This window comes from Arthrobacter sp. efr-133-TYG-118 (assembly GCF_030209755.1).
Taxonomy (GTDB): Bacteria; Actinomycetota; Actinomycetes; order Actinomycetales; family Micrococcaceae; genus Arthrobacter.
Window position 1 is genome coordinate 113,468 of sequence record NZ_JARVRH010000012.1, and the last position, 57,362, is coordinate 170,829.

Genomic DNA, 57,362 nt, shown 5'->3' on the forward strand with positions numbered 1-57,362 from the left:
CCGAGGAGCGGTCGCCGCCTGATTCACGGATCACGGGCGCAGATTCACCGGTGATGGTGGATTCGTCGACGCTCGCCAAGCCTTCGATGATCTCTCCATCGGAGGGGATGACGTCCCCGGCTTCGCATATGACGACGTCGTTCTTCCGGAGTTCCGTTCCCGGTACTTCCTTGAGGGTGCCATCGTCAAGCCGAAGCCGGGCTACGACACCTTTCCTGCTGGCTCGGAGGCTGTCTGCCTGGGCCTTGCCCCGGCCCTCTGCGATGGCTTCGGACAAGGTACCGAAGAGCACCGTCAGCCAAAGCCAGATTGTCACCGAGATGCCGAATACGGCTGGTTTGAGTATGCAGATGGCTGTGCAGAGAGCCGCCCCCACCAGCACGGTGAACATCACCGGAGAGTGGATCATCTGGCGTGGCCCCAGCTTCCGTACTGCGACCGGCAGGGCGGTCCGGATGCTGGCGAGGTCCAGTTTGGCCGGTGCCTTGGTGTGGTGTTTGTGTTCCCCTGGAGTGCCCAGGGGGTTGCCGTCCGCGTAGGTTTGGGCGGCGCTGTCCGAGGCTAATGCCGTGTTGGGCTTGGTAGTTGCCGTGCCGGACTTGGTCATTTGAGGAGTCCTTCTGCGAGGGGGCCCAGGGAGAGGGCCGGGAAGTAGCTCAAGGCGGTCATGATCACGGTGACGCCGAGCAAGAGGGAACCGAAGAGCCAGCCGTGGGTCGGGACCGTGCCGGACGACGCCGGGATCTTGGGTTGTTTCGCCAGGGAACCCGCCAAGGCCAGCACCAGGACCATGGGCAGGAAACGGCCCAGCAGCATGGCGACGCCCGTCATGGTGGATAGGTAGGGGCCCGAGGTGGTGATCCCGCCGAAGGCCGAGCCGTTGTTGTTGGCTCCGGAGGTGAAGGCGTAGAGCACTTCGCTGAATTGGTGTGGTCCGGAGGCCGGCGCGTTGGCCACGGCGTCCGGGAGCAGGACCGTGATGCCAGCCGTGGCCAGCACGACGACGGGTGTCACGAGGATGTACATGGCCGTGAGCTTCATTTCCCGTGGTCCGATCTTCTTGCCCAGGAATTCCGGAGTGCGGCCCACCATGAGCCCGGCGATGAACACGGAGACGATCGCGAGGATGAGCAGGCCATAAAGCCCTGACCCTGTGCCACCGGGGGCCACTTCGCCTAGCATCATGTTCACCATGGCGACACCGCCGGCCAGGGGCGGCAGGGAATCGTGGGCGACGTTGATGGCTCCCGTGGAGGTCAAGGTGGTGGCCGTGGCAAAGATCGAACTCTGGGCAGCGCCGAAACGCTGCTCGAAGCCTTCCCCCAGCCCTCCTGCCGCAGCGGTTGCCGTTCCTTGCGCGGCGGCAACGGCCCAGGCCATCAGGACCGTGAACGTCAGCCAAAGCGTGCCCATGACACCGACTACCGTGTATCCCTGCCGTTGGTCCCCCACCATGCGGCCATAGGCGTATGGCAAAGCAGAGGGGATGAGAAGGATCAGGAAGACCTCGAACATGCTGATGAAGACGTTCGGGTTCTCGAACGGGTGTGCGGAGTTGGCATTGAAGTAGCCGCCGCCGTTGGTCCCCAGGATCTTGATGGCCTCCTGGGAAGCGACCGGACCTCCGGGGATCGTCTGGGTGACACCCGTTGCCTGGTTCACGACGTCGGTGGACCAGAAGTTCTGGACCACGCCGCCGATCACCATCACGATGGCCGCAAGGACAGCCATCGGGAGCAGAACACGGAACGAGATGCGGGCAAGATCCACCCAGAAGTTCCCCAGCCTGTCCGTCCGGGTCCGCGCGATGCCGCGGATCAGGGCGACCACCACCACGATTCCGACGGCGGCGGAGAGGAAGTTCTGCACGGCCAGGAGGCACATCTGCACGAAGATGCCCATGGTGGCTTCGGGGACGTACGTCTGCCAGTTGGTGTTCGTCGCGAAGGAAATGGCCGTGTTCATGGCCGTCCATGGATCAACTCCGGGCAGCGAATTGTTTCCGGGCAGAACGCCTTGGAGCCGCTGGAGCAGGAACACCACCAGGATGGACACGGCAGAGAAGACCAGCACACTGCGCAGGTAGATGGACCAACTCTGCTCGGTATTTGGGTCCACCCCGGCCAGCCGGTAGAACAACCGCTCCGCGCGGCTCGACCTCTTGCCCTCAAACACGCTGGCGAGGTAAACGCCCAGCGGTTTGTGCACCAAGATCAGCAGCAAAAGCAGAACGGCCACTTGGGTGACGAAGGAGGCAATGCTGAAAACCATCCGGAATCACCACTTTTCCGGGTGGATCAAGACGGCCAGCAGGTAGCCGAACAAACACAGCCCTGCAATGAACAGCACCAACCACATCACGGCGTCCGCGCTCACTGCCCGTTCACCGGCCCATCGCCGTCGACGATTTTGCCTAGAAGGTGGGCAATCCACATCACGATCCCCATGGACACCACGAAGATCCCCACAACAGCCACGTCGGCCACTGGAACGTCCTTTCATCCGCGCCCCGTTTGCGGGGCTGATGCCAGTCAACTCCTAGGCAGGCGGCGAAAATCGGTTCCTGATGGTTCCTTAACACGGCAGGACCGAATCTTGACGGCTTCTTAACAGGTGCGGGTGGATTCCGGGAAGTCGACGTTAAGGATTCATCAAGATCGGCTTCAACCAGCGAAAACACCTGTAGTCGGTGCTATCTTCAGCAATGATCGCGGTGCCTGCGCGTCGCGCGGAAAGGACACCATGACTACTTTGAGCAGGCCGCCGGCCGACCCTTCGGCACCACGGCCCGGGGGCATGGCCTCCTTGCGGACGTGGCTGCTGTTCGGACTGCAGGACTCCAAAGGATCGCACCAAGGCCCAGGCGCGGTGGGCGACGCCCATCTGAAGAAGCATTCGTGGTGGCAGGTCATGTGCCTCACCGGCGTCGACTATTTCTCCACCTTGGGCTACCAGCCGGCCATCGCGGCCCTGGCCGCGGGAGTGATCTCCCCTTTGGCCACCATCGTCCTGGTGGCCGTGACCCTGTTGGGCGCGCTGCCTGTGTACCACCGTGTCGCGGGAGAAAGCCACCGTGGCGAGGGATCTATCGCCATGCTTGAGCGCCTCTTGCCCCGCTGGGGCGGGAAGATCCTCGTCCTCGTTCTCCTCGGATTCGCGGCAACGGACTTCATGATCACCATGACCCTCTCGGCCGCGGACGCCACGGCGCACGCGATCCAAAATCCGCTCGCCCCGGGCTGGCTGCAGGGACAGAACATCCTGGTGACGTTATTCCTGCTGGCCCTGCTTGCCGCGGTATTCCTGCGCGGATTCAAGGAAGCCATTGGCGTGGCGGTGGTCCTCGTCATCGTCTATCTGGGCCTCAATGTCGTTGTCGTCTTCTCGACCTTCGTAGAGGTGTTCGCCAATCCGGTCGCCGTGGGCGACTGGTGGCACGCCCTGTCGACTTCGCACGGAAACCCGTTCATGGTGATCGGCATCGCCCTTCTGGTGTTTCCCAAACTCGCCTTGGGTCTGTCCGGTTTCGAGACCGGAGTCGCCGTGATGCCCCAGATCCGGGGCCGTGCCTCGGACACCGAGGAAAACCCTGCCGGACGGATCAAGGGAACCCGCCGCCTTCTGACCACGGCAGCAGTCATCATGAGTTCGTTCCTGATCGCTACCAGCTTCACCACCGTTGTGCTGATTCCGGACAAGGAATTCCAGCCCGGCGGCCAAGCCGATGGACGCGCCCTCGCATTCCTGGCGCACCAATATCTCGGCGTGGGATTCGGCACCGTCTACGACCTGAGCACCATCGCCATCCTGTGGTTCGCAGGTGCCTCCGCCATGGCCGGGCTGCTGAACCTGGTCCCACGGTACCTTCCGCGATACGGCATGGCACCCGGATGGGCCCGGGCCGTGCGCCCCCTAGTGTTGGTGTTCACCCTCATAGGGTTTCTGATCACGTTCCTTTTCAACGCCGACGTCGATGCCCAGGGCGGTGCGTACGCCACCGGCGTGTTGGTTCTGATGACATCGGCAGCCGTGGCGGTGACCCTCTCCGCGCGCCGCTTGAGGCAGCGCAAGCGCACTGTCGGATTCGGCATCATCGCCCTCGTCTTCATCTACACAACCATTGCCAACATCTTCGAGCGTCCCGAAGGTATCCGGATCGCCGCCATTTTCATTGTGGGGATCATCGTGATCTCCCTGCTTTCCCGGATCCGGCGCTCCTTTGAGCTGCACGCCACCCACGTCCATCTGGACCGCCAGGCTCTCGAATTCATGTCCACCAATCTGAGCGGCCCGATTGCGCTCATCGCCCACGAACCCCTCCGCCTCACCGCGGAGGCCTACCGGGACAAACTCACCTCAGCCATCGAGGTCAGCCACATCCCGGTCGACTACCAGGCTCTCTTCCTGGAAGTGATCGTGGACGATTCTTCCGACTTCGAAACCGCACTCGAAGTCCGTGGAGTCACTCGCCACGGACACCAGATCCTCGAAGTCCACGGCCCCGTGGTCCCCAACACCATCGCCTCGGTGCTTCTGCATATCCGGGACGTGACCGGCCTCATGCCGCACATCTACTTCCGTTGGACCGAAGGCAACCCGGTCATCAATCTCCTTCGCTTCCTGTTCCTCGGCGAAGGAGAGATCGCCCCGGTCACCCGCGAAGTCCTGCGTGAAGCCGAACCCGATGTCAGCCGGCGCCCGTGGGTCCACGTCGGCTAAGCGCCACGGCAAGGTGCTCAGGTCGCGCTGTCAGGGCCGCTCGGGCACCTCGCCGTTCGCTACCGCTTCGATCCAGTCGACCGCCTCGTCCGAGAGGTAGAGCCCCGAAGGCCCACTCTCACCAACCCACCACGCATCGGACGTAATGACGCCTCCAACTTGGGTGATCTCGGCAACCACATCGGGGGACACCGCATCGCCATTGTTCTCGATCAGCCATTTCTGGGTGGACGGCTTCAGTTTCGGCCACCAGTGCTCGATACTCATGGCCGAAGTCTGCCATGCCCGCCGCCAATGCTCGAGCCTTGCCCGTTAAGAGAGCGCTAAATCTCAGCCCTGCCGCATATGGAAACCATAAAGACCGCCGGAGGCAGGTCCTTTCGATGATCTGATCGAGGAAGGAATCCACGGCCAACAGGGCCGTGGACTGGTCCTCCGCAGGAGCTGACGTAAGCATGAAGCGCATTGGCTTTACCAACGGAACGGCACCCGACGACACGGTTCCGGGCATGCGTCCAAAAGACTACGTCGTGGTCGATGACATCGGCGAGTTCATCTATTACCCGTCCGAGGCCGCCATGCTGGACAACTTGGAATACGTTGACGAAGCAGCATGCATTCTTGACCGAGCCGGCAACAACTACCGCCTGACCATGGATAAGGACAGGCACCTGCGCCTGGGCCCTTCGTTGGGCACAGTGGAATTCAACTGGCTCCGCCAGGCGTGGACGAACAACCAGCAGAGGAACATGCAGACCCACCCCCTGCAGCGGTTCTACCCGACGACGCTGGAAGCCCTCCTTGCCGGACTATTTGAAATGTTGTACCTCGAACATGCCGACAGGACCACGAACGCACCGTGGATCTTGGAGGTGGACGGCGAAGTAACCCACCCGGCGTCGCTCCAGGAAGTCAACAGCCTCCTCACACGCGTGGATCACCTCGAACGCGTCACGGTGCATGACCCCTTCGGCCATGACTACCAGCCAATCCGACACGCAGGGCACCGCTTCTTCTTTCCCACCGCGGGGTCGGTCTACTACGTCGAGGTTCCTGGAAGATTCAAGCGGAGTAGCGTCCAACACTGAGGCCCCACTCAGTGCGCCTACGCCGGCGGCGCCGTAGATTCGCGGACCACAAGATGCGTGGCGAGTTCCACCCGTCGAGAGTCCACTGCGTCACCCCGCATTTGTCGGAGCACGAATCGCAGGGCGGCGCGGCCCATTTCCTGCAGCGGCTGGGATACAGACGTCAGTGGAGGGACCGATTCCTCCGCTTGGTAGGTTCCGTCGAATCCCACCACGCTGATGTCCTCGGGGATGCGGATCTTTTGACGACGCGCCTCAGCGAGCACGCCCAAGGCAATGCTGTCGCTTGCGGCAAAGATGGCCGTTGGGCGCTCTTCGAGTTGAAGCAGGGTTTTCATTCCCGCCACACCATTCTCGGAGCGGAAGGGTCCTGACAGGATGTAGCGCTCCTCGACGGGCACCCCTTTTGCCATCAGCGCGGCCATGTAGCCGTGCAGCCGGGCCTGGTTGCACTCAGCCGCTTCAGGTCCACCCAGATAGGCGATCCTGCGGTGTCCTAGATCCAGCAAGTGGGCTGTGGCAGCCTTGCCCCCGGCCCAGTTGCTGGCGCCGACGCTGACCACGTCACCCGGCGGCGGGTTCAGCGGGTCGATGACAACGATAGGTATCTGCCGCCGTCGAAATGGATCCAGCTGGGCCGAACTGAACGCCGAGGTCACCACGATCATGCCGCTCCGGCCTTCGTCGACAATTCGCTGCGCCCTCTGCTCGGGGCTCAGCGTCGACGCCGATTGCTGGCTGGTGATGTTGAGCAGGACTTCGACGTCGGAGGCGGCCGCGTGCTCCAGTACGCCATTGAGCACTTCCACTCCATACGCCGAGTTCAAGGTGTCGAGCACGACCTCCACCACGGGCCGGCGGCCGGCGACGTTTTTTCGTTGAAGCGGTGACTTATATCCCGTCCGCTCCAGCGCGGTCAGAACTTTGGCGCGCGTGCCGGCGGCAACGTCCTCGCGCCCATTGACGACCTTCGAGACCGTCGGCATCGAGACGCCCGCCTCCCGGGCGATGGCAGCCAATGTCACCTTGGCGGGACGTTCATTGCTGGCCATGCAACCTCAACTCTTTCGAAACATTTCGTCGAGACAAGTCTGACCGGCACGGCAAGCAGAGTCAATCTCTATTTCGTAAAAGAGTTGAACTTTATGTCCGAACCGCCTTGACGGTGACCCAGACCACAGCTAAATTTGCCTAACGGACCGAAAATCTTCTCGAAATATTTCGAAGATTCGGATCAAGCATATTCAGCGGCAGTGCAGCCTCGCTCCCCGAAGGCCGGACTCCCGAAACCAATAGCCGGGCAATCAGCGTCGAGCCCGGAGGACGAATGGAATTGCAAATGGTAAAACTCACGTTGCGTTCAGCAGCGATAGCCGTCACTGCTGCGGCCGTATCGATCTCCCTCGCAGCTTGCGGATCAAGTGGACCGGCAAGTTCGGCAGGAAACGCCGATTCGGCCACCATGTGGGGCCTTACGGGCGGTAACCAGCCCGTGCTCCAGAAGTCCATCGACGCATGGAACAAGGCTCACCCGGACGAGGCCGTCAAGCTCGACTTCTTCGCGAACGACGCGTACAAGACCAAGGTGCGCACCGCCGTCGGCGCCGGCCAGGGGCCCACCTTCATTTACGGTTGGGGCGGCGGCGTCCTGAAGTCCTATGTCGACGCCGGCCAAGTGGCCGATCTGTCGGACTTCGTCGCGTCAAACCCCGATGTCAAGAACCGCTACCTGCCGTCCGTGCTCAAGAACGGCGTGATCGACGGCAAGACGTATGCCCTGCCCAACAACAACGTGCAGCCCGTCGTTCTGTACTACAACAAGGAAGTCTTCGATAAGATCGGCGCGCAGGCCCCCAAGACCTGGGATGAACTGATGGCCCTGGTGCCGAAGTTCAAGGCAGCAGGCATCGCTCCCTTTTCCCTGGGCGGCCAGTCCAAATGGCCTGACTTGATGTGGCTCGAATATCTGGTGGAGCGCATCGGAGGACCCGACGTCTTCGCGAACATCGCCGCCAACAAGCCCGGCGCCTGGTCCGATCCCGCCGTCAAGGAAGCCCTGAGCAAGATCCAGGAACTGGTGGACGCCGGCGGATTCGCCAACGGCTTCTCCTCCATCGCCGCCGACAGCAACGCGGACCAGGCGCTCCTCTACACCGGCAAGGCCGCCATGATCCTGCAGGGCGGCTGGATCTACCAGAGCATGAAGAAGGACGCCGCGGACTTCGTCAAAAACGGCAAGCTGGGCTACGTCACCTTCCCCAGTGTTTCCGGCGGCAAGGGCGATCCGGCCAACGTCGTGGGCAACCCGTCCAACTTCTGGTCGATCTCTTCCAAGGCCACTGACAGCCAGAAGAAGGCAGCACTCGACTACGTCAAGAGCGGAATGTTCACCGACGCTGACACGCAAGCCTTGATCGACTCCGGCGCCGTTCCCGTGACGACGGGCATCGAAAGCAAGCTGGCCGCATCACCGGACAAGGACTTCCTGAGCTATGTGTACGGCATGGCCAAGAACGCCCCCAGCTTCACCCTCTCTTGGGACCAGGCCCTCAGCCCCGCCCAGGGGGACGCCATGTTGGCGAACCTGGACCAGATCTTCCTGAAGAAGATCAGCCCCGATCAGTTCGTCTCAACCATGAACGCAACGATCGGAAAGTAACCAGTGTCTACCTCAACCGGTTCTTCCCGGCGGGTCCTTGAAAAGGGCCCGTCGGGGTGGCTGGCCGCACCAGCCCTCGTCTTCTTCCTCCTCTTCGCCATCATCCCGCTCTTCGGCGTGCTCTTCCTCAGCTTCACCAAATGGGACGGGCTGGGCGAAATCAAGCTGGACGGCTTGTCGAGCTGGACCACGGTCCTGACTGATCCCGTCACCGGCAATGCCCTGTGGGTCACCGCCAAGATCATGTTCTTCTCGTTCATCGTCCAGGCTCCCATCAGCTTGCTCCTCGGGGTCTTCACGTCCGCATCCCAGAAATACCGTGCGGCCCTCGCCGTCCTCTACTTCGTGCCGCTGCTGCTGTCCTCCGCGGCCGTTGCCATCGCCTACAAGGCCCTCTTGGACCCGAACTTCGGCCTCGGACCGGGCCTGGGCCTTCCATTCCTCGCCCAGGACTGGCTCGGCAACTCGGATCTGGTGCTGTTCGTCGTCGTCTTCGTCATCGCCTGGCAGTTTGTCCCGTTCCACACGCTCATCTATCAAGGCGGCGTACGCCAGATCCCGGCGTCGCTGTATGAAGCGGCCCAAATCGACGGCGCCGGGCGCGTCCAGCAGTTCTTCGCCATCACCTTGCCCCAGTTGAAGTACACCATCATCACGTCCTCCACCCTCATGGTGGTCGGCTCACTGGCTTACTTCGACCTCGTCTTCGTCCTCACCGGGGGTGGCCCCGGCTACTCCACCAGGCTGCTACCGCTGCACATGTACCTGACCGGCTTCAAGGCCAACGACATGGGAGCGGCGAGCGCCCTGGGCGTCATCCTCGTGGTGATCGGCCTTGCCTTGGCCCTCCTCCTGCAAAGACTCGGTGGCAAGAACCGCAACGCAAGCCAATTGGAAGGTGCCTGATGGCTTCCACAACCCAGATTCCCGCACCGCCGGCAAGGCGCGCCGCGCTAAGCAACAAGCAAGGCCACAAGCATGGCCCTCAAGCAAAACGGACCAAGGGCCCCGGCCGGCTCCGTCCCAACTACCTGGGTGGCCTGGGCGGCTGGCTTTGGCTGGCGATCATCATCGTTCCCATCTACTACGTCGTAGTGACCAGCCTGAAGAACCAAGCCGGGTTCTTCACCTCGAACCCGATGATGCCGCCCACCGAACCGACGCTGGACAACTACAAGCTGGTCCTGGACAACGACTTCGCGATGTACTTCGCCAACAGCCTGATCGTCACTGTGGGCAGCGTCGTGCCGGCACTCTTGGTCTCGTTCATGGCCGCCTACGCGATCGTCCGGGGCAAGGGCCGCTTCCTGACGTGGACGAACAACACGTTCCTCCTTGGTCTCGCGATTCCCTTGCACGCCACGATCATCCCCATCTATTGGATGATCACCAAGGCCCATCTCTATGACACTTTGTTGGCGTTGATCCTCCCCTCGATCGCGTTCGCCATTCCCATTTCCGTCCTCATCCTGAGCAACTTCATGCGCGATGTTCCCAACGAGTTGTTCGAGTCCATGCGGCTCGACGGCTGCTCGGACTGGGCCATGATGTGGCGGCTCGCGCTGCCCATGACGCGGCCCACCGTCGTGACCGTGGGCATCTACAACGCGCTCGGCGTCTGGAACGGCTTCCTCTTCCCGCTGATCCTGACCCAGAGCCCGTCCACCCGCGTTCTTCCGCTGTCCTTGTGGACCTTCCAAGGCGAATTCAGCGTGAACATCCCCGCCGTACTGGCTTCCGTGGTGCTCGCCACCTTGCCGCTGCTGGTCATCTATGTGGTGGCCCGCCGCCAACTGCTCAGCGGGCTGACCGCCGGATTCAGCAAATAGCCAACGCTCTTTTGAAATTCACGAAAGGAACACAATGACCACCTCAAAGCCCTTGCGCGTCGGCATGGTCGGCTACGCGTTCATGGGTGCCGCCCACTCGCACGCCTGGCGGACAGCGCCGAGGTTCTTCGATCTCCCGCTGGACCCCCAGCTCACCGCGCTTTGCGGCCGGAACGACGACGGCGTCCGGGCCGCCGCGGGCAAGCTCGGCTGGGGATCGGTGGAGACTGATTGGCGCCGGCTCCTCGAGCGGGACGACATCGACCTCATCGACATCTGCACTCCGGGTAACACGCACGCCGAGATCGCGATCGCGGCCCTCGAAGCCGGAAAACACGTGCTGTGCGAGAAGCCGCTGGCCAATTCAGTGGCGGAGGCAGAGCGCATGACCGAAGCCGCGCAGGCCGCGGCCGAACGTGGCGTGTTCTCGATGTGCGGGTTCAGCTACCGCCGCACCCCCGCGTTGGCCCTCGCCAAGCGGATGGTCGAAGAGGGCCGCCTGGGAAACATCCGGCACGTGCGGGCGCAGTACCTGCAGGATTGGCTCAGCGACGAAAACGCGCCCATGACTTGGCGACTGGACAAGTCCAAGTCCGGGTCCGGCTCCTTGGGCGACATCGGAGCGCACAGCATCGACGCAGCGCAGTGGGTCACCGGGCAGCAGATCACGGGCGTTTCCGCGCTCCTGGAAACTTTCGTCCACGAGCGGCCGTTGGCCGGCGATCTCGTGGGCCTCGGCGGACACGGCGACGTCGGCGCGGATGCGCCGCGTGGCACGGTCACCGTCGATGACGCCGCCATTTTCACGGCAAGGTTCGACGGCGGCGCTACGTCAGCGGGCGCCGTCGGGGTCTTCGAGGCGACGCGTTTCGCGCTGGGACGGAAGAACGCCATGCGACTGGAAGTCAACGGGACGAAGGCATCCCTCGCGTTCGACTTCGAAGAAATGAACGTCCTGTCCTTCTACGACGCCGCCGAATCGCCCGACGCCGGGTTCCGCCGGATCTTCGTCACCGAACCCGAGCACCCCTACGCCGGCAACTGGTGGCCCACCGGCCATGGCCTCGGATACGAACACGGCTTCACGCACCAAGTGGTGGACCTCGTGACCGCGATCGGCGCAGGCGAGCAGCCGGCGCCGTCGTTCGCTGACGCTTTGCAAGTGCAAAAGGTGCTGGCCGCCGTGGAAGGCAGCGCCGCAGAGTCCAGCCGCTGGCAGAAAGTCTAGGAGGGAACCCCGATGAAAAGACCCATCACACTATTCACCGGCCAGTGGGCCGATCTTCCCTTCGAAGAGGTCGCCCGGCTCGCGGGCGAGTGGGGCTTCGACGGGCTGGAAATCGCCTGCTGGGGCGACCACCTGGACCCCTACCGTGCTTCCGTCGACGACGGCTACGTCCAGGAACGCCTCGACATCCTCGAGAAGAACGGCCTTAAGGTCTTCGCGATCGCCAACCACCTCACGGGGCAAGCGGTGTGTGACGACCCCATCGATGAGCGCCACCGGGACATCCTGTCCGATGACGTCTGGGGCAATGGTGATCCCGAAGGGGTGCGTCAACGCGCTGCGGAGGCCATGAAGGTGACGGCACGGGCCGCGGCACGCCTTGGCGTCGAGACCGTCACGGGATTCACGGGCTCCTCCATCTGGAAGGCCGTGGCCATGTTCCCGCCTGCCTCGGAGTCGATGATCGAGCGTGGCTACCAGGATTTCGCGGACCGCTGGAACCCGATCCTCGACGTGTTCGACGAGGTGGGAGTCCGCTTCGCCTTGGAAGTCCACCCCTCCGAGATCGCCTATGACTACTGGACCGCAAAGCGTGCCCTGGAAGCCGTCGGCCACAGGGAGAGCTTCGGGCTGAACTTCGATCCGTCCCACTTCATCTGGCAGGATCTGGACCCTGTGATGTTCCTGCAGGATTTCGCGCCGAAGATCTTCCATGTGCACGTCAAGGAATCCATCCGCCAGCTCAATGGCCGCAATGGCCGGCTCGGATCCCACCTGCCATGGGCGGATCCGCACCGGGGCTGGGACTTCGTCACCGCAGGACATGGGGACGTGAAGTGGGAGCCGATCTTCCGCACCCTCAATGCCATCGGCTACAAAGGACCCACCAGCGTCGAGTGGGAAGACGCGGGCATGGACCGACTCGTGGGAGCGCCGCAATCCCTGGCCATGGTCCGGGAACTCGCCGCCATCGCCCCGCCGATCGCCGCTTTCGACGCCGCCTTCTCAAGCCGCTGACTACCTCCTATTTTCGGCTGTCCGGCCGTATTTCTAAGCAAAGGAAACCATGACTGATAAGAAGACCGCCCTGGTGGTCCGTGGCGGCTGGGATGGCCATCAGCCATTCGAGGCCACAGAACTCTTTATCCCGTTCCTCAAGGACAACGGCTTTGACGTCCGTGTAGAGGAATCGCCCAAGGTATATGCCGATTCGGCATATATGTCCGGGGTGGACTTGATCGTGCAATGCGTGACCATGTCCACCATTGAGAAGGACGAATTCGAGGGGCTCCGCACCGCCGTCGAAAACGGCGCCGGGCTTGCCGGCTGGCACGGCGGCATCGCTGATTCCTACCGGAACAACTCGGACTACCTGCACATGATCGGCGGCCAGTTCGCCTGCCACCCCGGCAAACATCCGGACGAACACATCGGCGAACAGTCAGACAACTACGTGCCGTACACGGTGAACATGCTCCCGGCCGCCGCGAGCCATCCCATCACTCAAGGGCTAAGCGACTTCGAACTGGTCACCGAGCAGTACTGGGTGCTCTCGGACGACTACATCGACGTCCTCGCCACCACCACCCAGAAAGTCAGGGACTGGGACCAGTGGAACCGGGAGGTCACCTCCCCCGCCATCTGGACCAGGCAGTGGGGGAAGGGGCGGATCTTCGTGTGCACCCCCGGACACCGAGTGGAAATCCTCCAGGACAGCAACGTCCGCACGATCATCGAAAGGGGCATGCTGTGGGCAACCCGCTAGACATCGGACAGCAAATAAGAGTAGGAATCATCGGCTGCGGCGCCATCATCGCCCAGTACCTCACAAACTTCCGACGGCTGGACGCCATTGACCTGGTGGCCGTCGCCGACCTCGATCCCGCGCGCGCGAAAGCAGTTGCGGACTCTTACGACGGCGTCCGCGCCGTCACGGTCGACGAGCTCCTGGCGGCGGACGACGTCGAGCTCGTCCTGAACCTCACCATTCCGGCCGCGCATGCGCCGATCGCGTTGAAGGCGATCGCCGCAGGCAAGAGCGTGTATGGGGAGAAGCCCCTCGCTGCGACAACCGCCGAGGCACGGCAAGTGCTCGACGCGGCGCGGGAGGCCGGCGTCGTGGTCGGCTGCGCGCCGGATACGGTGCTCGGCACCGGGATCCAGACCGCCCGCAAGGCGATCGACGACGGCCTGATCGGCACGCCGATCTCGGCCACGGCAACTATGGTGACTCCAGGTCACGAGCGCTGGCATCCCAATCCTGATTTCTACTACCAGCCCGGCGGCGGGCCCCTACTGGACATGGGCCCCTACTACGTCAGCGCCTTGGTCACGCTGCTGGGTCCGGTGGTCTCGGTCATCGGAGCCGCAAGCCACACACGGGACTCGCGCACCATCGGTTCGGGTCCGCGCGAGGGCGAGGTGATTCCGGTGAGCATCGATTCGCACGTGACGGGGGTCCTGGTCCATGCCTCCGGCGCCCTGTCCACGCTTGTGATGAGCTTTGATGCGGTGAAAACCAAGTCGGCCAACATCGAGATCCACGGTGCGGCCGGGTCCCTGGTGGTTCCTGACCCGAACCACTTCGACGGCGACGTTGAGCTTTTCACGCTCGGTGCCGACTCCTGGCAGACGCTTCCGGTCTCGGCCGGCTACATCGATTCAGGCCGGGGCTTCGGCATTGCCGACCTCGCGGCAACCCCGGCCGGGGCCGAACCGCGGGCGGGCGGCCAACTGGCGTTCCACGCGCTGGAGGTCATGGAATCGGTGCTGGCATCTGCCCGCAGCGGCTCGGCGGTGTCGATCGAAAGCACGGTTGCGCGGCCGGAACTCGTGGAGCTGACAGCCTTGGCTGCCCCGCTCGCGGAGGTTCAGGCAATCAGCTCGTAGGCCTGGTTCAAAATTCTCCGGACTGAGGTTGCCGCGGCGCCCCTGAGGGCCCCCGTCTGTCCCAGTCCGGAGAAGAGCAGGTTTCCTTCCGGGATCAGTCCCGGTGCGTGGTGGTCCAAGCTCCGGCGCAGCGCGGGAGCGATCCATTCCTCCAGTGCGGCGAAGTGACCGCCGAGCACGACGGCGGAAATGTTCGCCACCCGCGCGGTCGAGGCAACCGCGATTCCGAGGTAGTGTCCGGCCTGTTCCACCGCTGACACGGCGCGCCCATCGCCGTCGGCAATTCGGCGCAGCAGCTGGTCCATCTGCCGGGAGGTGGAGCCCTGGTCTATTCCTGCTGCGGAATATATGGCTTCTTGGCCTGCGAACGACTCAAGGCAACCGTGGCCACCGCACGCGCACAGCGGGCCGTCGGGATGCACCACCACATGCCCGATCTCACCGGCATGGCCTTGCGGGCCGGAGAACAGCTGGGAATCGATGATCAGCCCGCCACCAACGCCCACTTCACCGGAAATGTACAGGAAGTCCCGGAACCGGTCGCTGGCGCCGTGATCTGCACCGTGGCCAAACCAGAGTTCCGCGAGCGCTGCGCTATTGGCCTCGTTCGAGAGGGTCACTCCGAAGGGGGCTTCGGGTAGGAGCTTGGGCAACTCATCGGAGAGCCCGACGTCGGCCCAGCCCAGGTTTGGTGCAGCCAGCACCACATTTCGATCCGTATCCACCAACCCAGGCACGGTCAATTCCCCGCCAAGAAGTTCGACGCCGACGCCCGACGCCTCTGTTGCTGCCCGCTGCGCCATGGCGACGAGGAGGGGCAGGATGTCGGAGGGCCGGCTTCCGCGGTTATGCCGCTCAACGGTTTCGTGGAAGGTCAGTTCCCCTGTGAAATCCAGGACTCCCACCGCGAGGTAGTCCACATTGATTTCCACGGCCAAGGCACCGCGCGCCGGATTGAGGACAAGGCCGGTTCCCGGCCGTCCGCGTTCGCCGTCGCGGGTGACACTTCTTTCCCGCACCAGGCCGGATTCGATCAAGTCGGTGACGAGGCTCGAAACGGAAGCCTTCGTCAGACCGCTTTCCGCGGCAAGCTGGGCGCGCGTGGCCCCACCGTTCCTCTGGATCCCGGCGAGAACGAGAGCCAGGTTCTGCCTGCGGACATCGCCCACTCTCCCCGGCGACGGCGTGGCGGGCATGTTTCCTCCGAGATCCTGTCTTGACTGCGTGACTTACATCATCAATCAGGGATCCGCGGTTCCGGGCCATTTGGACCGTGCCGTGCGGCCTGGCGACGATCCTGCGCCGCCGAGGGCTCCCGCCCCTAGTCCGCCGGGTAGCTGATTCCCACTTGGGCACGCGCCGTATCCAGCAGGGACATGGCGGTCAGGGTATCCGCCAATGGCATGGTGGGGCTCTCGAGAAGGCCCTGCTGCAGGCAACGGATTACTTCGCGCAACTGATATGTGTAGCCACGGCCGACCGGGGTGAATTTCTCCACCCGTTGCTCGCCGGAGCTGGAAATAATGGTCAGCTCGCTCGGATTGAACAGCGGTGCGTTGCAGCGCAGCATGCCCATCGTGCCGCATACGGTGGCCGTTTGTGGGGTTGCCGAAGTCAACGACGTCATGGCCTGGACCTGTGCACCGGAGGAATAGGACAGCGTCAGTGCAGTCTCGGAATCCACTCCGCCATCGGTGAGATGAGCCGTAGCCGTGATCGACTGGGGGTGCCCGAGGCTGATCAGCGCCCAGGTCAGGGGATACACCCCAACGTCCATCAGGGCGCCTCCTCCGTCGTCACGCCTCCACAACCGGGACTCGGGATGATACGGCGCCGGAAATCCGAGGTCAGCCTGCAGCCACCGGATCTCGCCGAGTTCCCCGGATGCGATGATTTCCGCCGCCCGTTGCACACTGGGAAGGAAGCGGGTCCATACGGCTTCCATCAGGAAAAGGCTCTTCTCCCGGGCCAAGCTGACCAGATCTTCTGCTTCACGGGCGTTGATGGTCAACGGTTTCTCGCACAACACGTGCTTCCCGGCTTCGAGGGCCGCCTTCACCACCGGGTAATGGCTCGTGTGCGGCGTTGCCACGTAAACAACGTCCACCGCGGGATCCTGGAGCAGACGCCGGTAACCCGGAAGCCCGCCATCGTCACCGTAGGCGCTCTGGAAGCCGTGCTCGGCGGCAAACGCCTCCGCATTTTCCCGGGTCCGGGAACTGACGGACTGCAGAACGGCGTCGGGCAGGAGAGCAAGGTCGCTGACGACGGTGGAGGCGATCCGTCCGGTGGAAATGACTCCCCACCGGACGGGACTGCCTGATGCAGGCACCGGATCCCGACTCAGGGAATCCAGAAGCGGTGTCCTGACGAGCAACGGTTCAGTTGCCGGTATCAATGCAGGCACTGGCCTTCCTGTAGTTCTGGCCGATGGAGGCATGGAAGTCCGGCTCGGGCGCAGCATCCACGGCCACAGGCCAGTCCGGGCGGTGCCCCGCCAGCGCCCATGCCGCCTGCACCGCAGCGCCACGGGCCACGTATTCACCGGGGCTCGGAACCACCACCGGCAGGTCGAACACCTGGGCCGCGATCCGTTGGACAGCAGGGTTCTGTACGGCACCGCCAATCAGGAGCAACCGTTCCGCACGGCCGCCCTGGTCACGCAGGGCATCCAGGCCTCCAGCGAGTCCGCACAGCATGCCTTCGATGGCCGCCCGGGCGATATTCGGCCGGGTGGTGGAGGCGATGCTGAGACCGTGGAAACTGGCCTTCGCATGAGGCAGGTTGGGTGTCCGTTCCCCTTCAAAGTACGGCACCAGCACCACACCTCCCGCACCAGGTTCGGCCTCGAGGGCGAGGCGGGAAAGCTCGTCGAAGTCGACGTCGAGCACTGCGGCAACCGAACTGAGCACACGGGCGGCGTTCAGCGTCACGGCGATCGGCAGGTACTCCCCGCTTGCGTCCGCGAACCCAGCCACGGTTCCGCTCGCATCATGTCCGGGTGAGGAGTCGACGGCGAACACGGTGCCGCTTGTACCCACGGACACCACGACGTCGCCGGGTTTGGCTCCGAGCCCAAGCGCGGCGGCGGCATTGTCTCCCGCCCCGACACCGAGCAGGATTCCGCCACCCAACGCCTCGCTAGCGCCGGTGCCACCGAAACACTCCGGATGCACGCGCCCTGCGGTTTCGCCGGGGCCCAGCACACGGGGAAGAACGACGACGCCGGGCGCGGGCGGCGCTGTACCGCCTGAGGCTTCCCGGGCGTCCTGGCCAAATGCCAGTTTGAACAGGTCCAGATCGTAGCGTCCGGTCAGCGGGCTCCAATAGCCGGTGCCGCTGGCATCCGAACGGTCAGTGGTCAGCTCGTCGAGGTCCGGCCCCAGCGGACTGGAGCCGACCGGTCCGTAACCGCGAAGACGCCACGTTAGCCAGTCGTGGGGGAGCGCGACGGCGGCCACCCTCGCCAAGTTTTCGGGTTCGTGGTCCCTGATCCAGCGGATCTTCGTGATCGTGAACGAAGCCACTGGCACCAGCCCGGTCCGCCGGGCGAAGTCCTCCGCCCCTACTTCTGCCGTGAGGTCCTCGGCGGCTCCGGCCGAGCGCGTATCGTTCCAGAGCAATGCCGGCCGCACCACATTGCCGTCGCGGTCCAGCAGCACCATGCCGTGCTGCTGGCCTCCTACGGATAGCGCGCTGACGTCGGCGAGGCCGCCGGCGTCGTCGAACGCTTCAGACAGAGCCCGCCACCACTCGTCCGGATGAACTTCCGTTCCCTCCGGGTGGCCCGCCCGGCCTTCGCGGACGAGGGCACCGCTTTCCGCGTCCAGGACCACCACTTTGCAGCTTTGAGTAGAGGAATCAACCCCGGCAACCAGTGTCATGAGGTCAGCGCGCTCCGAGGAGGTGCTCGATGAAGAGCTGCTGGAGCTTCACGAATCCGAAGCCCTTACCGCCGAAGTAGGCATCGGCGTCGAAGTCCTCGTAGGCGGACTTGTCCGCACGCAACTGCTCGTAGCCTTCGCCCGGGTTCAGGGTGGGTTCGTTGATTTCTGCCACGCGGGACGCCTGGAGGGCTTCCTGGACTTCGGGGTCGGCGCGGAATGCCTTGGCGCGCTCCTTGAGCAGCAGATAGGTCTGCATGTTCGCGGCTGCCGAGTCCCACACGCCGTCGATGTCCTCTGTGCGGCTGGGCTTGTAGTCGAAGTGGCGCGGGCCCTGGTAGGAGGGGCCGCCGTCGGGACCGCCGTTTTCGAGCAGGTCCACCAGGGAGAAGGCGTTCTGCAGGTCGCCGTGGCCGAATACCAGGTCCTGGTCGAACTTGATGCTGCGCTGGCCGTTGAGGTCGATGTGGAAGAGCTTGCCCTGATACAGGGCCTGGGCGATGCCGTGCGTGAAGTTCAGTCCGGCCATCTGCTCGTGGCCTGTTTCGGGGTTGATTCCCACGAGCTCCGGGCGCTCGAGCGTTTCGATGAAGGCCAGGGCGTGGCCCAGGGTGGGCAGCAGGATGTCGCCGCGGGGTTCGTTCGGCTTCGGTTCGATGGCGAAGCGGATGTTGTAGCCCTTGTCCGTGACGTAGTCGCCCAGCAGGTTCACGGCCTCGCGGTAGCGCTCCAGTGCGCCGCGGATGTCCTTCGCGGCGTCGTATTCGCTGCCTTCGCGGCCGCCCCACATGACGAAGGTTTCGGCGCCGAGTTCAGCGGCGAGATCGATGTTGTCCAGCACCTTGCGCAGGGCGAAGCGGCGGACGCCGCGGTCGTTGCTCGTGAAACCGCCGTCCTTGAAGACGGGGTGGCTGAACAGGTTGGTGGTGACCATGGGAACGATCATCCCCGTGGCCTTGAGGGCCCCTTGCAGGCGGTCGATTTCGCGCTGGCGATCGGCGGCTGAGCAACCGAAGGGGAAAAGGTCGTTGTCGTGGAAAGTGATGCCGTAGGCGCCAAGGTCGCTGAGCCGGTTGACGGCTTCCACGGTGTCCAGCGGCGGGCGGGTGGCCGAACCGAATTGGTCTTGTGCCTCCCATCCGACGGTCCAAAGGCCGAACGAGAACTTGTCTTCACGGGTGGGCTGAATCGTCATTGAGTGCTCCGGGTAGTTTGATGGATTTGTTTCGCTATCCAACATATTACGAATTTCTGTGATGTCAACCACGCGGAAGCGCCGAGATTTTTTGTCCAACCAACGAAAGGTTCTCAATAGATCTAGCCGTGGAGCCATCCACCGGTTATGTTGTTGTGAACATCAAATAAGGCCCCAAGGCTCCCAAACGAAGGATTCAACCGTGACTGATCAGCTGGTGGCGGAACGCAACTGGGCAGGAAACTACAGCTACCAGGCACCGCAGCTCGCCCATCCCGCCAGCGTGGAGGAGCTCCAAGGACTCGTGGCAGGCGCCAAGAAGATCCGCGCGCTCGGGTCCCGCCATTCCTTCAACTCCATCGCGGACACGGCCGGCACACTCGTGGTGCTGGACCGCTTGGATCCGGGCATCAGCGTAGATGCGGCGAACATGACCGTTACGGTGAGCGGTGGCACGCGTTACGGGACGCTCGCAGCGGAGCTCCAGCGCCAGGGCTTCGCCCTTCACAACCTCGCATCGCTCCCCCACATTTCGGTGGCAGGAGCTGTCGCCACCGCCACGCACGGCTCCGGGGACGCCAACGGCAACCTGGCCACCGCCGTCGCGGGCCTTGAATTGGTCACCGCGGACGGCAGTATTCTCAGCGTGCGCCGCGGCGACGAGGATTTCGACGGCATGGTGGTGGGACTCGGCGCACTCGGCATCGTCACCAAACTGACCCTGGACATCCAGCCAAGCTTCGACGTCGCCCAGAGCGTCTTCGAAAACCTCGACTGGGATCTCGTCCTGGAAAACTTCGACCGGATAACCTCCTCTGCCTATAGCGTCAGCCTCTTCACCGACTGGAGCGGAGAGACTGTGGGCCAGGCGTGGCTCAAGAGGCGCAGCGGCGATCCCGCGCCGGAAACGCCGGAATTCTTCGGCGGCACCCCGGCAACGGAAGCCCGGCACCCCCTTCCCGGAGTGTCAGGGAGTAACTGCACGCAACAGCTCGGCATTGCCGGGCCGTGGTCCGACCGGCTGGCGCATTTCAGGATGGAATTCACTCCTAGCCAGGGCGACGAGCTGCAGAGCGAGTACCTCATCCCCCGCGAACACGCCGTGGACGCCCTCCGCACCATGCGCAGGCTCTCCGACGTCGTGACTCCGCTGCTGCTGATTGGCGAAATCCGTACGGTGGCTGCCGACCAGCTCTGGCTGAGTGCCAACTACGGCCGAGACGGCATCGGTTTGCACTTCACCTGGCGCCAGGACCAACCGGCGGTCGAAGCCATCCTGCCGCTGCTTGAGGCGGAACTGGCTCCGTACGCGGCGAGGCCGCACTGGGGCAAGCTGTTCGACGCCGGTGCTGCCGCCGTCGCGCCTTTGTACCCACGCTTCGGCGACTTCATCGCCCTGGCCGAGCGCCTGGATCCTTCCGGAAAGTTCCGCAACGACTTCCTGGACCGCACGGTGTTTGGGAGCTGATATTGTCGCGATGATGCCCTCCCCCGCCCCGAATCCCGTCACCGTCAGCGAGCCCGATCCGTCGCGGCGAAACAACCTGGCGCTGCTGACCTCCCTTGTCCATCACAACGGTGGTCTCAGCCGCGCCCAGCTGACCAAGCGGACTGGCCTGAACCGGTCCACGGTAGGGACGCTGATAGGGCAACTTGTGAACTTGGAAGTGGTCTACGAGACGGCGCCTTCCGGTGAAGCCCAGGTGGGCAGGCCCAGCCCGATCGTCCGTCCGCGGCCCTCCATCGCCGCCCTAGCGGTCAACCCCGAGATCGATGCCGTCACCATCGGCCTTGTCGGCCTTGGGGGGAAGGTCCAGAAGAAGATCCGATTCGACACCGAGCGGATCCCGACGGCCAAAGAGGCCGTGAACATCGCGGCCGCAGTGATCGCCGGAATGCGGTCCGAGCTGGACACTTCCTACCGGGTCATGGGCGTTGGCATCGCAGTGCCCGGCCTCGTCAACCGCGACGACGGCGTAGTCCGGCACGCCCCGCATCTGGGCTGGCGCGATGAACCCGTCGCCCGAATGCTCGGCGAGGCTACCGGCTACCCCTGCCACGCGGCCAACGACGCATCGCTGGGCGCGGAGGGCGAGCTCCTGTTCGGCGCCGGCGCGGGACAGAAGAACCTGATCTACCTCAACGGTGGAGCCAGCGGCATCGGCGGCGGGATCATCGCTGACGGGGCATTGCTTCGCGGAACATCCGGCTATGCCGGGGAACTTGGACACACGTTTGTCCGCTCGTCCGGCAAACCTTGCCACTGCGGGGCCACGGGCTGCCTTGAAACCGAAGTCTCCCAGTCACCGCTTTTCGAACTCGCCGGGCTGGGTGGCGGCGATGCAGGCCAACTCGAACAAGCGCTGCGGGCGAACAGCAGCGAAGCAGTGGGCGCCGAAGTGGCGCGCCAGCTCGAATATCTTGGCATCGCCTTGCGGAATGCCGTGAACACTTTCAACCCGGAAGCGATCGTCCTGGACGGCTTCCTCGGCGTCTTGCACGCCCTGTCTCCGGGGACGCTGGACAGCCTGCTCCGATCCCAGGCATTGGACGGACCCGCAGGCCAGGTGAAGATCTACCGGGCCGCCCTCGGCTCGGATCTCATGATGATCGGAGCCGCGGAACTGGCCTTCACGCAGTTCCTTGCGGACCCCGCCGGCGCTTTCCCTATCCCTACTCTTAGTCAGGCCGACCATGCTGAATCAGGCGCCCTCGCTCAATCAGGAACCCTCCCTTAATCGGGAACCGCGCCACCGTGCACCATCGCCGATGGGCGAACACTTTGAACTCACGGCCAGCATCGGCGGCCGCCACCAGCGCGTTGTGCTGACGGAAGTCGCCGCGAGCTTGCGGGAGCTCGACGTCGACGGCGTCGCCCTCATCCAGGACTACCCTGCCGACGCCCAACCGCCGTGGTGCGCGGGCTGGGTCCTGGTCCCGTGGCCGAACCGGGTGGCCGGAGGTAGGTGGAGCTACGACGGCGTCGCCCAGCAACTGGACATCACCGAACCGGCCAACGGGAATGCCTTGCACGGATTGCTGACTCACACTCCCTACGGTGTGAGCGCCCACACCGCCGACAGCATCACGCTCGACTCCGGTGTCTTGCCACAGCCGGGATACCCCTTCGAGCTGTCGACGTCGGTCCGCTATCAGCTCGTGGAGGACGGGCTATTTGTCACGCACCGCCTGGAAAATACCGGACCCCGGTCCGCGCCCGTCGCGCTCGGTGCGCATCCCTTCCTCAAACTGGGCAGCGTGCCGACGGAAGAACTCACGCTCTACATCAACGCCGATACCCACATCGAAGTTGACGAGCGACTGAACCCGAGTGGAATCACCACAGACGTTGACGGAACCGGGAACGATTTCCGCACCGGCCAACTGGTGGGCGCCGTGGACCTCGACGACGCTTGGGGCGATGTCCGGCGCGAGGACGACGGAAGCTCGCTGCACTACCTGGAGGCCCCCGATGGCAGCCAAGTGCAGCTGTTCATGGATGCCTCCTTCGGCTATGTCCAAGCCTTCACCACCAAGGAGTTCGCCAGCGCCGGCGGCATGGTGACCGCCGTCGCGGTTGAACCGATGACGGCGCCCGCCGATGCCTTCAACAGTGGGAAAGGCCTGCGCTGGCTGGAACCCGGCGAGGTCTGGGAAGCCAGTTGGGGCATCCGGCACCTGACGGGGTCGAGCAGCATCTGACGACGCGCAAACTGCTCGGTGACACAGGAGAGGCCTGACGACACCCGGATATACGCCGCGCCAGGCATTCAGTGTGTCGTCACCGAATATCCGTGTCGCCAGGCCGCCCGCGGCGGGCCTACTTCCCCGTCGGCCATCCCGTGTACGACTCAGCCAAGTATGCCCGGGCGTGCCGGGAAGAGACCACGGAGTGGAGCTCGCCGAGCTGGCGGGCCCGGCCGAAGTCGTCCGAGCCCGGAACGGTGTGCAGCATGGAGGTCATCCAGTAGGAGAAGTGCTGGGCCTTCCAGACGCGTTCCAAGGCACGGTCGCTGTAGGACTCGAGCAGGCCGCTGGAACCGTTCGAGTAGAAGGATTCGAGGCCTTCGAAGAGCATCTTGACATCGTGAAGGGCCAAATTGAGGCCCTTGGCACCCGTCGGCGGGACGGTGTGGGCGGCGTCGCCAGCCAGGAACAAGTTCCCGTGGCGCATGGGTGTGTGGACGAAGCTGCGGAACGGCAGGACCATCTTCTCGAGGACCGGCCCCTCCTTGAGCTCAAAGCCGTTTCCGTTGACGCGTTTGCGGAATTCGGACCAGATGCGCTCGTCGTCCCAGTCGGCCACGTTTTCCTTGGGGTCGCACTGGAAGTACATGCGCTGCACCTTCTCCGTGCGTTGGCTGATCAGGGCGAAGCCGTTCTCGGAATTGGCGTAGATCAGTTCATCTGAACTCCGCGGGGCCTGGGCGAGGATGCCGAACCAGGCGAAGGGGTATTCGTGGAAGTACCACTTGCGGTTGGCCTCGGGGCTTTGGAAGCGGCAGTGGCTGCGGGAACCGTCGGCGCCCACCAGGAAGTCCGCCTGGATCTCGAATTCCTGGCCTTCGGCGTCGGTGAACCAGACTTTCGGCTTGCCTTCGATGTCGTGGATGGTGGTGTCCGTGACGCTGTACCGGACGTCGCCGCCGTCGTCCTTGCGCCGTGCGGCGAGGTCGAGGAACACGTCCGTCTGCGGGTAGAGCCACACCGATTCCCCCACAAGCTCTTTGAAGTCGATCCGATGGCTTTCGCCGTTGAAGCGGAGTTCGATCCCGTCATGCCGGTCGCCGTCGCGCAGCACGCGGTCGGAAACGCCGCTTTCCACGAGCAGGTTCACGGAGCCGTGTTCCAGGATGCCCGCGCGGACAGTTTCGGCGATCTGTTGATGGCTGCGGACCTCGACGACGGTGGATTCGATCCCCGACTTCGCCAGCAGGTGGGAAAGCATGAGGCCGGCCGGGCCTGCGCCCATGATGGCCACTTGGGTGGTGATGATCTTACGTGCCATGGTGTGCCTCGCTTCATTGCGGAACCGCGCCTGAGCGGCTGCGGAGGGTCTGCTGACCAGTGTGACCCGCACCGCATGATCGGCGTTAGACGAATTCCGTTCAAAGGAAAACCTTAGGCGTTCCGCTGCTCCCCGAGCTGGCGAGCGATTCCGCGGGCCGCCGTCTGCAGGGCGGGCACCAACGCCTGCAGGCGCATTTCAGCGAGGGGGACCACGACGCCGAGCGCAGCTACCGTACGCCGCTTGCCGTCCGTGACCGGAACCGCGATGCCCCATGTATCCGGATCCACCACACCGGCGAGCTGCGCGTACCCTTGCTGGACAGTTTCGGCCAAAAGGCGACGGACGACGTCGGCCGTCACCTTTCCCGCGGGGTCGCTGAACTGTTTGAGGTACTCGGCCTGCAGTTCCCGTGGTTGGCTAGCCATCAACGCCAACCCGGCCGAGGAGATGTGAACCGGCATGCGGCCGGCAACGCGGGCGCGGTTGGCCACGGATCCGCGGCCTGACAGCCGCTCCACGAACAACGCCTCCCAGCCGTCGAGCACGGCTAGGTTCACGTTCTGGTTCAGGACCTGCTGGATGTCCTCCATGAACGGCAGCGCCGCTTGCCGGAGGGCCAGGGTGGGTGAATTCCGGTTGACGAGTTCCCACAACCGCAGGCCCAGGCGGACATTTCCGCCAACCCCGAGTTCGAGGAGTCCGTGTTCGGCGAGCTGCCGGACCAGGCGATGGGCGCTTGTGAGCGGCAAGCCGGCGGTCTCAGCGAGTTCGGAAAGCCGCAGGGAAGTAGAGCCTTCGGGAAAGGATTCGATAATCCGGACGATGCGGTCCACCACGGAATCACCGGATGACGAGTTGGCCACGGAGCGCTTCCCACCTTCCTACGGATTCCATTGAATGGGCCGCTCCAGCTTACACGGGCTCGGCCGGAGTGGCGGGCCCGCTTTCCGTAAGGGTCTTCTCAAGGGGATCCGCCTTGAGGTCCTGGGTTTTCCGCCGCGAGATTTCCATGCCAATCGCGTCGTAGTGCGCAAGCAGCTCCGGGCCGGCATAGGTGGTGGGCTGGTCCAGCAGCCCAAAGGCGAAATCGCTGGCGGCGAGAAGTTCGTCATCGGAGTACTTGTCCAGCGGCTGGAATCCGCCGGCATCGATCGAGGCTGCGAACTCGCCGGTGATCTCGACGAATTTCGACCCCGCCGCGGTCTCGACGGGAAGGGCGGCAGGCCGATCCATGAATTCCAGCGAAACTCCGGAGCCTGTGGCTAGTCCAACTTCCGTGCCGCCGCCGTCGATTGAGTTGAGGTCGTTACGGAGTCCCGCCAGGGCCTGCGATTCCACAAGCGCCGCGCGGGAAAACCCCACCCTGATGTGGGACGTGATGCCCATTCGCCGGATCCGGCGAACGATGTGAACGAGGGCGGGGCGGGAATCCTCGTTGAGGCTCCCGCGCACGTCTATCTCAACTGCATCCGTAGAGACATCGAATTTTACGAGAGCGTGCAATCTGCGGTCCATAGGTACTCCAAAAAGGGGTGTCTATGGCCGACGGCTCAACCTCAAAAAGCGTAGCCTCTGGAAGCCTCGTTGTACACCCGGCTGGTTGCCCCGCAGCCGGCCGCACTCACCCGGCCCGGCTGCGGCCCGGGTCCTGGACCGGCTCTTCGAAGTGGGTCAGGGTGCCCGCTGGGTCGACGGAATCCACCACGGACTTGGCGATATCGCGCAATTTCACGTTGCGGTTACTCGAGGCCTCCGTCAGGATCCGGACCGCGTCCTCCTGGCTGCAGCGGCTCTGTGCCATGACAACTCCCACGGCAATGTCGATAATCGTGCGGGACTCCATTGCCGCCCGGAGATTGTTGGCGCTGTCCTTATGAACAGCGAACCTGACGGCAAGTCGCAAGGCCTGAGATACCTCGCGGGTGTAGCCCCGGGCCCGATCCGCGGCCCTTTCGTTGAACTTGTATGGGGCATCGGAGTACAGATTGAGGGCCGCCTTGGCCTCGCCCTCAAGGTTGAAAGGCAAGGAGAGGACTGATCTCAGGCCGTACGATGCAACGGCAGTCGCGTAGTCGGGGCCCCAGCGGTTCTCCTCCAGGAGATCCGGAACGTAGACTTCCCGATCCTCCTTGGCGGCGGTCAGGCATGGTCCCTGGGCCAGGGAATACTGGATCTCGTCCACTTCGCGGGCCACATCACTGCTCCACCCAATCGTGAGTGCCTTCCGCTCGCGCAGCAGCGTGATCCCACAGAGCGCATCATCGCCGTCGCCCGCCATTTGGTGGGCAGAAAACCGGGCCAATTCGTTGAGGAACTCCTCAAAATCGGCGCTTTCCAGGATCAGGTTCTGGATTTGGTCATTGGTGGTCGGGGCGGAATCTTCAGGGAGCATGGCGCGTTCTCCAGGTGAACATGCTGACGGGGGCATGTGGAAATAATAAGTCCCTTCCGTACACCGTCCCACACGGCGGCCCAATAGGATACGCCTAGCGGAAACCGGGACGTGCCAGGCAGCGGGCAAGGCCTCCGAAACCTGCCCCAGCGCCGCGTCAGCGTCGCGCGCGCTCCGCCCGCAGCCGGGACCATGCCGCGGGTGCCAGTACCACCGCAACGCCGACGGCGGCACCGATCACCGTCTCGACGATGCGGTCACGCAGCAAGAGCCCAGGCGGGACGTTGGCAACCAGCAGAGTGGAAATGAGCGCCAGCGGCGTGACGAAGATCTGTGCCACAAGATATTGGCGCGCAATGAAGAGCTCAGCCCCGAACTGGCATGCGGCAATCACCAACACCATCTGCCATGGCGCCGGGCCCAGCCAGAGGATTCCGGCCAACACCAGCAAACCGAGCAGGGTCCCAACGATCCTCTGGATTCCCCGTTGCACCCGATGCCGGGTACTGCGCCCCACCAAGGGAACCACTGCCGCCACCATGGCCCAATAGCCGTGTCCGAACCCGAGCCATTGCCCAGCCAATGTAGCAAGCGTTCCGGCCAGCCCGGCGGCCACGAAGTAGCCCAGGCCTTCCAGCCAGGCAGCCCGGATTTCCTGCGGCAACAACCGATCCGCCGGCGGTCGCTTCCAGGGCGTCCGGTGGCTCGGGACCACCCGTGCCGACATTCCGATCAGCAACGCCAACACAACGGTCAAAACGGCGGCCAACATCCCTTCCCAGAGCGGCGGCTGCTGAGGCACGGAGGCGATCGCGGCGAAAGCGAAAATATGGAAGAGGGAACCGGCCGGGCGAAGCCGCCATAGCGCAGTCACCACGGAGCAAAGCGCAGCAACCAAGGTGGTGCCAAGCGTGAGGATCCACACGTACACGTCCGAGCCCTGTCCAACCCTGGCCGTCAGGGTGGCGAGCAGGATGATGCCCAGCAGCAGCGAACCGGCCCGGAGTTGGCTTCGAAAACGGTGGCTGTGGGGCTCGTTGCGGCCATAGATGTTGGCGAACGCAGCAAAGCTGGCGAAAACCACAAGGTCCAGCCGTCCGAACAACACGAGGGTGATCAGTGGCAGGAAGACGCCCACCGCGCAGCGGACAGCCGGGTGATGGTCCTTGTTGCCCGGACCGATCCTGAACATCTCTGCCAGGGCGTTCAATGGATTGCCTGCCTCCGCTTGCTTCTCTCGAGTGCTGTACTGCTCAACTAATACTGCCCGACGGCGGCACTGGCATCCGCTACGAGCTTACGTCGGGCGGTTCCAGGCAGTCCGATCAGCTTCCGTTGAATAGAAACCCGGGCGTCAGCATTCGAGAACGTTGATCCCCTTGGCGATGTCGGCGTCGTTGGAGAGGATGATGCCCCCGCGCGGACCGGCGAGGGTCTTGCGCGTCGTCGACGTCAGAGTCGGGGCAACATCCGATATCGGAAATTGCTATCGGCAGCGGGCTCACTTGTGCATGGCCTCATGAATCTGGAGCGCAAACCAAAGCTGGGCCAACGTGGACGTTTCGGTCATGTCGAGCCCCGTCAACTCGCTGATTTTCCGGATGCGGTAGATGATGGTTTGGCGATGGGCGAAGAGCGCCGCGGCAGTCTTTTGCCACGACCTCTGAGTGTCCAAGTAGGTCTTCAAAGTCACGATGAGATCGCCTTCCTGGCTCTGTTCATACGTGAAGATCGGGCCGAGCAGCCGCTGAACCAACGCCGTTCCCTCCTCGAAACTCGTAAGCCCCAGCCACGAGGGCCCCTCGGCGTAACGGGACAGGTTTACGGCATTGGCTTTCGCTGAACCGAGCGCCCACAGCGATTCCTGGAGTGCACGTTGGACGCCCCCGGCAGACGTAGGCGAGCTGATGCCAATCCGGACCCCGGGCCCCGCGCAGTGGATCAAAACGTCATCGGCCACCGCTGCTGATATCGCCACATGAAGTGTGTTGAAACGCCTCAGGCAAGCGGCCTGAAGGCCGTGACGCCACAGTTCGACGTGAATGTTCGCCAGCCGCTCGCCGTCGTCGGGCCTTATCGAAACCACCACCAAATTCCGCGCCGGGACATCAAAAGCAGCGAGCCTGATCTCCAGCTCCGCGATCCCGAGACGTCCATCGAACGCCTGCAGGAGGAATTCGCCTGCTAGACGGTGCCGGCCTTCCAGGGACAGGGCCGACCGTGAGAGTTCCAGCCCCAGCACCGTTGCCGCATGCAGAAGCACGACGGCGTCAGGGTGCGGATCGCTTTTCGGCAGCACCACCAGCACCGCATTCGCGTGGGTAGGGATGTCCATCATCAACACGTGCCGGTCCCGCAGCCGATGCCATTGGAACTTCTTCCCGGTCATGGGTATATGCCCTGTCAGGGGGGCCAATTCCGTTTGCAGGAAGTCCGGCAGCGGATCACCCTCCGGATGCCAGGGATGGAGGCAGCGCCGGTCCACGACGAACAGATCCGCATTGAGCTCAGCCGAGAGTCCTTGGAGAAGGCCGTGCCAGTGGTCCTCAATTGTTCCCGCCGTACGAAGCAAGTCATACACCCGGGCGGTCTGACGCAGGCGTCGCGATTCCTCCAGCAGGGAAGCTTCAGCCACCGTTCGCGCGATGGCGATGAAGGGCAATGGATACGGAATGCTAATCAGTGGCAGCGGCAACTGTTCACAGGCCGCCAGGAACTCCGGCAACAGCTCCGGGGCATGCATCTTTTCCCCGATGGCAAGGGCACTGGCACCTGCATCGACGAGCGCCTCGGCGAGCGCTACTTGGCCTTGGGGGTCGGCCGGGATGGACAGGCCATTGGTCATCATCAGTTCGCCGCCGGTGACCCATTCCCACAGCCTCGGCAGGTCAGAAGTGTGTGCCCAGGTGATCCGGTTGTCCCTACCTGCCGACCCGGCCAGAAAGGTGAGTCCAAGCTGAGGTTCCGCCACGAGCTCAGCCACTGTAATCGCCATGAAAATGCGCTCCCAGATCGTCGGTTTCTTGCCGTTTTCACGGTGCTTAGACATTTGTATAAGAGCCTCGGCCATTTGTAGTCAATCTACCGCTATACGCCGTGATGCACGTCACTAAGAATTGGATTACCTACTTCCCGCTCAAAGGCGAGCGTCCCTCCTCCCAACACCGAAAGCTGCCAGCCTCGCCGCCAGGCAGCACAGCTACCGAAGGATCCCGGCATGACAACGCATCAGCCCATCGGCCCCGTCGACGCAACAAAAGTTCCCCGGTATGCGGGCCTCGGCACTTTCGCCAGGCTTCCCCAAATCGACCGCGTTCCGGACTACGACATTGCGATCGTCGGCGTACCGTTCGACGGCGGAACGTCCTTCCGGCCCGGCGCCCGTTTCGGCCCTGCCGCGGTCCGCGAAGCCTCCCGCCTTCTGCGTCCCGGGTACCACCCGGAATTGGACGTTGAGCCCGTCAACGAAGTCCAGGTTGTGGACGCCGGCGACATCGCGTGCACCCCCTACGACATCACACGGGCCGTCCGTGAAATCGAAGAGCAGGCATTGCCCCTGATCGGTGAGGACAAGAAGCTCATCTCGATCGGTGGCGACCACACCATCGCCCTCCCGATGCTCAGGGCCCTGAACAAAGTCCACGGACCGGTCGCGTTGCTGCACTTCGACGCCCACCTGGATACATGGGACACCTACTTCGATCAGCCGGTCACCCACGGAACCATCTTCCGGCGGGCGTTCGAGGAAGGCCTCCTCGTGGAAGACAGGTCCATGCACGTCGGAATCCGCGGGCCGGTCTATGACCGCAACGATTTCCTCCGCGACCATGAATTCGGATTCCAGATCATCCGCTGCTCGGACCTGGACGTCATAGGCGTTCCGGCGGCCATCGCACAGGTCAAGGAGCGGCTCGGCGACACCCCGGTCTACGTCTCCATCGACATCGACGTCCTGGACCCCTCCTACGCGCCGGGCACCGGCACCCCGGAGATGGGCGGGCTCCACTCCCGCGAACTGCTGGCCCTGCTGCGCGGACTGGACGGCATCAACATCGTCGGCGCCGACGTCGTCGAGGTCGCTCCGGCTTACGACCACGCAGACATCACCTCGGTGGCCGCGGCCACCCTTGTCTTCGACCTCCTCGCGCTGATGGTGAACCGCGGCAAGGCCGAGACGAACGCTGTCCGTGAATTGCAAGCAGCATCCTGGACCGCATCATGAGCACCCGAAGCAATCCCGCCGCAGTCACCGAAGTGCCCCGGCTCGAAGACAAAACCATTCAACCCATCCCCCTGAATGAACGCCACGGAAAGGCGCGGGACCTCTTCACCATCTGGTTCGGTTCCAACATCATGATCATGACCATCGTGACCGGCGGACTCGCCACCACGGTGTTCGGGCTCAGCTTTGTGCCTGCCATCGTGGGAATCATCCTCGGAAACGTCATCGGTGGCATCTTCATGGCGCTGCACTCCGCCCAGGGACCGCAATTGGGCGTGGCACAGATGATCCAGACCCGCGGCCAATTCGGCTCCTTCGGGGCGCTATTGATCGTTGTCATCGTGGTGATCATGTACGTCGGATTCTTCGCCGCGAACCTGGTCTTTGGCGGCGAGGCAATGGCCGCAGTCAGCCCGGACATCAGTGTTGACGCAGGCATCATCATCATCGGCGTCGTGAGCGTTGTTGCCACGATTTTCGGCTACCGGCTCATTCACGCCTACGCACGTTTCCTCAGCATAGTGGCCGGTTTGGCATTGCTTCTGGCCTTCGTCTGGATCATGCTCGTCCACGGGCTGCCTGCCACTTTCCTCAACCAGGGAAACTTCAACTGGGTCGGCTTCATGGCCACCGTCTCCGTATCCGCCTTGTGGCAGCTGGCCTACGCTCCGTACGTCTCGGACTACTCCCGCTACATGCCGCAAGGCACCGGCTCGGGCCCGGCATTCTGGGCGTCCTACTCAGGCTGCGTCCTGGGAACGCTCTTCCCGATGATCCTGGGCGCCTTGGTGGGAACCTTGGCGGTCGCGATGGGCGCAGACGCCGGCAACGTCGAAATCGTCGGCAGCATGGGAGCGTTGCTCCAGCCATGGACCCTGGCAGTAGTAGGAGTCTTCTGCCTCGGCGTTGCAGCGTCGAACGCCATGAATCTCTACTGCGGCGTCCTGTGCAGCCTCACCATTGGTCAGACGTTCAAGCCGAACTGGTTGCCTCGCGCCAAGACCCGAAGCGTTGCGGCAATCATCCTCTTTACCTTCGCACTCCTGATCTCGCTGTTCGCACGGGACAATTTCATCCTCTTTTACACCAACTTCCTCTCCTTCCTGATGTACGTGCTGGTTCCATGGACGGCCATCAACCTGGTGGACTACTACCTTCTCCGGCACGGCGATTACAAGGTTGAAGACTTCTTCAAGCGCGACGGCGGAGTGTACGGACGGTTCAACTGGGTGGCCATCGGATCCTACGTGGCAGGTGCCCTGGTCCAGCTTCCCTTCTCGGCAACAGCGATCTACACCGGGCCCGTCGCAGCGGCAATGGGCGGCGTGGACCTCTCATGGATTGTCGGCCTCATTGTGGTTGCCCCGCTCTACTACGTCGCGGCACGCGTGTTCCGGAAGAAGGCCGAGGCCACACCGTTCCAGGCCCCCGTACTCGCAAGCGACTTGGTCTGACACACCGCGGGCCAACGGCCCGTACTCCCCATAAACTCCCGACGCCGCGACCGGCGCCAGAAAACAAAGGCAAAAATCATGACACTCATAGATACCGAACAGTTCATCGTCCGCCGCGCGAGCGAAGACAGCAGCTCCCCTGCGGCCCACGACGCCTCGGGCATCTTGCCATTGCCTCTGCCTCCCGGCGGGCACTTCATTGGAGGATCGTTTGTTCCGGGCACCTCTACCCACCTCATCGACGTCGTAGATCCCACCACTGAACAGGTCATCGCCTCCGTGCAGGCCGGCACAGCCGCGGACGTTGACGTTGCTGTTGAAGCCGCTGTGGCTGCCCAGAAATCCTGGGGCGCCACCACGCCGAAGGAGCGGTCCGAGGTCTTGAACCTGATCGCCAACATCGTTGAAGCCAACCGTGAGGCCTTCGAAATCATCGAGTCAGCCAACACCGGCAAACCGCGAACCGTTGCGGAGGACGATGTCTCCAGCACCATCGATACTTTCCGTTTCATGGCCGGAGCTTCCCGCACGCTGACGTCCATGGCTGGCGGGGACTATGCAACCGGACACACATCGGTGATCCTCAGGGAGCCCGTGGGGGTGGTTGGCGTCATCACCCCGTGGAACTACCCGCTGTTGATGGCCGCCTGGAAGATCGCGCCCATCCTGGCCGCCGGAAACAGCATCGTCCTCAAGCCGTCCGAGCAGACACCGCTCTCGACGCTAAAGCTCGCGGAGCTCCTGGCCGGACGCATTCCGGACGGAATCCTCAATGTCGTGACGGGACAGGGCCGGATCGTCGGACAGCGGATTTCCGAACACCCTGACGTTGCCCTCGTCGCGTTAACCGGGAGCGTTGTCAGCGGACAGGCCGTGGCGGAGGCCGCGGCCAAATCGGTCAAGCGCGTTCATCTGGAACTCGGCGGCAAGGCTCCGGTGGTTGTGTTTGCCGACGCCGACCTCCGTGCTGCCGCCACTGGCGTGCGAAACGCCGGGTACTGGAATGCCGGGCAGGACTGTGGCGCTGCATGCCGCGTACTTGTACACGAGTCGGTGGCTGCCGAGTTCACGGAACACTTGGTGCGCGAAGTCAGCACGCTGGTGGTCGGCGCTCCGGAGGCAGGGGACGACGTGGAAATCGGACCCATGATTTCCCGCCCACACTTCGAACGCGTCAGGGAATCGCTGGCCGAGGCAAAAGCTGCTGGCCTGCACATGGCCATCGGCGGTTCCGCGTTGGAAGGCCCGGGTTACTTCATCGAACCCACAGTCATCAGCAACGTCCCGGCCGGGGCGCATGTTGCCACCCACGAGATCTTTGGCCCCGTGGTCACGATCGAGACTTTCAGTTCCACCGAAGAGGCCATCACACGGGCGAATGAGAGCCCCTACGGACTATCTGCCTCGGTATGGACCCGTGATTCAAGCCTCTCGTTGAGCGTTCCAAAGCAACTCGACTTCGGTACGGTCTGGGTTAATTCACACTTGGTGTTGGCTTGCGAGGTACCGTGGGGCGGGTTCAAGGGATCCGGCTACGGCCGGGACCTCTCGCTTTACGCCCTGGACGATTACTCCCGCACCAAGCACCTCATGATCAACCACGGCGCATGAGCGTTTAGACAAGCAACGGAGCTTAGCAATGACCACCGCGAACCTTCCCCGCACATCATCCTCGGCACGCGCGGCCACCCCGCCGGCCCCTTTCGGAACAGACGTCACTTGGACCAATTGGGGCGGGAACCAGAGCGCCACTCCAGCCTTCACCGTCCGGCCGCGGACTGAACAAGAAGCGCTCGACGCCGTTCGTTTCGCGATCCGCGAAGGCTTGCCCGTGCGGGCGGTCGGCTCAGGGCATTCGTCCTCACCGCTGGTCCAGACGGGGGGCGTCCTGATGGACATGTCCGCACTATCGGGCATCACCGGAACCGACCCTGTCCGGCGTCGTGCCAGAGCCCTTGCCGGCACCACCATCAATGCCTTCGGCGATCCATTGTGGGAGCAAGGCCTCGCGCTGAGCAACCAGGGCGACATCGACAAACAGCAGATTGCGGGGGCGCTCTCAACCAGCACCCATGGTTCCGGGAAGGATCTGGGTAGCTTTTCCTCAAGCCTTCGTTGGGTGAAGTTGATCAATGGTTACGGCGAGATCGTCGAAATCGGCGAGGGGCAGCTCCGCGAACTCAGGGCAGCCCAGGTGGCTTTGGGTACCTTGGGGATCTTCCTTGAGGTGGAGTTGGCGGTTGAGGACCGCTACTACCTGCGAGAACAAATCACGTATCCCACGTGGGCGGAGACCAAGGCGACGTGGCCGTCCGACATCGACGAGAACCGCCACTACTCGTTCCTCTGGTGCCCGGAAGAAGGTTCGTGCGAGCTCCTGGACCTCCCGGGCGCGCCAGGCCTTAGTATGGCAAACCGCAGCTACACCAAGCGGTACAACATCGCGCAGATTCAGGACGAGCGCGAAATTTCGGGTACGGAAGGAGCCCGGCTCGACCGTTCGTACCGGATTTACCCGGGCGGATTCACCACGCCGTTCCATGAACTCGAGTACTTTGTGCCGAGCGAGGTTGGACTTGCCGCCGTCGAGGCCGTCCAGGACCTGATCCGAAGCAAGCACCCTGACCAGAAATACCCCGTGGAGGTTCGCTGGGTGAAGGCCGACGAGGGCTACATGTCCCAGTTCCAGGGACGTGACACCACCGTCATCACCCTGACTACCGAACCCGGGACCGACTACTGGCAGTTCTTCCGTGATGCCGATGCGGTACTGCAGGAATTCGAGCCACGTGCGCACTGGGGAAAGATCCATTTCATGACCAGGAGCCGTTTGGAACGCCTATACCCAGAGCTGGACACTTTTATCCAAGTACGGCGGGAGTTCGATCCGCGCGGAATATTCCTCAACGACCATACCCGCGCCCTTCTGGGCTGACCGAGCGAAGCGACGTCCGATACACCCTTTCGAAACTTTGGAGTGATAGTTTGATCTCTGCTTGAGCCAGACACTCGTACCCACCCGGAGGAAATTCCATGCTCAAAGGTTTCAAGGACTTCGTTCTTCGCGGCAACATCATCGAACTATCCATCGCCGTGGTCATCGGTACCGCGTTCACAGCCTTGGTCGCTGCGTTCACCACCAACATCGTGAACCCGGTCATCGCCGCTGCCGGCGGAGTCAACGCGCAGGGACTGGGCTTCTCCATCTGGCCCGACAACGCGAAGACCTTCGTCAACTTCGGCGCCGTCATCACCGCGTTCGTAACCTTCCTGATCACGGCCGCCGTGGTGTACTTCATCTTCGTTGCGCCCATGAACAAGATCAACGAACTGACCAAGCGCCGCGCCTCCATCGAAGAGCCTGAGGACGAACCGCTTCCGGCTGACACCGCCCTGCTTGTTGAAATCCGCGACCTCCTGACCGAGCTCGCCGCCGCCAACAAGAGCGACGAGAACGCCCGCTAAGTTTCGGGCATTACGGCCAGTTCGGCGCATCCGGTCGGCGCCGAACTGGCCCCCATCAGTGCTGCCTTAGATCGTGACGCAGGCGCAACCCACCTGAAACAGGGCTCGGGCACGATAGTGCCATGAAGCCGAATAAGAGGACTTCCGCTACCGCCGAGCTCTCCTGCGAAGTGTGCGGCCAGATGCCCGAGGCTCCGAAGGCCCGGGTCACCGTGGCCCAAATCGCAGTAATGCTCCCCATCGAACTTCTTGTCCACGCCATTGTGGTTGAAACGCAATTGCCTTACCTGGCCAAGGTGCTCCTCCTGACCGTGACCGCAACGGTCCTGGTCATTTGGGTCGCCGAGCCCTCCGCAGCACGGATTCTGCGGCGCTGGATCCACGCGCCTGCCCTCCGCCACCGCAGGAAGCTTCATTCGGCCCAGGCTCTTTGGCGGGCGAGGACCGTACTCCGCGACCAGCCGGGTTCCCTTAAACGCATCACCCAATCGCTGGCCCGGACCGACATCAACATCCTCAGCATCCATGTCCACCCCATGGACGGAGCCGTCATGGATGAATTCGTACTTTCCGCTCCGGGCCCCCTCGGCGAGCAAGAGCTGCTGACAGCGCTCGACGACGGCGGCGGCCGGGATTCGCACGTGTGGCCTACCACGGCACTCGCTATGGCTGACGGCCAGACCAAGGCCTTGAGCCTGGCCGCACGCATCGCCGACAACCCTCACGAACTGCCGCTGGCGGTTGCGGAACTCCTTTCGGCGAAAATCGTCACCCCCGAAGCCGAAGGTCCGGCCGTCGAGGCGGGCGCCGCCGTCGGGCCCTCCACGACCCTCCTCAAGATTCCCACGGCCTGGCACGGACCGCTCCTCTTCTCCCGGCCGGGCGAGCCGTTCACACCGGCGGAATCAGCACGTGCGCATCGGCTTGCCGAGCTTGCGGAAATCCTGGCGCACAGCCGCAGCGCCGAACCCAAGGACCGGGACTAAGCCGGGCGACAACTGGAAGGTGGTGGCGGGATGAGCGCCATGGAGATGAGAGAGCTGGGGTCCCCAGAGATGTCCGTTCCCGACCCGCCCAACGCCGAGGCGGTGGCCACGAGCCGGGAGCCCCAGCACTGGGGCCGGGCGATGGCCGTTGCCATCGGCAAACTCGCGGACCAGCTGGCATCGGAGGATGGGCATGAAGCCCTGATGGGCCGGGAGCTGCGGCTCCGCATCACCGCGAATCCGGACGGCGCACGCATCTCGGTGTGGTGTTTGCCGGAGGAGTAGCGGGGACGGAGGGGGCGTCCGGATTTCGTATCGTGAACCCGACGCCGGTGCCCGCAATCTCCGCAGGTACAGTTTGTCGGGTGACTACCAAGATTGATCTCGAGCGGGCCGCCAATACCCTCCGGGCGTGGGCATTGGATGAAGACCTGAAGCAGCGTGTCATGTCCACGCCAACCTTGGCGACAATGGCTTCGCGCGTGGCAAGGCGATACTCGGCCGGGGACACTGCCGCCGACGCCATCGAGGTAGCCGCGGCGGCGGTAGCCCGGGGGCATGCCGCGAGTATCGAATACGCAGGCGAGAGCGTGCGCAACGCCGACCTCGCACACTCTGAAGCCGGGGTATTCCTCGAGTTGGGCGCTGCCCTCGGGAAGACCGGCCTGCCGAGCACCATCTCTTTCGACCTCTCCCACCTCGGCGCCCTCGTGGACCGCGATCTGGCGCTCAACCATGTACGCCAGCTTGCCGCGATAACTGAACCGTACGGAACGGGACTGATGATCTCGGCCGAAGGTTCCGATCGGACCGATTTGGTCCTTGACCTGTACGACGAACTCGCCGTCGAAGTCCCCCGTGTCGGAATCACACTCCAAGCCCGTTTGCATCGCACCCCCGGAGACCTTGAGCGGGTCCTTCGCCACCCGGGTACCGTTCGCTTAGTCAAGGGCGCGTTCCTTGAACCCGAGTCCGTCGCCTACCCTCGCAACAGTGTCGAACTGACTGCCGCCTACCTTGATCTGGCGAGCCAGCTCATTCTCTCCGGCCACCCGCTGTCCCTCGCAACGCACGACGACCAGCTCGTCAACACGCTCATCGCCAGGCACGGCGAGGCGCTGAAGACCGATGCGATCGAATTCGAGATGCTCCTCGGACTGGGGACCGATCTTCTCGACCGGCTCCATCGGGACGGCTACAGGACGCGCGAGTACGTCATCTTCGGTGGCGAGTGGTGGTTGTACGTCCTCAACCGCATCGCGGAACATCCCGAGCGGGCGCTGACAGCTCTCGCCGACCTCAACCCGAGCTAAGCGCTCCCAGATCCTGCCCTAAACGCCTGGCGACACGGAAAATGCCCTGCGACACCGGAATTCCGGCGTCGCAGGGCATTTTCCGTGTCCCGTAGCAAGTTGCGCGTCGTGGGGTATCCCACTCTCGGCCATCGGCCTCCCTGACTCCACTTCGGTATCCCATCTCAGCACCGATTCGGACGCCAAGGCCCACGAGCCGTCAAACTTCAGCCCTCGGTCACATTCCGTTTCCTCACTTTGTATACCAAAACCCTTGACAGTGCGCCGGGTCACATCTAATTTTAATTTTGGGATCCCAAAACGGGATCCCAAAACGGACCCAACGAACCGGCAGCGTCCCTCCTCCCAGAAGGAGGACCGGGCCGCTACTGCCGCCGCCGGCGCGAGTCCAGCTGCCGCGGCAACCCGCACCCAGCTCAACAATTCAAGACTTTCCCCGCTCCTCAAACTCCCCCTGAAGGAGAAACTGTGTCTCTCCAAAACACCGAAACAGCGGCGCATGCCGTCGAAGGAACAGCAGAAGAAAAAGCCGGCAAGGACGGCGTGCAGCGACGCACGAGTGTCCGTTGGAGGCTCTTCGTCCTGCTGCTCATCCTGGTAGCCGTCAACTACATCGACCGCGGCTCCATCTCCGTGGCATTGCCCATCATCCAAAAGGAATTCAACCTCGCCCCGGAACTCGTCGGGCTCCTGCTTTCGGCATTCTTCTGGACCTATGCCCTCATGCAGATCCCGGTCGGCTTGCTCATCGACAAGTTCGGCCCCCGTAAGGTCGTCACGGCGTCGTGCATCGGCTGGGGTGCCGCAACGGCAGCATCCGGGCTGGCCGGCGGCTTCCTCAGCATGTTCATTGCCCGTTTGGGCATCGGCGTGGCCGAGGCCGGAGTCATGCCGGCCGGTGGCAAGCTCAATGCCATCTGGATGCACAAGAAGGAGCGCGGCCGCGGCGCCACGATCCTTGACGCGGGCGCCCCGCTCGGCGCCGGCCTGGGCGGCATCCTCATCACCTGGCTCATCGCCTCAACAGGCAGCTGGCGCTACTCGTTCATCATCGCCGGCGCTGCGACAGTCCTCATGGGCCTGGCCGTCTGGTGGTACGTCCGCGACAATCCCCGCAACCACAAACGCGTCAACGACGCCGAGGCCAGCTACATCGAGGCCTCCCACGCCGAGGAAGACGCCGAGGCCAAGAAGGACGGCGTCAAGGGCAAGCGCGCCCTCCTCCCCTACCTGAAGTTCCGCTCCTTCTGGGCAATGTGCTTCGGCTGGCTTGGCTTCAACGGCGTCTTCTACGGCCTCCTGACGTGGGGCCCGCTCTACCTGGCCCAGGCCAAGCACTTTAACCTGAACACCATCGGCTGGTCCACCTTCGTGATCTTCGGCGCCGGATTTGTCGGCGAAATCCTGGGCGGCACCATCGCGGACAAATGGCGTGCGGCCGGCGCGTCGGCAAACAAGGTCATGCGCACCCTGCTGGGCATCTCCAGTGTCGTCGTGATTGGCGGCCTGGTAGGCGTCACCATCGTGGCAGACCCGACGACGGCGGTTGTCCTGCTGTCCGTAGTCATGTTCTTCCTCCGCTGGGTTGGCCTGTTCTGGAGCATCCCCTCCATCCTGGGCGGGCGCACCAACTCGGGCGTCCTGGGTGGCGCCATGAACTTCAGCGGCAACATCTCAGGCTTCGTCACCCCGATTGTGGTAGGTCTGATTGTCGGGGCCACAGGCTCCTACACCTGGGCCCTCCTATACTTTGTCGGCTCCGCGATCATCATGGGCGTGTCCGTGCTGACGCTGGACTACGGCAAACGACTTCCGGTCTAACTCGCCTGACCGGTCTGGCCGAACGGTCCTGAACCACCAAAGGCCAGACGCCCGCCGGGAATGCCGGGCGCAATGACCCAAAAGAACACGAATGGAGCAAAAATGCTGATTGCAGATGAAACCCCCACCACGGACCGCCCCCTCCGGGAATCCGTGCGGGACGCCATCCGTTCGCGAATCTTCGAGGGTCATTACGCGCCCGGCACCCGGCTGGTGGAGCGGGACCTCGCCGCCGAATTCAACGTGTCGCGACTCCCCATCCGCGAAGCCCTTCGCATGCTGCGGCAGGAAGGCCTCATCCAGGACCGGGCCTCCCGCGGTTCCGAAGTGGCAGGGTTGAGTCCCAAAGACGTCGAGGACCTCTTTGACGTCCGTCAGTCACTGGAAGTCCTCGCCTGCCGCCTGGCAGCGGCCCGCGCCACTGACAAGGACCTCAAGCACCTGGCTAGGCTCCTCGATGAGGCCGATCGCTTCCTCGCGAAAGGCTCAATCCTCGAGGCGCACCGCGCCAACAGCGAATTCCACGATGCCATCACGGCCATCGCCAACAACGATTTTCTCCGCACGGCGCTGGAACCGCTCCAAGGCCGCATGCACTGGCTTTTCCGCCATGTGGACGACCTGCCGGAACTGATCCAGGAGCACCGCGATCTCTACGCCGCCATCGCCAGCGGCGATCCCGAGCGCGCCGCAACCCAATCGGCGTCGCACATTGGAAAGTACCGCGAGCAGTTCCCGCAGAAACCCGCCACCGAACTCAAGTTGCAAGGCAAACGAACATGAAATTGCTAGTCATCAATCCCAACATCAGCGCCGATGTCACTGCGTTGATCGACGCCGAAGCCCGCCGGTCTGCGGGGACTGACACCGAGCTGATCGTCCGGACCGCCGGCCATGGCGTCGAATACATCGAGACCCGCTTTGAAGCCCTCGTCGCAGCCGGGGCCGTCGCCGAAATCATCGCCGAGCACTGCGGCGGCGATCCGGCAGCAGACCACATAGACGGCGTCGTGGTGGCTGCATTCGGCGACCCCGGTATGCCTGCGCTCAAGGAACTCACCGACGTGCCGGTCATCGGCATCACCGAGGCCGCCCTCTGTGCCGCGGCCCTGCAGGGCCAGCGATTCTCCATCATCGCCATTTCGGACCGCATCACCGCTTGGTACCGGGACTGCGTGGAGCATTTCGGACTTGGCAGCCGTCTTGCCTCGATCCGGTCCATCAACCAGAGCCTCAACGGCATCGGCACCGTACAACAGGATTTCAAGGAGACCCTCCTGGCACTGAGCCGGCAAGCCGTTGCGGAAGACGGCGCCGACGTCGTCATCCTCGCAGGTGCCCCGCTTGCCGGACTCGCGCGCGAGCTTGAAGGACAGATCCCCGTGCCCGTGGTGGACGGAATCTCCGCCGGAATCCGCATGACCGAAGCGGTTGTGGCCCTGCAGTCGGGCTTCCACCGCCAAGGCGCATTTGCGCCGCCACCCGTCAAGAACCGCCGGGGGTTGTCCGAAAACCTCGACGCCGCCCTGACCGCCATCCAGGCCGCCGCCGGCGGTTCCGTTACTGCCAACGCCGTTCCATCCGGAAAGTAGGGGCCACCGTGACCATTCCCGATCTCGTCATCGCCCACGGCACCGTGGTCAACAGCCGTCAATCCACTGGGCCGGCCCGGCAGGCCGCGCACGTCGTAGTGCGCGAAGGCCGCATCACCCAGCTCATCGACGCCGCGGAACCGGTCCCCGCCGCCTCCCGCATCATCGACGCGTCCGGCAAGTTGGTCATCCCTGGCGGCGTGGACGGCCATTGCCACGTGGCCCAAGTGACCGGCCGCTTCCGCACCCTGGACGACTACCGCACTACCTCCACCGCGGCCCTGTGGGGCGGCACCACAACCATCATCGATTTTGGTATCCCCCGTGACGCCCAGGAATCCCCGCTGGATGCCGTCCTGAACAAGAAGCGACTGGCCGCCGAGTCCCGCTGCGATGTCGCGCTCCATGGCTCCGTGGTCAGCTGGGACGAGACCGTGCCCTGGCAGCTCGAGCAGCTCGCCGCCGAGGGCGTCCGTTCGGTGAAGATGTACACCACCAACCGCGGCTCCACCATGGCCGACGGCGACACCATCCTGAAAGTCATGCGCGAAATGGTGCGCCTGGACGGACTCACGTACATCCATGCCGAGCACGATCCCATCATTGCCGACTGCACCGAACAGCACGCCGCGGACGGCCGGATAGGCATCGAGCACCTGCATTCCACGCGGCCCGAACTCGCCGAGGAAATCTCCGCCAAAGAGACGCTCGCCATGGCCGAGTACACCGGAGCGCCCGTCTACTTTGTGCACCAGTCGACCCCCGGCGCGGTGGACCTTGTCACTGAGGCCCGCGGGCGCGGCCAGGAAGCCTACTCCGAGACCTGCCCGCACTACTTGACGCTGGATGACGCGGTCTATGGCAGCGATTTCCCCGAGTGGTACGCCTGCTGCCCGCCCATGCGAAGCGCTGAAACAGTGGCCGCGCTGAAGGAACGCCTCGCGGCCGGAGCCATCCACACGGTGTCCTCGGACCACTCCTGCTACGACCTCTCCCAGAAGCGCGAACGCACCGACGACGTCCGCTTCATGCCGCACGGGCTGCCCGGCGTCGAAACCCGCATGCCCGTCACGTTCACCGCGATGGCGCCCCACAGCACCGTGGAGGACTTCGTCGAGGTCTTCTCGGCCGGCCCCGCGCGGATCAATGCCGTGCCCGGCAAGGGCACTATCGCGGTAGGGTTCGACGCCGATCTCGTCATCTTTGATCCCGCCGAAGAACGCGAGGTCGACGGCGGCGCGCTCCACATGGGAACTGACTTCTCGCCTTTCGAAGGGAAGACGCTGAGCGGCTGGCCCGCCGTCGTCGTGTCCGCCGGACGCGTGGTGGTCGACGACGGCGGTTTCCACGATCCCGGCCCGGTGGGCCGTTTCGTTGCCCGCAACGGCTTCGCCGCCCACCGCGATGCCCTGTCCGTTCGAAAATCGCCGTCCGTTCCGGCCACCGTTTCTGCTTAGGAGAACCATGCCTTCCGCACACCGCCCCACCCGCATCGGCATGATCGTGCCGTCGTCCAACACGTGCCTGGAGCCGCAGAGCTACCGGATCCTGGGTGACCGCCAGGACGTCACCATCCACTTCACGCGGATTCCGGTCACCCGCATTGCGCTTGATGATTCCTCGGATAAACAGTTTGATTCGGCCGTCATGCGGGAGGCCGCCGCATTGCTCGCGACGGCGGGCGTGGACGTCATCGCGTGGAACGGAACCTCGGGGTCCTGGCTCGGTTCCGCGCACGACGAGGCTTTGGTCCGGGAAATCACGGAGGCCACCGGGATCCCGGCCACGACCTCCACGTTGGCCTACCTGGAGGCCTTCAAGGCGTTCGGCACGGAAAGGATCGGCATGTTCACCCCGTATACCGGGGACGTGAACGAAGCCGTCATCGAGTCGTATGCGCGCGAAGGAATCAAGACGGTTGACCACCGCCACCTGGACCTCAGCAACAACGAATCCTTCGCCCGCGTTACGGACGAGGAAATGCTGCCCGGGTCCTTGGAACTTGCCGCCTCGAACCCGGACGCGCTCATTTACTTGTGCACGAACCTTTACGGCGCCAACGTCACCGCGCAAGTGGAGGAAACCACCGGAGTGCCGGTGCTTGATTCCGTAGCCGTGACGTTGTGGCATTGCCTCAAGCTTGCCGGAGCGCCTTTACTGGCGCCCAAGTGGGGCCGGCTGCTTGCAGAACTGCCTTGATTCGTAAGTGGTCCTCTCTTAGAGAGGTTGGATGTTCTCCGCCTGGGGGCCTTTCGGGCCCTGCACAACGTCGAACTGGACCCGCTGATTCTCGTCCAGTGATCGGTACCCACTCGACGCGATCGCCGAGTAGTGGGCAAAGACGTCCGCCGAACCGTCGTCGGGGGCAATGAAGCCGAAACCCTTCTCGGCGTTGAACCACTTGACAATACCTGTTGCCACGGCCATGTTCCTTCTCTGAATCTGACTGACCATCGGCTTCAAACCCGATGCCCCCGGACGCATACGTCCGCTTCCTCAAACCTACGGCGCGGGGTTCGGGGGCGCAAGGATCCGTGTCGACTGATTGAAAAGCTCCGGGAAGCGGCTTTCTTTCCGCGTGCCCGAATCTTGAGGATTTCTTGTTCCTCTTCAGTGCGGGATCTTGACACTGGGTCGGCAGAGTGGTTGGCGAGTAGCGTCGTCGGCCATAAAGGAGAATACCAGGTGGGGTTGTTCCGGCGCCGGTTCGAAGCGGCAGCCCCAAAGATCCACGTGGACATCCTCGAAGACCACGCACTGTTGCGGGAGAGTCTCGCCTCTTGGCTTGAGGCCAACGCGGCAACGGTGAAGGTGGTGGGCAGGTTCGGCTCCTGGGCCGAGCTTGCCGCCTCACTGGGACAGTTGTCTGACGTCGTCCTGTTGGACATCATCCTTGGTGACCGCATCCCGCTGCGCTCCAAAATCCAGGCCATTCTCTCAACCGGATCACAAGTGGTGGTCTGCAGTTCCCTCGCGACGCCGCTGGTTATCCGCCAAGCGTTCGACGCCGGCGCGCTGGCCTACATACCCAAGACGGCGGGGGCCGAAGTGCTCACCACAGCCGTTCTCGCGGCGGCGCGCGGCGAGAAGTTCGTCCTGCCCGAGCTTGCTGGCGTCTTTGACGTCCCCGGGCCGCGGATCCGTCTCACACCGCGCGAACACGAAGCCGTCACGCTGTATCTGGGCGGCCCGGGCGGGACAATGGCCGACGTCGGCGCGAGCCTGGGCATCAGCGCCGACGGCGTGAAGAAGCTCCTCGTCTCAGTCCGCCGCAAAGCCCACGACGGACCGGAACCACTCAGCCGGCCCGCGCTCCGGGAACTGCTGATCGCCGACGGCTGGCTGCTACCTGATCAGTGAGGTGCCGTGCCGCGCGGCGGGGCCGCCGTTGAGCTGGCAGGCCGCGGTGTGCGCGCGAACGTGGTGAACCCGGGCCCGATCGATACCGGATGGATGGACGACGTGACGCGGCGCTCGGGGATTGACGCAACACCCGCGGGCCGACTCGGCACGGCCGAGGACACGACAGACCTGGTGAGATTCCTGTTTTCCGACCAGGGCTCGTGGATGAATGGCCAGATTCTTTACAGCAACGGGGGCTTCAAGATCGGCTGAGATGGTCTCGTGTCCCTCGGTTACTTCGAAGAGGACGATGAGGCATAATCATGAAAGAGAATGCCATTCGCTTTTATGATGGAGGAACACCGTGTCGCGCATTAACACTCGCCAAAGCAGGGTCACCGTTGACAACTGGCAGGAGCCGGAGAATCTGTCATGGTCCTTCCACCACATGGATGAGCTGTTCGCGAACGCTGAGATTCGCGCCACGGCCACGGACTCCGCCAGCCCACTGCAGCGGGCGGTGGCCGGGGATCCCGTCGGGCTCCGGGGCATGGCCGTGCGCCTGCCCGATGGCTCGGACCGCACCGTCGGGCAGGTCCTGGCGGCCACCAGCACCGATGCCTGGATGGTCCTGCACGGCAATGAGGTTCTCGTCGAAGAGTACTTCGGGGCGATGGCCCCCGACACAAGGCACCTACTCATGTCCGTCAGCAAATCCATCGTTTCCGCCGTGGTCGGCGTACTGGCGGGCCAAGGGAAGATCGACACCGCCCAACCGATAGAGCACTATGTTCCCGAGCTCAGTGCCAGCGGCTACAGGGGCGCCGCAGTGCGGGACATATTGGACATGCGCAGTGGCATCAAGTTCTCGGAGGAATACCTCGACGCAGGATCCGAGGTGCGGAAACTGGACGAGGCTGTGGGCTGGGCGCCCCGCAACGGCGGAGCAGGCACGCTCAAGGAGTTCCTGGTGACCTTGGAACAGGCCCGTGAACACGGCGGACATTTCGAATACCGCAGTTGCGAGACGGATGTACTCGGCTGGCTTTGCGAAGCTGCGAGCGGGAAGCCGTTCGCAGAACTCGCCTCTGAGGTCCTCTGGTCCCGGATGGGTGCCCGCCACGACGCCTACATCTCCCTCGACGCGGCCGGCACCGGTATGTTCGACGGCGGCATCTGCGCCACGCTTGGGGACATGGCCCTGTTCGGGGCCATGATCCGCGACGGCGGGGCCTCACTGAACGATGAGCGGATCCTCGAGCCTGCCTGGGTTGAGGACATCTTCACCGGCGGCCCCGATTCCGCAGCGGCCTTCGCGGCCGGCAATCATGCGGAAGCGATGCCGGGAGGCAGCTACCGCAGCCAGTTTTGGTTCCTCTCGGACGATCCGATACGGCATATTGCCTCGGGATCCACGGGCAAATGGTCTATATCAACCGGAAGTCAGGGGTAGTGGGGGTCAAATTCTCTTCAACAGCGCTGCCGGTCGACCCCGTCGCGGGCCCTGCAGCAGCCGCGATGTTCGAGGCCATCAGCGAGCGGTTGGTTGCCTTGAACGAGCACTGACAGACCGCCACCCCATCCCCTTTGCGGGACAGGGGTGGCGGTCTGCAGCAGCAACGCGGCCCTGGGCCTAGAGCAGCCCGACCTTGGTCATCAGCTCGGTGACCTTCTCGCTATTGAGCTTGGCGGGGTCCACCGAGGGTGCCTGGAGATCCTTGAGGGGCACGAGCTTGGAATTGGCCGGTACGTCGGAACCAACGGTGTACTCGAAGGAATCACCGTTCTGGAGGACCTGCTGGCCCGCTTTGCCTGTGATGAACTTCAGGAACTGCTGGGCTTGGGCCTGCTTCTTGCTGGATGCTAGAACAGCGCCGCCGGAGACGCTGACGAACGCACCCGGGTCCTGGTTCTTGAAGTAGTGGAGATCGACGTTCTTGCTGTTTTCTCCGGTCTGGGCCTGGTCCACGAAGGAGTAGTAGTGGTACAGGACTCCCGCGTCGACCTCGCCGGCATTCACAGCCGCGAGCACCGGGGTGTCGTCCTTGTAGGACTTGAAGTTGGTTTTGGCCGCCTCCAGCCATTTCTGGGTAGCGTCTTCTCCCTTGAGCGCAAGCATCGCGCTGACGATGGCCTGGAAATCAGCTCCGCCAGTGGACGCGCCGATGCGTCCCTTCCATGACGGGTCCGCGAGGTCCATCAAGGACTTGGGAAGCTGGTCTGCGCTGAGCTTGGTCTTGTTGTAGGCCAGTACGGTGGAGCGGGCCGCGATGCCCGTCCAGTCGCCGGTGGACGGCCGGTACTGCGCGGGGACTTGGCTGAGGGTTGCCTGGTCCACGGGGGCGAGCAATCCGGCACTCGCGATGCGGACCATGGCCGGGGAGTTTTCCGTGAGGAAGACGTCCGCTGGGGAGTTCTTGCCTTCCTCACTGAGCTGGTTGCTCATTTCAAGGTCGTCGCCATTACGGAGCGTGACCTTGATGCCCGTTTCCTTGGTGAAGGCGTCCACCCATGCGCCGGTGAGGTTTTCATGCTGCGCGTTGTATACGACGATGCCGTCGCCGGACGCGCCAGCCGTGGAACTACCGCTTGCGGTACCGCTTGGCGCGCCGCTGCACGCCGAAAGTGCCAGCAGCGTGGCCGTGGCGGCGGCAAGGGCCGTAGCGGGTTTGATGCCGAATTTCATGGGGGCCTTTCAAGGGTTCCGGCTGGGACCGGAATGGTTGGGGGGTAGCCCTACCCTTCATGCAGAGCAAGCCCGAGGAGCCGGGGAACGGAAGCGAGATAGGCAAGGCAATCCTTACTGTAATAACAACATGCCGCTGTTGCGTAATTCTGGGCACGCTGGGGTCGACTATTACAAACGGGAACGCGGGCGCTAAATCTGCTCCTGTCCGCGTAAGGAAACCATTAAGGACCGACGACGGCCGCCCGGTTTGGTGGTCTGATGAAGATAGTCAATTCGGGCTTTGGGCTGACCCTCCTTAGGAGCTGAATCCACTATGAAACGCACTCCCCTCAACCAAGGAACGGCACATGATTCCGAGCTTGCCGGCGCGGCTCCGGAAGACTACGTCGTTGTCGATGAGCTCGGTGATTTCACGTACTACCCGTCCAAAACGGCCATGCTCGAAGACCTTGAGTACGTAGACGAAGCGGCCAGCATTTTGGACCGGGCGGGCAACAACTTCCACTTGACGTTGGAGGCGGGCCGGAAGCTGACCCTGGGGTCCTCATTCGGCCGGGTCGAATTCACGTGGCTCCGCCAGACCTGGATCAACGACCGGCGTCGCGAACCGCAAGCTCATCGGCTGCTCCGTCTCTACCCCACAACGCTGGATGCCCTTCTGGCTGGAATATTTGAAACCCTGAGCCTGGAACTCGCCAGCAGCGCCACCAGTTCGCCCTGGGTATTGGATGTAGCGGGAGAAGAGAGCCATCCCGCGACGCTCCGGGACGTCGATGGCCTCCTCGCGCGGCTGGATCACCTTGAACGTGTCACTGTGCGCGATCCCTTCGGACACGAGTACCGGCCAACCCGTCATGCAACACACCGCCTCCATGCCCCTGGCGCAGGGGCGATCTACTACGTGGAGATGGAACCCCACCTCGGAGAGGCCGAGCAGCATCCCAACGTACCTGGCAATCTGCCGTGAGTTCCTTCAATGTGGGTTACCGCCCGGTAGGCGCGTTCTGCGATAGTTGGGGACGGCCGCCTTCGCGTCAACAGCCCGCCGGCCGGGGCCAGCCAGACACAGAGGAACAACAATGGTGAACGTCCAGACCGAAATACTGATCCAGCGGCCCCGCGAGATCGTGGCAAGTTATGCTTCCGACCCGGACAACGCGCCGGTCTGGTACGCGAACATACGATCCGCACAGTGGCAGACGCCGCGGCCCCTGGCGGTCGGATCCCGGGTTGCCTTCACGGCGCGATTCCTGGGCCGAAATCTGGACTATGTCTACGAATTCACCGAGCTTGTCCCCGGCGAGAAACTCACCATGCGCACAAGCCAAGGTCCATTCCCGATGCGGACTACCTACACCTGGTCCGATGAGAATGGCGCGACCCGCATGACCCTCCGCAACACAGGTGAACCCTCCGGGTTCTCCACGCTTGCAGGTATGGTCATGGCGCCAATGATGCGCGCGGCCATGCGCAAGGACCTGGAGAACCTCAAGAAGATCCTCGAAGCCAGCTAGTCCACGAGGCCCCCGACCCTCCCCGCGGGGCCCGTTTCTATGTGATGGGAGCCGGCAGGCTGAGCCTAAAAGGCGTGCGGGTGGCAGCGCGTATCACAGCGGCCACCGGCTTTTGTCTTTCGTAGCGGGGAACGCTGCCAAATACATCAATAACCAACCCCTCTCTTTGATCACCAGCTCCAAGCCTTAGCCGTTGGTCAGCGTGACGTCGTCGAGGTACATCCAGGTGTCATCCGCCGGGCTGGAACCGTCGAGGTGGACATTGAACCAGAGCGTGATGGTCTGGCCCTTGTAGGCGGTGAGGTCGGCGCTGAACTGGGTCCAGGTGCCGTTGTCGTTGCAGAGCTTGAACAGGCTGCCCAGGACAGTGCCGCTGGAACTGCGGACCTGCGCTTCCATCCAGTCGTACGGGCAGGCATTGCCCGTACAAGGATCTTCCGCGCTGTGGGGCTGGTACCAGAAGGACAGCGTGGATGTCCCGGCGGCAGGTACGGTGATGGTCTGGGACAGGCTGCTGTCACCCAAAGGCTCCGTTCCCGAGGCCAGTCCCAGCAACGCGGAACCCGTCCCGGTGTGGGCGGTGGTGGAGGCCACAGGTGCCCTGACGCCGCCGGTGGTCCAGGAGCTCAGCCCGGACTCGAAGCCCCCGTTGGTAATAGTTGAGGTGGTTGTTGCGGTGGGGGTGACCGGAGCCGAGGCCGCCGAGGCCGGGGAAGTCCCCACCGCATTGGTGGCCGTGACGGTGAAGGTGTAGGCGGTGCCGTTGCTCAGACCCGTCACGGTCGCCGTCGTCGCCGGCGGGTTACCGGCCACGGTGACCGGGGCCAGGGTCGTGGAGCCGGCGTGCGGGGTGACGGCGTAGGAGGTGATCGCGGAGCCGCCGTTGTTCGGCGCGGTCCAGGACACGGTCGCGGAGGCGTTCCCCGGCGTCGCCGTGACACCTGTCGGAGCGGACGGTGCCGTCACGGTTGCCGTGGGGGTGACCGGAGCCGAGGCCGCCGAGGCCGGGGAAGTGCCGACGGCGTTGGTCGCGGTGACGGTGAATGTGTAGGCCGTGCCGTTGGTGAGCCCCGTCACCGTCGCACCGGTGGCGGGTGGGTTTCCGGTGACAGTCACCGGCGCCAGGGTCGTGGTGCCCGCGTGCGGGGTGACAGCGTAGGAGGTAATCGCGGAGCCGCCGTTATTCGGGGCCGTCCAGGACACGGTCGCGGTGGTGTTGCCCGCCGTCGCGGTCACCCCTGTCGGAGCGGCAGGCGCCGTCGCGGTCGGCGTGGGGGTGACCGGTGCAGACGCGGTCGAGGCCGGCGAGGTGCCGACGGCGTTCGTGGCCGTGACGGTGAACGTGTAGGCCGTGCCGTTCGTCAACCCCGTCACGGTCGCCGTCGTCGCGGGCGGGTTCCCGGTGACGGTGACCGGGGCCAGGGTCGTGGCGCCGGCGTGCGGGGTGACGGCGTAGGAGGTGATCGGGGAGCCGCCGTTGTTAGGGGCGGTCCAGGACACGGTGGCGGAGGCGTTGCCGGCGGTCGCGGTGACCCCGGTGGGGGCGGCGGGCGCCGTGGGCGTTGTCTGGGTGTTGCTGAGGGTGACGTCGTCGAGGTACATCCAGGTGTCATCCGCCGGGCTGGCGCCGTCGAGGTGGACGTTGAACCAGAGCACGATGGTCTGCCCGTCGTAGGCGGAGAGGTTCGCGCTGAGCTGGGTCCAGGTCCCGGAGTTGCTGGAGAGTTTGAACAGGCTCGCCAGGACCGTGCCGCTCGTGGTGCGGACTTGTGCTTCCATCCAGTCGTAGCGGCAGGTGGTGCCGGTGCAGGTGTCGTCTGCGGTGTGGGGCTGGTACCAGAAGGACAGGGTGGACGTCCCGGCGGCGGGCATCGTGATGGTCTGGGCCAGGCTGCTGTCACCCAAAGGCTCCGTCCCGGAGGCCAGGCCCAGCAACGCGGACCCTGTGCCGGTGTGGGCAACAGTGGAGGCCACGGGCGCCCTGACCCCGCCGGTGGTCCAGGACGTCAGCCCGGATTCGAACCCGCCGTTGGCGACGCCGGGAGCGGGTGCTATCGGCGTGACAGGCGCCGAGGCGGCAGACGGCGCAGACGTTCCCACGGCGTTCGTGGCGGTGACGGTGAAGGTGTAGGCGGTGCCGTTGGTGAGTCCGGTGACGGTCGCCGTCGTCGAGGGCGGATTCCCGGTAACCGTCACCGGAGCCAAGGCCGTGCCGCCGGACGAAGGCGTCACCGCATAGGAGGTGATCGGGGAGCCGCCGTTGGCCGGAGCAGTCCACGACACCACGGCGGACGCATTACCCGCCGTGGCGGTCACGCCGGTTGGAGCGGAAGGTGCGGTCGGGGCTGTCGGGGTGACCGGAGCCGACGCGGCCGACGCCGGCGACGTGCCGATCGCGTTGGTGGCCGTGACGGTGAACGTATAAGCAGTGCCGTTAGTCAATCCGGTGACGGTCGCCGTCGTCGAGGGCGGATTCCCGGTAACCGTCACCGGAGCCAAGGCCGTGCCGCCGGACGAAGGCGTCACGGTATATGAGGTGATCGCGGAGCCGCCGTTGGCCGGCGCCGTCCAGGACACCACGGCCGAGGCGTTACCCGCCATCGCGCTCACCCCAGTAGGTGCCGCAGGCGCCGTCGCCGTGACCGGGGTGACGTCGATCATGGAGTAGTCGTCCGTGGTGATCGAACCGTTGGATTGGATGTTCAGTCCGTAGCTAATACCAGACGCGCCTGAGGGAAGGGCTGGCGTGGTCCAGGTAATTTGGGTCCAGTTACTACTGGCGTTGAACAATGGGCTCGCCGTCCAGTAGGTCCAGTACCCCGTTCCTGTACGGTAATAGACCTCGAATTGGGTGATGACGTTGGATTTATACCAGGCGCTGAGCTGATAGACATGGCCGGGAGTGCCCGTGGGCGAGCAGCCGCCAAGGTCCAGGGCAGGCAGGAGCTTCGCGTCACCGCTGACGTACCCACTCAGAGTCAACTGTTCAGCGTTGGTGCCGGTGTGTCCGGGCGAGACCACGGAATAGCTAGGCGTGTTGGTGCCATATCCACCCGCAGCCCAGCACAGCGGAATTCCGCTGGTGAGCGTCTCCAGGCTCGGGTTCTGGATCATGTTGGTTCCCTGCGGAGGCGGCGGAGGCACGGCCGGGCCGGAGACGAGCGGCTGGACCGCGCCACCGATTACCTGGTCTACCGTCTTCACGACAACACTGCCCGCTGTCTGTTGTTGCGCTAGCCACGAGGCGAATTGGTTGAACAGACTGGGGCTGATGGTGAGGGTCGGATCGGTCCCCACCGCTATGTGGTGGAACGTCAATTGAACCCAGCCACCGCCAGCCGCCTGCGCCCTGGTCACGGAGTTTTCAAGGTTGGACAGCGTCCATGTGCTGTCCACTTCCTCCGGCGCTGCGGTGTCATAGGGGTTGGCAGGCGGGATGGTCTCGGCAGCCGGCAGCCCCGGATCGTCCTTGCTGTAAAGGTCCCCGAGCCCGCGTGCGCTGTTGAAACCGCAATTCTTCACGATGGTCTGAACCGCAGGATCCAAGGAGGCGAAGGGGTACGCAAAGCTGGTGACCTTGAAGCCCATGTTTGCCAGGGCGACCCTGCCGTTGCACACCTGCCGCGTCACTTCATCCGACGTCAAGGTGACCAGGTCGGGGTGCGTGACCGTGTGCCCGGCAATCTCATTGCCGTCCGCATAGAGTTGCTGCAGGTTCGCCGACGTGAAATAGCTCGGCTGATCGACCCACCCGGAGGGGACGAAATAGGTGCCGTGAAGTCCGAGGTTCTTCATCGTGGCAGCGGCGGTCAACTGGTCGGCGTTGCCGTCATCGAAGGTCAGCGTGATGACAGTGTTGGCTGCGGCATGCGCCGGCAAAGCAAAGCCGCTGAGGAGTGCCAGGACCATTGCTGCGCACGCTCCCACGGCGCCCCAACGGATCCCGAAGCGCCGTATCACTGTCTGCTCCTGCGTCGAGAGTCTAGCCACTCCACTCACCGTCCATTCGATCCCGGGGCAACCGTCAAGATGAGAGCATTCCCCGCCCCTAGGTCTTCGGCGATGATAGGGCGTTGACACCGACCGCGTCTTGAGTGGACTCACCCGGCTGGGCAGCAGCTGCGGGCCGCGATCCTGAGTGTGCTCACCCGATTGGGCAGTATAGGTGCCGGCGAGCACCCCAGGGTTGGTTAACTAAGCTTGAGCGCCTTGACCGCACTCAACACTTTGGCGAGGGATTCCTTGGCGTCGCCAAACAACAGCGTGGTCTGCGGCTCGTACATGAGTTCGTTCTCTATTCCCGCGAAACCCGGCCGCATGGAGCGCTTCAGGAAGACCACCTGGCGGGCGTCAGCAACTTCGAGGATGGGCATGCCGTAGATCGGCGAACCTGGAGTGGTCTTCGCGGCCGGATTGACGACGTCGTTCGCGCCGACCACGAGCGCTACGTCGGCCGTCCGGAATTCCGAATTGATCTCGCCCATTTCCTTGAGCGATTCGTAGGGCACATTGGCTTCGGCGAGAAGCACGTTCATGTGCCCGGGCATGCGGCCAGCCACCGGGTGGATCGCGAAATCCACATCGATCCCCCGCGCCTCAAGTGCGAGGGCCAGCTCTGCGGCCGTGTGCTGACCCTGCGCTACCGCGAGCCCGTAACCAGGAACGATGATGACCCGTTGCGCGTAGCCAAGGAGAACGGCCACGTCTTCCGCGCTGGAGGAGCGCACCGGGCGGTCGCTCACCGCCGTCGACCCCGCCGTCGAGCCTCCCTTGAACGCGCCGAAAAGGATACCCGCAACACTGCGGCCCATGGCCGCGGCCATGGCCCGGGTGAGGATGGTGCCCGAGGCGCCTACCAACGTGCCAGCCACCACCAAAAGCACATTGCCAAGCACCAGGCCGGAAGCTGCCACGGCCAGGCCCGTAAAGGCATTCAGCAGCGAGATAACGATCGGCACGTCCGCGCCGCCTACCGGCAGCACGAGCAGCACGCCCGCCGCCAGCCCCAGCACCAAGAGCAGCAGCGCGAGCGCTAGGGAACCACTGAAAACGACGGCGACGGCGGCACCCACCGCCGCGAGCAGCACCGCTCCCATGAGGGTCGGCAGGCCAGGGAACACCACCGGGCGGGTGGTCATGAGCTCCTGGAGTTTGGAGAATGTGATGGCGGAACCTGCGAACGACACCGCCCCCACCAGCAGCGTGAAGACAATGGCTACACGTACCCAGCGGTCCTCCGTGTGCGCAAGTTCCAGGAGTGCAACGAGCGCCGCGGCACCGCCACCCACGCCGTTGAACAGCGCCACGAGTTGTGGCATCTGGGTCATCCTGACCTGGCGCGCCACCGGCGCGGCCACGCCCGAACCGACCACCATCGCGCCCAGGATCCAGGGAACGTTGTCCATTTTGACGGACGTGAAGACCGTGGCGACGGCGAGCACCGCACCGAATGCGCCCACCAGGTTGCCTCGCCGGGCGGTACGTGGCGAATTGAGTCCCTTGAGCGCGAGGATGAAACACACGGCAGCCGCAAGGTAGAGGAGCGATGTCCACACCGGGTCGATGAGGGTCATCGCGTGCGCCCCTTGGACCCGGCCTCGACTGCCGCAGATTTCCCGTCTGGGGGCACAACGCGTTTACGGCCGCGGAACATCTCCAACATGCGGTCGGTCACTACGAAACCGCCCACCAAATTGGCGGTGGCGAGGACCACGGCGAGCAAGGCGACCGCGAGGACCCAAGGGTCCGAGGCCTGCCCGGCGACGATGATCGCGCCCACCAGGATGATTCCGTGAATAGCGTTGGCCCCGGACATCAAGGGCGTATGAAGCGTGCTTGAGACCTTGGAGACCACTTCGAAGCCCACGAAGATCGCCAAGACGGTGATGGTGAGCAGGGCGATGCCGTCCATCAGGAGACCCCCTCGTTGGCGGAGCTTACGGATTCCGCCGTCTCGGCGGAGAGCGCCGCAAGGGCCTCGGCCGTCGGACCGTGCCGCACCTCGCCGTCGTGCGTCAGGCACGCGCCCGCCACCACCTCATCGCCGAAGTCCGGGACGACTGCGCCATCACAAGTCATGAGGGCCAGCAAGTTCGCGACGTTCTTCGCGTAGAGGCGCGAGGCGTCCGCGGGCATGGCAGAGGCGACATCCTTCATCCCCACCAGAGTGACCGTGCCCTGGCCGTCCGCCGTCGGTATTTGAAGATCCAGGCCAGGCACCGAGCCTTCCACATTGCCGCCGGACTCCGCGGCGAGGTCTACGACCACCGATCCCGGGCGCATGTGCTGAACCATTTCGCGGCTCACCAGGAGAGGGGCCCGCCGCCCGGGAACCGCCGCCGTCGTGATGAGCACGTCTGCCTGGGCCACGTGCGGGGCGAGCAGCTCTCGCTGCAGGGCGCCGCGGTCGGCGCTGAGCTCGCGCGCATAGCCGCCGGACGATTCCGCCGTCTCCACGTCGAGCTTGATGAAGGTGCCGCCCATGGACGCGACCTCGTCCGCCGACGCCGGCCGGATGTCGTTGGCGGAGACGCGTGCACCCAGCCTCTTCGCGGTACCGATGGCCTGCAGGCCGGCCACGCCCGCACCCAATACCAGCACGCGGGCCGGGGGAATGGTTCCGGCGGCCGTCATGTAGAGCGGGAAGAAGCGCGGGAGGCGCATTGCCGCCTCGAGCACGCAGCGGTATCCGGCCACGAGGGCCTGGGACGTGAGCGCGTCCATGGATTGTGCCCGGGAAATGCGCGGCACCAGCTCAAGCGCGAAGGAGGTCACGCCCGCCTCGGCGAGCGCGAGGACGGTGGGAAGTTCCGACGACGGCGAGGCCAGCCCTACCGTGACGGCGCCCCGGCGAAGCGCAGCAGCCGTCGTGGGTTCGAGGGGGCGGACGTGCGCGTAGACGTCCAGTCGGGCGAGATCCAACGCGGGGACGATGAGGGCTCCTGCCTGGCGGTAGTCCTCGTCGCTGTGGCCCGCGGCGGTTCCAGCTCCGCTTTCGACGACGACTTCCAGCCCGAGTCCAGCCAACTGAGTGACGGTCTCCGGTGTCGCAGCCACACGACGTTCACCCTCCAGGCGCTCCCGCGCTATGCCGAGTTTCACCCGCGCTCCCTTTCCGAACCCCAATGTCCTTCTGAACATCATTGTCCTGAGCCGTTGTTGGCTTGAGTCTAGGACGCGGAAGGCCGTGGCGGGAGTAGGGATGACGGCCAGGGCGGCCATTCCCATCTTCGGGCGGTTCTAATATGCTCGCTGTGGGCTGGGAGCCTCCAGTTACCGCACCGTCGATGAGCCGGTTCCGGCCGCGCCGTCGGGAAGGAACACAGCTATGGCAACGTACAAAATCGGATACTTCGTCGGCAGCCTTTCAAGCCGTTCCATCAACCGGGTCCTGTCCAAGGCCCTCATCAGCGTAGCGCCGGAGGAGCTCGAATTCACCGAGATTCCCATCAAGGACCTGCCCCTGTATAGCTCGGACTACGACGCCGATTTCCCGCCTGCGGGACGGGCCCTCAAGGACGCTATCGCGGCGTCGGACGGTATCCTGTTCATCTCCCCCGAGTACAACCGCTCCATCCCCGGCGCCTTGAAGAATGCCATCGACTGGGGATCCCGGCCCTGGGGAACCAACTCCTTCGCACGCAAGCCCACGGGCATCATCGGCACATCACCCGGCAGCATCGGGACGGCCGTGATGCAGTCCTCCATGCGCAGCGTCCTGAGCTTCCTCGACGCGCCGCAACTCAACGCCCCGGAGGCCTACGTCAAATTCGATCCGGCATCGTACAACGAGGACGGATCCGTCCGGGACGAAGGCACCGCGTCCCTCCTGCGCCACTACATGGAGGAATACAGCGCGTTCGTCCAACGCGTCCTGGCTGCCAACGCGCCCGGGCACATTGGCGACGAACACCCGGACGGCGCCAAGCTGACGCGGTAGCGTGGCGGGCGCAGGTTTTCCGCGCGGCCGCGGGGCTGCTCCCCTGTGACACCGTCCACCGGTTCCCGGAGGAGATCTGCATGGCCGTTGTGTCGCGCGTACTCCTCGATCATGTGCAGGACAATCCATCG

The 57,362-nt window shown here is 64.0% G+C and carries 52 protein-coding genes and 1 pseudogene (2 of these 53 running past the window's edge); 31 read left to right on the forward strand and 22 right to left on the reverse strand.

The genetic code is table 11. The features are described from left to right. The 3 genes in view from kdpB to QRN59_RS11405 are tightly spaced (at most 6 nt apart) and all read right to left on the reverse strand, a layout consistent with a single transcriptional unit that may run on beyond the window. Positions 1-607: the 5' portion of a potassium-transporting ATPase subunit KdpB gene (kdpB, locus tag QRN59_RS11395; RefSeq protein ID WP_284982636.1), read on the reverse strand. Its footprint begins 1,553 nt before the window's first position; the window shows 607 of its 2,160 coding nt (coding positions 1-607); its start codon is at positions 605-607; the stop codon falls past the left edge of the window. After that, positions 604-2,271 (reverse strand): potassium-transporting ATPase subunit KdpA, encoded by a 1,668-nt coding sequence (gene kdpA / locus QRN59_RS11400; protein WP_284982637.1) that lies wholly within the window; start codon positions 2,269-2,271, stop codon positions 604-606. Before kdpA ends, kdpB begins: the two co-directional genes overlap by 4 nt. A gap of 6 nt (positions 2,272-2,277) precedes the next feature. Further along, positions 2,278-2,376, reverse strand: coding sequence for a potassium-transporting ATPase subunit F (locus QRN59_RS11405; protein ID WP_078107172.1), 99 nt, complete (start codon positions 2,374-2,376; stop codon positions 2,278-2,280). 366 nt (positions 2,377-2,742) lie between these two features. Here QRN59_RS11405 and QRN59_RS11410 point away from each other — a divergent pair, with 366 nt between their 5' ends. Beyond that, entirely contained in the window at positions 2,743-4,719 is a 1,977-nt protein-coding gene (locus QRN59_RS11410) for an APC family permease (protein ID WP_284982638.1), read from the forward strand. 30 nt (positions 4,720-4,749) lie between these two features. Here the strand turns inward: QRN59_RS11410 and QRN59_RS11415 are convergent, their stop codons facing one another. Continuing rightward, the gene (locus QRN59_RS11415; protein WP_284982639.1) at positions 4,750-4,986 is read right to left on the reverse strand and encodes a hypothetical protein; all 237 of its coding nucleotides are present in this window, start codon (positions 4,984-4,986) and stop codon (positions 4,750-4,752) included. 188 nt (positions 4,987-5,174) lie between these two features. On the opposite strand from QRN59_RS11415, the gene QRN59_RS11420 reads away from it, so the two are divergent. Beyond that, the gene (locus QRN59_RS11420; protein WP_284982640.1) at positions 5,175-5,807 is read left to right on the forward strand and encodes a hypothetical protein; all 633 of its coding nucleotides are present in this window, start codon (positions 5,175-5,177) and stop codon (positions 5,805-5,807) included. Positions 5,808-5,824: 17 nt separating this feature from the next. Here the strand turns inward: QRN59_RS11420 and QRN59_RS11425 are convergent, their stop codons facing one another. Next, positions 5,825-6,859: a LacI family DNA-binding transcriptional regulator gene (locus QRN59_RS11425; RefSeq protein WP_284982641.1), complete on the reverse strand. Its 1,035-nt coding sequence runs from the start codon at positions 6,857-6,859 to the stop codon at positions 5,825-5,827. 287 nt (positions 6,860-7,146) lie between these two features. Here QRN59_RS11425 and QRN59_RS11430 point away from each other — a divergent pair, with 287 nt between their 5' ends. Genes QRN59_RS11430 through QRN59_RS11460 form a run of 7 tightly spaced genes read left to right on the forward strand, consistent with a single transcriptional unit; the run spans position 7,147 to position 14,412 of the window. Then, entirely contained in the window at positions 7,147-8,466 is a 1,320-nt protein-coding gene (locus QRN59_RS11430) for an extracellular solute-binding protein (RefSeq protein WP_284982642.1), read from the forward strand. Between the two features lie 3 nt (positions 8,467-8,469). Further along, positions 8,470-9,372: a carbohydrate ABC transporter permease gene (locus tag QRN59_RS11435; RefSeq protein ID WP_059388769.1), complete on the forward strand. Its 903-nt coding sequence runs from the start codon at positions 8,470-8,472 to the stop codon at positions 9,370-9,372. Then, a complete protein-coding gene (locus QRN59_RS11440) occupies positions 9,372-10,295 on the forward strand; it encodes a carbohydrate ABC transporter permease (RefSeq protein WP_284982643.1) in 924 nt (307 codons plus the stop codon). Before QRN59_RS11435 ends, QRN59_RS11440 begins: the two co-directional genes overlap by 1 nt. A 34-nt stretch (positions 10,296-10,329) precedes the next feature. After that, on the forward strand, positions 10,330-11,523 hold the full coding sequence (locus tag QRN59_RS11445; protein WP_284982644.1) for a Gfo/Idh/MocA family protein: 1,194 nt from the start codon (positions 10,330-10,332) through the stop codon (positions 11,521-11,523). Positions 11,524-11,535: 12 nt separating this feature from the next. Further along, complete coding sequence (locus QRN59_RS11450; RefSeq protein ID WP_284982645.1) at positions 11,536-12,540, forward strand: sugar phosphate isomerase/epimerase family protein; 1,005 nt, start codon at positions 11,536-11,538, stop codon at positions 12,538-12,540. A gap of 49 nt (positions 12,541-12,589) precedes the next feature. Next, positions 12,590-13,288 carry a ThuA domain-containing protein gene (locus tag QRN59_RS11455; protein WP_284982646.1) on the forward strand — a complete coding sequence of 233 codons (699 nt, stop codon included), beginning with the start codon at positions 12,590-12,592 and terminating at the stop codon, positions 13,286-13,288. Further along, complete coding sequence (locus QRN59_RS11460; protein ID WP_502871048.1) at positions 13,273-14,412, forward strand: Gfo/Idh/MocA family protein; 1,140 nt, start codon at positions 13,273-13,275, stop codon at positions 14,410-14,412. Before QRN59_RS11455 ends, QRN59_RS11460 begins: the two co-directional genes overlap by 16 nt. On the opposite strand, the gene QRN59_RS11465 is transcribed toward QRN59_RS11460, so the two are convergent. The 4 genes from QRN59_RS11465 to xylA form a co-directional block, all read right to left on the reverse strand. Further along, positions 14,394-15,608, reverse strand: a complete 1,215-nt coding sequence (locus tag QRN59_RS11465) for an ROK family transcriptional regulator (RefSeq protein ID WP_284982647.1) — start codon at positions 15,606-15,608, stop codon at positions 14,394-14,396. The genes QRN59_RS11460 and QRN59_RS11465 overlap by 19 nt on opposite strands. Before the next feature lie 125 nt (positions 15,609-15,733). After that, entirely contained in the window at positions 15,734-16,819 is a 1,086-nt protein-coding gene (locus QRN59_RS11470) for a Gfo/Idh/MocA family protein (RefSeq protein WP_350225233.1), read from the reverse strand. After that, complete coding sequence (gene xylB / locus QRN59_RS11475) at positions 16,794-18,296, reverse strand: xylulokinase (protein ID WP_284982648.1); 1,503 nt, start codon at positions 18,294-18,296, stop codon at positions 16,794-16,796. The genes QRN59_RS11470 and xylB overlap by 26 nt, the downstream gene beginning before the upstream one ends. Positions 18,297-18,300: 4 nt before the next feature. After that, entirely contained in the window at positions 18,301-19,491 is a 1,191-nt protein-coding gene (xylA, locus tag QRN59_RS11480; RefSeq protein WP_269993773.1) for a xylose isomerase, read from the reverse strand. Between the two features lie 202 nt (positions 19,492-19,693). Here xylA and QRN59_RS11485 point away from each other — a divergent pair, with 202 nt between their 5' ends. The 3 genes from QRN59_RS11485 to QRN59_RS11495 are packed head-to-tail and all read left to right on the forward strand — an operon-like array spanning position 19,694 to position 23,193. After that, the gene (locus tag QRN59_RS11485; protein ID WP_284982649.1) at positions 19,694-20,959 is read left to right on the forward strand and encodes an FAD-binding protein; all 1,266 of its coding nucleotides are present in this window, start codon (positions 19,694-19,696) and stop codon (positions 20,957-20,959) included. A 10-nt stretch (positions 20,960-20,969) separates the two neighbouring features. Beyond that, positions 20,970-22,229, forward strand: a complete 1,260-nt coding sequence (locus tag QRN59_RS11490; protein WP_284982650.1) for an ROK family transcriptional regulator — start codon at positions 20,970-20,972, stop codon at positions 22,227-22,229. Between the two features lie 31 nt (positions 22,230-22,260). Beyond that, positions 22,261-23,193 (forward strand): aldose 1-epimerase family protein, encoded by a 933-nt coding sequence (locus QRN59_RS11495; protein WP_284982651.1) that lies wholly within the window; start codon positions 22,261-22,263, stop codon positions 23,191-23,193. 118 nt (positions 23,194-23,311) lie between these two features. Here QRN59_RS11495 and QRN59_RS11500 read toward each other — a convergent pair whose 3' ends face one another. From QRN59_RS11500 to QRN59_RS11525, 6 genes are all read right to left on the reverse strand, one after another. Then, complete coding sequence (locus QRN59_RS11500) at positions 23,312-24,499, reverse strand: 4-hydroxybenzoate 3-monooxygenase (RefSeq protein ID WP_284982652.1); 1,188 nt, start codon at positions 24,497-24,499, stop codon at positions 23,312-23,314. 113 nt (positions 24,500-24,612) lie between these two features. Next, entirely contained in the window at positions 24,613-25,365 is a 753-nt protein-coding gene (locus QRN59_RS11505; protein WP_284982653.1) for an IclR family transcriptional regulator, read from the reverse strand. Between the two features lie 49 nt (positions 25,366-25,414). Then, a complete protein-coding gene (locus tag QRN59_RS11510) occupies positions 25,415-26,017 on the reverse strand; it encodes a hypothetical protein (RefSeq protein ID WP_284982654.1) in 603 nt (200 codons plus the stop codon). A 106-nt stretch (positions 26,018-26,123) separates the two neighbouring features. After that, positions 26,124-26,894, reverse strand: a complete 771-nt coding sequence (locus tag QRN59_RS11515) for a GAF and ANTAR domain-containing protein (RefSeq protein ID WP_284982843.1) — start codon at positions 26,892-26,894, stop codon at positions 26,124-26,126. Positions 26,895-27,051: 157 nt separating this feature from the next. Further along, positions 27,052-28,104, reverse strand: a complete 1,053-nt coding sequence (locus QRN59_RS11520) for an FUSC family protein (protein ID WP_284982655.1) — start codon at positions 28,102-28,104, stop codon at positions 27,052-27,054. 291 nt (positions 28,105-28,395) lie between these two features. After that, positions 28,396-29,889: a PucR family transcriptional regulator gene (locus QRN59_RS11525; RefSeq protein WP_284982844.1), complete on the reverse strand. Its 1,494-nt coding sequence runs from the start codon at positions 29,887-29,889 to the stop codon at positions 28,396-28,398. Positions 29,890-30,111: 222 nt separating this feature from the next. On the opposite strand from QRN59_RS11525, the gene speB reads away from it, so the two are divergent. The 13 genes from speB to QRN59_RS11590 all read left to right on the forward strand — a co-directional run bounded on the left by speB (position 30,112) and on the right by QRN59_RS11590 (position 43,946). Further along, positions 30,112-31,116, forward strand: coding sequence for an agmatinase (speB, locus tag QRN59_RS11530; protein WP_284982656.1), 1,005 nt, complete (start codon positions 30,112-30,114; stop codon positions 31,114-31,116). Next, complete coding sequence (locus QRN59_RS11535; RefSeq protein WP_284982657.1) at positions 31,113-32,570, forward strand: purine-cytosine permease family protein; 1,458 nt, start codon at positions 31,113-31,115, stop codon at positions 32,568-32,570. The genes speB and QRN59_RS11535 overlap by 4 nt, the downstream gene beginning before the upstream one ends. Before the next feature lie 78 nt (positions 32,571-32,648). Continuing rightward, positions 32,649-34,181: an aldehyde dehydrogenase family protein gene (locus tag QRN59_RS11540; RefSeq protein WP_284982658.1), complete on the forward strand. Its 1,533-nt coding sequence runs from the start codon at positions 32,649-32,651 to the stop codon at positions 34,179-34,181. A gap of 28 nt (positions 34,182-34,209) precedes the next feature. Next, positions 34,210-35,505: a D-arabinono-1,4-lactone oxidase gene (locus QRN59_RS11545; RefSeq protein ID WP_284982659.1), complete on the forward strand. Its 1,296-nt coding sequence runs from the start codon at positions 34,210-34,212 to the stop codon at positions 35,503-35,505. Positions 35,506-35,603: 98 nt separating this feature from the next. After that, a complete protein-coding gene (gene mscL, locus QRN59_RS11550; protein WP_284982660.1) occupies positions 35,604-36,035 on the forward strand; it encodes a large conductance mechanosensitive channel protein MscL in 432 nt (143 codons plus the stop codon). 122 nt (positions 36,036-36,157) lie between these two features. Continuing rightward, the gene (locus QRN59_RS11555; protein WP_284982661.1) at positions 36,158-37,021 is read left to right on the forward strand and encodes an ACT domain-containing protein; all 864 of its coding nucleotides are present in this window, start codon (positions 36,158-36,160) and stop codon (positions 37,019-37,021) included. Positions 37,022-37,051: 30 nt separating this feature from the next. After that, positions 37,052-37,306: a hypothetical protein gene (locus QRN59_RS11560; RefSeq protein WP_284982662.1), complete on the forward strand. Its 255-nt coding sequence runs from the start codon at positions 37,052-37,054 to the stop codon at positions 37,304-37,306. An 80-nt stretch (positions 37,307-37,386) separates the two neighbouring features. Then, complete coding sequence (locus tag QRN59_RS11565) at positions 37,387-38,334, forward strand: proline dehydrogenase family protein (RefSeq protein ID WP_284982663.1); 948 nt, start codon at positions 37,387-37,389, stop codon at positions 38,332-38,334. 468 nt (positions 38,335-38,802) lie between these two features. Next, positions 38,803-40,155: an MFS transporter gene (locus tag QRN59_RS11570; protein ID WP_284982664.1), complete on the forward strand. Its 1,353-nt coding sequence runs from the start codon at positions 38,803-38,805 to the stop codon at positions 40,153-40,155. A gap of 102 nt (positions 40,156-40,257) precedes the next feature. Beyond that, positions 40,258-40,938, forward strand: a complete 681-nt coding sequence (locus QRN59_RS11575) for a GntR family transcriptional regulator (RefSeq protein WP_284982665.1) — start codon at positions 40,258-40,260, stop codon at positions 40,936-40,938. Then, positions 40,935-41,747, forward strand: coding sequence for an aspartate/glutamate racemase family protein (locus QRN59_RS11580; RefSeq protein WP_284982666.1), 813 nt, complete (start codon positions 40,935-40,937; stop codon positions 41,745-41,747). Before QRN59_RS11575 ends, QRN59_RS11580 begins: the two co-directional genes overlap by 4 nt. 8 nt (positions 41,748-41,755) lie before the next feature. Continuing rightward, positions 41,756-43,204: an amidohydrolase family protein gene (locus QRN59_RS11585; protein WP_284982667.1), complete on the forward strand. Its 1,449-nt coding sequence runs from the start codon at positions 41,756-41,758 to the stop codon at positions 43,202-43,204. A 7-nt stretch (positions 43,205-43,211) separates the two neighbouring features. Further along, complete coding sequence (locus QRN59_RS11590) at positions 43,212-43,946, forward strand: maleate cis-trans isomerase family protein (protein WP_284982668.1); 735 nt, start codon at positions 43,212-43,214, stop codon at positions 43,944-43,946. Between the two features lie 18 nt (positions 43,947-43,964). Here QRN59_RS11590 and QRN59_RS11595 read toward each other — a convergent pair whose 3' ends face one another. Continuing rightward, positions 43,965-44,168 carry a cold-shock protein gene (locus tag QRN59_RS11595; protein WP_035743560.1) on the reverse strand — a complete coding sequence of 68 codons (204 nt, stop codon included), beginning with the start codon at positions 44,166-44,168 and terminating at the stop codon, positions 43,965-43,967. A gap of 264 nt (positions 44,169-44,432) precedes the next feature. On the opposite strand from QRN59_RS11595, the gene QRN59_RS11600 reads away from it, so the two are divergent. From QRN59_RS11600 to QRN59_RS11610, 3 genes are all read left to right on the forward strand, one after another. Further along, positions 44,433-45,107, forward strand: coding sequence for a response regulator (locus QRN59_RS11600; RefSeq protein WP_284982669.1), 675 nt, complete (start codon positions 44,433-44,435; stop codon positions 45,105-45,107). Between the two features lie 6 nt (positions 45,108-45,113). Further along, positions 45,114-45,362 (forward strand): SDR family oxidoreductase, encoded by a 249-nt coding sequence (locus QRN59_RS11605; RefSeq protein WP_350225234.1) that lies wholly within the window; start codon positions 45,114-45,116, stop codon positions 45,360-45,362. A 91-nt stretch (positions 45,363-45,453) separates the two neighbouring features. Further along, the gene (locus QRN59_RS11610) at positions 45,454-46,542 is read left to right on the forward strand and encodes a serine hydrolase domain-containing protein (RefSeq protein WP_284982670.1); all 1,089 of its coding nucleotides are present in this window, start codon (positions 45,454-45,456) and stop codon (positions 46,540-46,542) included. A gap of 180 nt (positions 46,543-46,722) precedes the next feature. On the opposite strand, the gene QRN59_RS11615 is transcribed toward QRN59_RS11610, so the two are convergent. After that, entirely contained in the window at positions 46,723-47,775 is a 1,053-nt protein-coding gene (locus QRN59_RS11615; protein WP_284982671.1) for an iron ABC transporter substrate-binding protein, read from the reverse strand. A 316-nt stretch (positions 47,776-48,091) separates the two neighbouring features. On the opposite strand from QRN59_RS11615, the gene QRN59_RS11620 reads away from it, so the two are divergent. Both QRN59_RS11620 and QRN59_RS11625 read left to right on the forward strand, forming a co-directional pair. Beyond that, the gene (locus QRN59_RS11620) at positions 48,092-48,745 is read left to right on the forward strand and encodes a hypothetical protein (RefSeq protein WP_284982672.1); all 654 of its coding nucleotides are present in this window, start codon (positions 48,092-48,094) and stop codon (positions 48,743-48,745) included. 112 nt (positions 48,746-48,857) lie between these two features. Continuing rightward, positions 48,858-49,292 carry an SRPBCC family protein gene (locus QRN59_RS11625; RefSeq protein ID WP_284982673.1) on the forward strand — a complete coding sequence of 145 codons (435 nt, stop codon included), beginning with the start codon at positions 48,858-48,860 and terminating at the stop codon, positions 49,290-49,292. A gap of 186 nt (positions 49,293-49,478) precedes the next feature. On the opposite strand, the gene QRN59_RS11630 is transcribed toward QRN59_RS11625, so the two are convergent. The 4 genes from QRN59_RS11630 to QRN59_RS11645 all read right to left on the reverse strand — a co-directional run bounded on the left by QRN59_RS11630 (position 49,479) and on the right by QRN59_RS11645 (position 56,393). Next, complete coding sequence (locus QRN59_RS11630) at positions 49,479-53,252, reverse strand: fibronectin type III domain-containing protein (RefSeq protein WP_284982674.1); 3,774 nt, start codon at positions 53,250-53,252, stop codon at positions 49,479-49,481. A 230-nt stretch (positions 53,253-53,482) separates the two neighbouring features. Then, positions 53,483-54,865 (reverse strand): NAD(P)(+) transhydrogenase (Re/Si-specific) subunit beta, encoded by a 1,383-nt coding sequence (locus QRN59_RS11635; RefSeq protein ID WP_284982675.1) that lies wholly within the window; start codon positions 54,863-54,865, stop codon positions 53,483-53,485. Continuing rightward, complete coding sequence (locus QRN59_RS11640; RefSeq protein ID WP_284982676.1) at positions 54,862-55,203, reverse strand: NAD(P) transhydrogenase subunit alpha part 2; 342 nt, start codon at positions 55,201-55,203, stop codon at positions 54,862-54,864. The genes QRN59_RS11635 and QRN59_RS11640 overlap by 4 nt, the downstream gene beginning before the upstream one ends. Continuing rightward, positions 55,203-56,393, reverse strand: coding sequence for a Re/Si-specific NAD(P)(+) transhydrogenase subunit alpha (locus QRN59_RS11645; protein ID WP_284982677.1), 1,191 nt, complete (start codon positions 56,391-56,393; stop codon positions 55,203-55,205). Before QRN59_RS11645 ends, QRN59_RS11640 begins: the two co-directional genes overlap by 1 nt. Positions 56,394-56,619: 226 nt before the next feature. Here QRN59_RS11645 and QRN59_RS11650 point away from each other — a divergent pair, with 226 nt between their 5' ends. Beyond that, positions 56,620-57,231 (forward strand): NADPH-dependent FMN reductase, encoded by a 612-nt coding sequence (locus QRN59_RS11650; protein WP_284982678.1) that lies wholly within the window; start codon positions 56,620-56,622, stop codon positions 57,229-57,231. A gap of 38 nt (positions 57,232-57,269) precedes the next feature. Here the strand turns inward: QRN59_RS11650 and QRN59_RS24645 are convergent. After that, a pseudogene (locus tag QRN59_RS24645) lies at positions 57,270-57,362 on the reverse strand (mycothiol transferase); its annotated part runs 168 nt beyond the window's last position; the annotation flags it as partial.

What these genes read in the sequence shown, in the direction of transcription:
- kdpA (WP_284982637.1), bottom strand. Translation starts at nt 2,271, where the DNA reads ATGGTTTTCAGCATTGCCTCCTTCGTCACCCAAGTGGCCGTTCTGCTT.
- QRN59_RS11410 (WP_284982638.1), top strand. Translation starts at nt 2,743, where the DNA reads ATGACTACTTTGAGCAGGCCGCCGGCCGACCCTTCGGCACCACGGCCC.
- QRN59_RS11415 (WP_284982639.1), bottom strand. Translation starts at nt 4,986, where the DNA reads ATGAGTATCGAGCACTGGTGGCCGAAACTGAAGCCGTCCACCCAGAAA.
- QRN59_RS11420 (WP_284982640.1), top strand. Translation starts at nt 5,175, where the DNA reads ATGAAGCGCATTGGCTTTACCAACGGAACGGCACCCGACGACACGGTT.
- QRN59_RS11425 (WP_284982641.1), bottom strand. Translation starts at nt 6,859, where the DNA reads ATGGCCAGCAATGAACGTCCCGCCAAGGTGACATTGGCTGCCATCGCC.
- QRN59_RS11430 (WP_284982642.1), top strand. Translation starts at nt 7,147, where the DNA reads ATGGTAAAACTCACGTTGCGTTCAGCAGCGATAGCCGTCACTGCTGCG.
- QRN59_RS11440 (WP_284982643.1), top strand. Translation starts at nt 9,372, where the DNA reads ATGGCTTCCACAACCCAGATTCCCGCACCGCCGGCAAGGCGCGCCGCG.
- QRN59_RS11445 (WP_284982644.1), top strand. Translation starts at nt 10,330, where the DNA reads ATGACCACCTCAAAGCCCTTGCGCGTCGGCATGGTCGGCTACGCGTTC.
- QRN59_RS11450 (WP_284982645.1), top strand. Translation starts at nt 11,536, where the DNA reads ATGAAAAGACCCATCACACTATTCACCGGCCAGTGGGCCGATCTTCCC.
- QRN59_RS11455 (WP_284982646.1), top strand. Translation starts at nt 12,590, where the DNA reads ATGACTGATAAGAAGACCGCCCTGGTGGTCCGTGGCGGCTGGGATGGC.
- QRN59_RS11465 (WP_284982647.1), bottom strand. Translation starts at nt 15,608, where the DNA reads ATGCCCGCCACGCCGTCGCCGGGGAGAGTGGGCGATGTCCGCAGGCAG.
- xylB (WP_284982648.1), bottom strand. Translation starts at nt 18,296, where the DNA reads ATGACACTGGTTGCCGGGGTTGATTCCTCTACTCAAAGCTGCAAAGTG.
- xylA (WP_269993773.1), bottom strand. Translation starts at nt 19,491, where the DNA reads ATGACGATTCAGCCCACCCGTGAAGACAAGTTCTCGTTCGGCCTTTGG.
- QRN59_RS11490 (WP_284982650.1), top strand. Translation starts at nt 20,970, where the DNA reads ATGATGCCCTCCCCCGCCCCGAATCCCGTCACCGTCAGCGAGCCCGAT.
- QRN59_RS11495 (WP_284982651.1), top strand. Translation starts at nt 22,261, where the DNA reads ATGGGCGAACACTTTGAACTCACGGCCAGCATCGGCGGCCGCCACCAG.
- QRN59_RS11500 (WP_284982652.1), bottom strand. Translation starts at nt 24,499, where the DNA reads ATGGCACGTAAGATCATCACCACCCAAGTGGCCATCATGGGCGCAGGC.
- QRN59_RS11510 (WP_284982654.1), bottom strand. Translation starts at nt 26,017, where the DNA reads ATGGACCGCAGATTGCACGCTCTCGTAAAATTCGATGTCTCTACGGAT.
- QRN59_RS11515 (WP_284982843.1), bottom strand. Translation starts at nt 26,894, where the DNA reads ATGCTCCCTGAAGATTCCGCCCCGACCACCAATGACCAAATCCAGAAC.
- QRN59_RS11525 (WP_284982844.1), bottom strand. Translation starts at nt 29,889, where the DNA reads ATGGCGATTACAGTGGCTGAGCTCGTGGCGGAACCTCAGCTTGGACTC.
- speB (WP_284982656.1), top strand. Translation starts at nt 30,112, where the DNA reads ATGACAACGCATCAGCCCATCGGCCCCGTCGACGCAACAAAAGTTCCC.
- QRN59_RS11535 (WP_284982657.1), top strand. Translation starts at nt 31,113, where the DNA reads ATGAGCACCCGAAGCAATCCCGCCGCAGTCACCGAAGTGCCCCGGCTC.
- QRN59_RS11540 (WP_284982658.1), top strand. Translation starts at nt 32,649, where the DNA reads ATGACACTCATAGATACCGAACAGTTCATCGTCCGCCGCGCGAGCGAA.
- QRN59_RS11545 (WP_284982659.1), top strand. Translation starts at nt 34,210, where the DNA reads ATGACCACCGCGAACCTTCCCCGCACATCATCCTCGGCACGCGCGGCC.
- mscL (WP_284982660.1), top strand. Translation starts at nt 35,604, where the DNA reads ATGCTCAAAGGTTTCAAGGACTTCGTTCTTCGCGGCAACATCATCGAA.
- QRN59_RS11555 (WP_284982661.1), top strand. Translation starts at nt 36,158, where the DNA reads ATGAAGCCGAATAAGAGGACTTCCGCTACCGCCGAGCTCTCCTGCGAA.
- QRN59_RS11560 (WP_284982662.1), top strand. Translation starts at nt 37,052, where the DNA reads ATGAGCGCCATGGAGATGAGAGAGCTGGGGTCCCCAGAGATGTCCGTT.
- QRN59_RS11575 (WP_284982665.1), top strand. Translation starts at nt 40,258, where the DNA reads ATGCTGATTGCAGATGAAACCCCCACCACGGACCGCCCCCTCCGGGAA.
- QRN59_RS11580 (WP_284982666.1), top strand. Translation starts at nt 40,935, where the DNA reads ATGAAATTGCTAGTCATCAATCCCAACATCAGCGCCGATGTCACTGCG.
- QRN59_RS11590 (WP_284982668.1), top strand. Translation starts at nt 43,212, where the DNA reads ATGCCTTCCGCACACCGCCCCACCCGCATCGGCATGATCGTGCCGTCG.
- QRN59_RS11615 (WP_284982671.1), bottom strand. Translation starts at nt 47,775, where the DNA reads ATGAAATTCGGCATCAAACCCGCTACGGCCCTTGCCGCCGCCACGGCC.
- QRN59_RS11620 (WP_284982672.1), top strand. Translation starts at nt 48,092, where the DNA reads ATGAAACGCACTCCCCTCAACCAAGGAACGGCACATGATTCCGAGCTT.
- QRN59_RS11625 (WP_284982673.1), top strand. Translation starts at nt 48,858, where the DNA reads ATGGTGAACGTCCAGACCGAAATACTGATCCAGCGGCCCCGCGAGATC.
- QRN59_RS11635 (WP_284982675.1), bottom strand. Translation starts at nt 54,865, where the DNA reads ATGACCCTCATCGACCCGGTGTGGACATCGCTCCTCTACCTTGCGGCT.
- QRN59_RS11640 (WP_284982676.1), bottom strand. Translation starts at nt 55,203, where the DNA reads ATGGACGGCATCGCCCTGCTCACCATCACCGTCTTGGCGATCTTCGTG.
- QRN59_RS11650 (WP_284982678.1), top strand. Translation starts at nt 56,620, where the DNA reads ATGGCAACGTACAAAATCGGATACTTCGTCGGCAGCCTTTCAAGCCGT.